54 protein-coding genes and 1 tRNA gene (1 of these 55 running past the window's edge) are annotated in these 55,186 nt (G+C 72.4%); 37 read left to right on the forward strand and 18 right to left on the reverse strand.

The window, feature by feature from the left end; all coding sequences use genetic code 11:
• Positions 1–69: 69 nt before the first annotated feature.
• Positions 70–999 (reverse strand): cation diffusion facilitator family transporter, encoded by a 930-nt coding sequence (locus ACIRPK_RS15170; RefSeq protein ID WP_403038131.1) that lies wholly within the window; start codon positions 997–999, stop codon positions 70–72.
• A 111-nt stretch (positions 1,000–1,110) separates the two neighbouring features.
• Between ACIRPK_RS15170 and ACIRPK_RS15175 the strand changes: the two genes are divergently transcribed.
• From ACIRPK_RS15175 to ACIRPK_RS15190, 4 genes are all read left to right on the forward strand, one after another.
• Positions 1,111–1,746 (forward strand): DedA family protein, encoded by a 636-nt coding sequence (locus ACIRPK_RS15175; protein WP_403038134.1) that lies wholly within the window; start codon positions 1,111–1,113, stop codon positions 1,744–1,746.
• A 176-nt stretch (positions 1,747–1,922) separates the two neighbouring features.
• Positions 1,923–3,635: a threonine/serine exporter family protein gene (locus ACIRPK_RS15180; protein ID WP_403038137.1), complete on the forward strand. Its 1,713-nt coding sequence runs from the start codon at positions 1,923–1,925 to the stop codon at positions 3,633–3,635.
• 45 nt (positions 3,636–3,680) lie between these two features.
• Entirely contained in the window at positions 3,681–4,748 is a 1,068-nt protein-coding gene (locus ACIRPK_RS15185) for a hypothetical protein (protein WP_403038140.1), read from the forward strand.
• Between the two features lie 210 nt (positions 4,749–4,958).
• On the forward strand, positions 4,959–6,215 hold the full coding sequence (locus tag ACIRPK_RS15190; protein WP_403038143.1) for a C40 family peptidase: 1,257 nt from the start codon (positions 4,959–4,961) through the stop codon (positions 6,213–6,215).
• 89 nt (positions 6,216–6,304) lie between these two features.
• On the opposite strand, the gene ACIRPK_RS15195 is transcribed toward ACIRPK_RS15190, so the two are convergent.
• Together ACIRPK_RS15195 and ACIRPK_RS15200 are read right to left on the reverse strand one after the other, a co-directional pair.
• The gene (locus ACIRPK_RS15195; RefSeq protein ID WP_403038146.1) at positions 6,305–7,219 is read right to left on the reverse strand and encodes a hypothetical protein; all 915 of its coding nucleotides are present in this window, start codon (positions 7,217–7,219) and stop codon (positions 6,305–6,307) included.
• 192 nt (positions 7,220–7,411) lie between these two features.
• On the reverse strand, positions 7,412–8,941 hold the full coding sequence (locus ACIRPK_RS15200; protein ID WP_403038149.1) for a helix-turn-helix domain-containing protein: 1,530 nt from the start codon (positions 8,939–8,941) through the stop codon (positions 7,412–7,414).
• Between the two features lie 96 nt (positions 8,942–9,037).
• Here ACIRPK_RS15200 and ACIRPK_RS15205 point away from each other — a divergent pair, with 96 nt between their 5' ends.
• Positions 9,038–10,306 carry a GNAT family N-acetyltransferase gene (locus tag ACIRPK_RS15205; protein ID WP_403038151.1) on the forward strand — a complete coding sequence of 423 codons (1,269 nt, stop codon included), beginning with the start codon at positions 9,038–9,040 and terminating at the stop codon, positions 10,304–10,306.
• A 12-nt stretch (positions 10,307–10,318) separates the two neighbouring features.
• Here the strand turns inward: ACIRPK_RS15205 and ACIRPK_RS15210 are convergent, their stop codons facing one another.
• Positions 10,319–11,092 carry a TetR family transcriptional regulator gene (locus ACIRPK_RS15210; RefSeq protein WP_403038154.1) on the reverse strand — a complete coding sequence of 258 codons (774 nt, stop codon included), beginning with the start codon at positions 11,090–11,092 and terminating at the stop codon, positions 10,319–10,321.
• Positions 11,093–11,138: 46 nt separating this feature from the next.
• Between ACIRPK_RS15210 and ACIRPK_RS15215 the strand changes: the two genes are divergently transcribed.
• A complete protein-coding gene (locus tag ACIRPK_RS15215) occupies positions 11,139–11,657 on the forward strand; it encodes a GNAT family N-acetyltransferase (protein ID WP_403038157.1) in 519 nt (172 codons plus the stop codon).
• Here the strand turns inward: ACIRPK_RS15215 and ACIRPK_RS15220 are convergent.
• A complete protein-coding gene (locus ACIRPK_RS15220; RefSeq protein ID WP_403038160.1) occupies positions 11,638–12,861 on the reverse strand; it encodes an MFS transporter in 1,224 nt (407 codons plus the stop codon). The genes ACIRPK_RS15215 and ACIRPK_RS15220 overlap by 20 nt on opposite strands.
• A 123-nt stretch (positions 12,862–12,984) precedes the next feature.
• On the opposite strand from ACIRPK_RS15220, the gene ACIRPK_RS15225 reads away from it, so the two are divergent.
• A complete protein-coding gene (locus ACIRPK_RS15225; RefSeq protein ID WP_403038162.1) occupies positions 12,985–13,953 on the forward strand; it encodes a LysR family transcriptional regulator in 969 nt (322 codons plus the stop codon).
• Between the two features lie 7 nt (positions 13,954–13,960).
• Here the strand turns inward: ACIRPK_RS15225 and ACIRPK_RS15230 are convergent, their stop codons facing one another.
• Both ACIRPK_RS15230 and ACIRPK_RS15235 read right to left on the reverse strand, forming a co-directional pair.
• Entirely contained in the window at positions 13,961–14,575 is a 615-nt protein-coding gene (locus tag ACIRPK_RS15230; protein WP_403038165.1) for a YceI family protein, read from the reverse strand.
• A gap of 102 nt (positions 14,576–14,677) precedes the next feature.
• On the reverse strand, positions 14,678–15,208 hold the full coding sequence (locus ACIRPK_RS15235) for a DinB family protein (RefSeq protein ID WP_403038168.1): 531 nt from the start codon (positions 15,206–15,208) through the stop codon (positions 14,678–14,680).
• 135 nt (positions 15,209–15,343) lie between these two features.
• Here ACIRPK_RS15235 and ACIRPK_RS15240 point away from each other — a divergent pair, with 135 nt between their 5' ends.
• The 3 genes from ACIRPK_RS15240 (at position 15,344) to ACIRPK_RS15250 (ending at position 19,566) form a co-directional block, all read left to right on the forward strand.
• A complete protein-coding gene (locus ACIRPK_RS15240; RefSeq protein ID WP_403038171.1) occupies positions 15,344–18,436 on the forward strand; it encodes an SNF2-related protein in 3,093 nt (1,030 codons plus the stop codon).
• Positions 18,436–18,627: a hypothetical protein gene (locus ACIRPK_RS15245; protein ID WP_403038173.1), complete on the forward strand. Its 192-nt coding sequence runs from the start codon at positions 18,436–18,438 to the stop codon at positions 18,625–18,627. The genes ACIRPK_RS15240 and ACIRPK_RS15245 overlap by 1 nt, the downstream gene beginning before the upstream one ends.
• Positions 18,628–18,798: 171 nt before the next feature.
• A complete protein-coding gene (locus ACIRPK_RS15250; RefSeq protein WP_403038176.1) occupies positions 18,799–19,566 on the forward strand; it encodes a putative protein N(5)-glutamine methyltransferase in 768 nt (255 codons plus the stop codon).
• Between the two features lie 13 nt (positions 19,567–19,579).
• Here the strand turns inward: ACIRPK_RS15250 and ACIRPK_RS15255 are convergent, their stop codons facing one another.
• On the reverse strand, positions 19,580–20,413 hold the full coding sequence (locus tag ACIRPK_RS15255) for an alpha/beta fold hydrolase (protein ID WP_403038179.1): 834 nt from the start codon (positions 20,411–20,413) through the stop codon (positions 19,580–19,582).
• A gap of 112 nt (positions 20,414–20,525) precedes the next feature.
• Here ACIRPK_RS15255 and ACIRPK_RS15260 point away from each other — a divergent pair, with 112 nt between their 5' ends.
• From ACIRPK_RS15260 to ACIRPK_RS15285, 6 genes are all read left to right on the forward strand, one after another.
• The gene (locus ACIRPK_RS15260; protein ID WP_403038182.1) at positions 20,526–20,969 is read left to right on the forward strand and encodes a MarR family winged helix-turn-helix transcriptional regulator; all 444 of its coding nucleotides are present in this window, start codon (positions 20,526–20,528) and stop codon (positions 20,967–20,969) included.
• Between the two features lie 113 nt (positions 20,970–21,082).
• A complete protein-coding gene (locus tag ACIRPK_RS15265) occupies positions 21,083–21,679 on the forward strand; it encodes a dihydrofolate reductase family protein (RefSeq protein WP_403038185.1) in 597 nt (198 codons plus the stop codon).
• Positions 21,680–21,795: 116 nt separating this feature from the next.
• Positions 21,796–22,305 (forward strand): DUF664 domain-containing protein, encoded by a 510-nt coding sequence (locus ACIRPK_RS15270; RefSeq protein ID WP_403038188.1) that lies wholly within the window; start codon positions 21,796–21,798, stop codon positions 22,303–22,305.
• Between the two features lie 78 nt (positions 22,306–22,383).
• A complete protein-coding gene (locus ACIRPK_RS15275) occupies positions 22,384–22,791 on the forward strand; it encodes a helix-turn-helix domain-containing protein (protein WP_403038191.1) in 408 nt (135 codons plus the stop codon).
• Between the two features lie 14 nt (positions 22,792–22,805).
• Complete coding sequence (locus ACIRPK_RS15280) at positions 22,806–23,360, forward strand: hypothetical protein (protein ID WP_403038193.1); 555 nt, start codon at positions 22,806–22,808, stop codon at positions 23,358–23,360.
• Between the two features lie 153 nt (positions 23,361–23,513).
• Positions 23,514–23,852 carry a DUF2516 family protein gene (locus ACIRPK_RS15285; protein ID WP_403038196.1) on the forward strand — a complete coding sequence of 113 codons (339 nt, stop codon included), beginning with the start codon at positions 23,514–23,516 and terminating at the stop codon, positions 23,850–23,852.
• A gap of 52 nt (positions 23,853–23,904) precedes the next feature.
• Here the strand turns inward: ACIRPK_RS15285 and ACIRPK_RS15290 are convergent, their stop codons facing one another.
• Complete coding sequence (locus tag ACIRPK_RS15290; RefSeq protein ID WP_403038199.1) at positions 23,905–25,338, reverse strand: PP2C family protein-serine/threonine phosphatase; 1,434 nt, start codon at positions 25,336–25,338, stop codon at positions 23,905–23,907.
• Between the two features lie 227 nt (positions 25,339–25,565).
• On the opposite strand from ACIRPK_RS15290, the gene ACIRPK_RS15295 reads away from it, so the two are divergent.
• Positions 25,566–26,099 (forward strand): O-acetyl-ADP-ribose deacetylase, encoded by a 534-nt coding sequence (locus tag ACIRPK_RS15295; RefSeq protein WP_403038202.1) that lies wholly within the window; start codon positions 25,566–25,568, stop codon positions 26,097–26,099.
• Between the two features lie 137 nt (positions 26,100–26,236).
• On the opposite strand, the gene ACIRPK_RS15300 is transcribed toward ACIRPK_RS15295, so the two are convergent.
• Complete coding sequence (locus ACIRPK_RS15300) at positions 26,237–27,067, reverse strand: class I SAM-dependent methyltransferase (protein WP_403038205.1); 831 nt, start codon at positions 27,065–27,067, stop codon at positions 26,237–26,239.
• A gap of 142 nt (positions 27,068–27,209) precedes the next feature.
• On the opposite strand from ACIRPK_RS15300, the gene mshA reads away from it, so the two are divergent.
• Both mshA and ACIRPK_RS15310 read left to right on the forward strand, forming a co-directional pair.
• On the forward strand, positions 27,210–28,568 hold the full coding sequence (mshA, locus tag ACIRPK_RS15305) for a D-inositol-3-phosphate glycosyltransferase (protein ID WP_403038208.1): 1,359 nt from the start codon (positions 27,210–27,212) through the stop codon (positions 28,566–28,568).
• A gap of 65 nt (positions 28,569–28,633) precedes the next feature.
• A complete protein-coding gene (locus ACIRPK_RS15310) occupies positions 28,634–29,161 on the forward strand; it encodes a YbjN domain-containing protein (protein WP_403038210.1) in 528 nt (175 codons plus the stop codon).
• Here ACIRPK_RS15310 and ACIRPK_RS15315 read toward each other — a convergent pair.
• Positions 29,158–30,405, reverse strand: a complete 1,248-nt coding sequence (locus ACIRPK_RS15315) for an MDR family MFS transporter (protein WP_403038212.1) — start codon at positions 30,403–30,405, stop codon at positions 29,158–29,160. The two genes, ACIRPK_RS15310 and ACIRPK_RS15315, sit on opposite strands and share 4 nt — an antisense overlap.
• 157 nt (positions 30,406–30,562) lie before the next feature.
• Between ACIRPK_RS15315 and ACIRPK_RS15320 the strand changes: the two genes are divergently transcribed.
• Both ACIRPK_RS15320 and ACIRPK_RS15325 read left to right on the forward strand, forming a co-directional pair.
• Positions 30,563–31,321 (forward strand): phosphoglyceromutase, encoded by a 759-nt coding sequence (locus ACIRPK_RS15320; RefSeq protein WP_403038215.1) that lies wholly within the window; start codon positions 30,563–30,565, stop codon positions 31,319–31,321.
• A 254-nt stretch (positions 31,322–31,575) separates the two neighbouring features.
• On the forward strand, positions 31,576–32,163 hold the full coding sequence (locus ACIRPK_RS15325) for a lytic polysaccharide monooxygenase (RefSeq protein ID WP_403038217.1): 588 nt from the start codon (positions 31,576–31,578) through the stop codon (positions 32,161–32,163).
• 97 nt (positions 32,164–32,260) lie between these two features.
• On the opposite strand, the gene ACIRPK_RS15330 is transcribed toward ACIRPK_RS15325, so the two are convergent.
• Positions 32,261–32,440: a hypothetical protein gene (locus tag ACIRPK_RS15330; protein ID WP_403038220.1), complete on the reverse strand. Its 180-nt coding sequence runs from the start codon at positions 32,438–32,440 to the stop codon at positions 32,261–32,263.
• A 150-nt stretch (positions 32,441–32,590) separates the two neighbouring features.
• Positions 32,591–33,265: a phosphate signaling complex protein PhoU gene (gene phoU / locus ACIRPK_RS15335; protein ID WP_403038223.1), complete on the reverse strand. Its 675-nt coding sequence runs from the start codon at positions 33,263–33,265 to the stop codon at positions 32,591–32,593.
• 280 nt (positions 33,266–33,545) lie between these two features.
• Between phoU and ACIRPK_RS15340 the strand changes: the two genes are divergently transcribed.
• Positions 33,546–34,814, forward strand: coding sequence for a sensor histidine kinase (locus ACIRPK_RS15340; RefSeq protein WP_403038225.1), 1,269 nt, complete (start codon positions 33,546–33,548; stop codon positions 34,812–34,814).
• Positions 34,811–35,506, forward strand: coding sequence for a response regulator (locus ACIRPK_RS15345; RefSeq protein WP_403038228.1), 696 nt, complete (start codon positions 34,811–34,813; stop codon positions 35,504–35,506). Before ACIRPK_RS15340 ends, ACIRPK_RS15345 begins: the two co-directional genes overlap by 4 nt.
• A gap of 57 nt (positions 35,507–35,563) precedes the next feature.
• On the opposite strand, the gene ACIRPK_RS15350 is transcribed toward ACIRPK_RS15345, so the two are convergent.
• Positions 35,564–36,211 (reverse strand): DUF461 domain-containing protein, encoded by a 648-nt coding sequence (locus tag ACIRPK_RS15350; protein WP_403038231.1) that lies wholly within the window; start codon positions 36,209–36,211, stop codon positions 35,564–35,566.
• Positions 36,212–36,583: 372 nt separating this feature from the next.
• Here ACIRPK_RS15350 and ACIRPK_RS15355 point away from each other — a divergent pair, with 372 nt between their 5' ends.
• The 7 genes from ACIRPK_RS15355 (at position 36,584) to ACIRPK_RS15385 (ending at position 43,303) form a co-directional block, all read left to right on the forward strand.
• Positions 36,584–37,066 (forward strand): CarD family transcriptional regulator, encoded by a 483-nt coding sequence (locus ACIRPK_RS15355; RefSeq protein ID WP_030244332.1) that lies wholly within the window; start codon positions 36,584–36,586, stop codon positions 37,064–37,066.
• A 219-nt stretch (positions 37,067–37,285) separates the two neighbouring features.
• Complete coding sequence (ispD, locus tag ACIRPK_RS15360) at positions 37,286–38,059, forward strand: 2-C-methyl-D-erythritol 4-phosphate cytidylyltransferase (RefSeq protein WP_403038234.1); 774 nt, start codon at positions 37,286–37,288, stop codon at positions 38,057–38,059.
• On the forward strand, positions 38,049–38,546 hold the full coding sequence (gene ispF, locus ACIRPK_RS15365; protein ID WP_403038237.1) for a 2-C-methyl-D-erythritol 2,4-cyclodiphosphate synthase: 498 nt from the start codon (positions 38,049–38,051) through the stop codon (positions 38,544–38,546). The genes ispD and ispF overlap by 11 nt, the downstream gene beginning before the upstream one ends.
• 97 nt (positions 38,547–38,643) lie before the next feature.
• A complete protein-coding gene (locus tag ACIRPK_RS15370; protein ID WP_403038240.1) occupies positions 38,644–39,036 on the forward strand; it encodes a PPOX class F420-dependent oxidoreductase in 393 nt (130 codons plus the stop codon).
• A gap of 72 nt (positions 39,037–39,108) precedes the next feature.
• Positions 39,109–40,503 carry a cysteine--tRNA ligase gene (gene cysS / locus ACIRPK_RS15375; RefSeq protein WP_403038243.1) on the forward strand — a complete coding sequence of 465 codons (1,395 nt, stop codon included), beginning with the start codon at positions 39,109–39,111 and terminating at the stop codon, positions 40,501–40,503.
• A 119-nt stretch (positions 40,504–40,622) separates the two neighbouring features.
• Positions 40,623–41,618 carry a 23S rRNA (guanosine(2251)-2'-O)-methyltransferase RlmB gene (rlmB, locus tag ACIRPK_RS15380; protein ID WP_403038246.1) on the forward strand — a complete coding sequence of 332 codons (996 nt, stop codon included), beginning with the start codon at positions 40,623–40,625 and terminating at the stop codon, positions 41,616–41,618.
• A gap of 182 nt (positions 41,619–41,800) precedes the next feature.
• Positions 41,801–43,303 carry a DoxX family protein gene (locus ACIRPK_RS15385; protein WP_403038249.1) on the forward strand — a complete coding sequence of 501 codons (1,503 nt, stop codon included), beginning with the start codon at positions 41,801–41,803 and terminating at the stop codon, positions 43,301–43,303.
• A 121-nt stretch (positions 43,304–43,424) separates the two neighbouring features.
• Here the strand turns inward: ACIRPK_RS15385 and ACIRPK_RS15390 are convergent, their stop codons facing one another.
• From ACIRPK_RS15390 to ACIRPK_RS15400, 3 genes are all read right to left on the reverse strand, one after another.
• Positions 43,425–44,171: an NDP-sugar synthase gene (locus ACIRPK_RS15390; RefSeq protein ID WP_403038252.1), complete on the reverse strand. Its 747-nt coding sequence runs from the start codon at positions 44,169–44,171 to the stop codon at positions 43,425–43,427.
• A 120-nt stretch (positions 44,172–44,291) separates the two neighbouring features.
• The gene (locus ACIRPK_RS15395) at positions 44,292–44,729 is read right to left on the reverse strand and encodes a hypothetical protein (RefSeq protein WP_403038255.1); all 438 of its coding nucleotides are present in this window, start codon (positions 44,727–44,729) and stop codon (positions 44,292–44,294) included.
• Positions 44,730–44,922: 193 nt separating this feature from the next.
• Positions 44,923–46,014 (reverse strand): ABC transporter ATP-binding protein, encoded by a 1,092-nt coding sequence (locus ACIRPK_RS15400; RefSeq protein ID WP_403038258.1) that lies wholly within the window; start codon positions 46,012–46,014, stop codon positions 44,923–44,925.
• A gap of 281 nt (positions 46,015–46,295) precedes the next feature.
• Here ACIRPK_RS15400 and ACIRPK_RS15405 point away from each other — a divergent pair.
• Positions 46,296–46,369, forward strand: a tRNA-Thr gene (locus ACIRPK_RS15405).
• Between the two features lie 77 nt (positions 46,370–46,446).
• On the opposite strand, the gene ACIRPK_RS15410 is transcribed toward ACIRPK_RS15405, so the two are convergent.
• Positions 46,447–48,060, reverse strand: a complete 1,614-nt coding sequence (locus ACIRPK_RS15410; RefSeq protein WP_403038261.1) for a histidine decarboxylase — start codon at positions 48,058–48,060, stop codon at positions 46,447–46,449.
• 112 nt (positions 48,061–48,172) lie between these two features.
• On the opposite strand from ACIRPK_RS15410, the gene ACIRPK_RS15415 reads away from it, so the two are divergent.
• From ACIRPK_RS15415 to ACIRPK_RS15440, 6 genes are all read left to right on the forward strand, one after another.
• Positions 48,173–48,664: an Lrp/AsnC family transcriptional regulator gene (locus tag ACIRPK_RS15415; RefSeq protein WP_403038263.1), complete on the forward strand. Its 492-nt coding sequence runs from the start codon at positions 48,173–48,175 to the stop codon at positions 48,662–48,664.
• Between the two features lie 126 nt (positions 48,665–48,790).
• Positions 48,791–50,722, forward strand: a complete 1,932-nt coding sequence (locus tag ACIRPK_RS15420) for a DUF1906 domain-containing protein (RefSeq protein ID WP_403038266.1) — start codon at positions 48,791–48,793, stop codon at positions 50,720–50,722.
• 268 nt (positions 50,723–50,990) lie between these two features.
• Positions 50,991–52,352, forward strand: coding sequence for an extracellular solute-binding protein (locus tag ACIRPK_RS15425; RefSeq protein WP_403038269.1), 1,362 nt, complete (start codon positions 50,991–50,993; stop codon positions 52,350–52,352).
• Between the two features lie 73 nt (positions 52,353–52,425).
• Positions 52,426–53,355: a carbohydrate ABC transporter permease gene (locus ACIRPK_RS15430; RefSeq protein WP_403038271.1), complete on the forward strand. Its 930-nt coding sequence runs from the start codon at positions 52,426–52,428 to the stop codon at positions 53,353–53,355.
• A 2-nt stretch (positions 53,356–53,357) separates the two neighbouring features.
• Positions 53,358–54,254 carry a carbohydrate ABC transporter permease gene (locus ACIRPK_RS15435; RefSeq protein WP_403038273.1) on the forward strand — a complete coding sequence of 299 codons (897 nt, stop codon included), beginning with the start codon at positions 53,358–53,360 and terminating at the stop codon, positions 54,252–54,254.
• Positions 54,255–54,308: 54 nt separating this feature from the next.
• Positions 54,309–55,186, forward strand: the 5' portion of a protein-coding gene (locus ACIRPK_RS15440; protein WP_403038276.1) for a glycoside hydrolase family 13 protein. The gene runs 748 nt beyond the window's last position; the window shows 878 of its 1,626 coding nt (coding positions 1–878); it begins with the start codon at positions 54,309–54,311; the stop codon falls past the right edge of the window.

The raw sequence follows: 55,186 nt of genomic DNA on the forward strand, positions 1-55,186 counted from the left end.
GCGTCGCCCGCGCGGCGGAGCCGCACAACAGCAGAGCCCCGAGCCCCTGACTCCTCCGAACTGCCTTGGCTAGGCGGGCGGGCTCGGGGTGGGGTCGAGGTAGATGCGGGTGACGGCCGGGAAGGCGGTGCGGACGGCCTGTTCGGCGCTGTCGCAGGCGCGTTCGACCTGGGCGGCGGTGGCGATGTCGGAGAAGTCGACCTTGGCGGCGACCAGGACCTCCTTGGGGCCGTGCAGGATGGTGATCAGGTCCAGGACGGCGTCCACGTGCGGCTGTTGACGGAGGGTCTGCTCGATCCGGTCCTCGAACGACTGCGGGAGGGAGCGGCCGATCAGCAGGGAGGAGTTGTCCCGGCCGAGCACGTACGCGACCCAGGCCAGCAGGGCGCCGATCAGCAGGGAGGCGACGCCGTCCCAGACGGCGGAGCCGGAGAGCTGGGCGCCGAGCAGGCCGCCGAAGGCGAGCAGCAGGCCGATCAGGGCGGCCGAGTCCTCCAGGAAGACCGCCTTCACGGCGGTGTCGGGGGTGTGCCGCAGGTACTGCCGGGTGCCGGTGCCGAGCCGGGCGGATTCGGATCGGACCTGGCGGACCGCCCGCCGCAGGGAGATGCCCTCCAGGACGAAGGCGACCGCGAGCACCAGGTAGGAGAGGGTCGGGCTGCCCAGCTCCTCGCCGTCCACCAGGGTGTGGATGCCGTCGTTGACCGAGAAGACCGCGCCGCCGACGAAGGTGGCGACCGAGGCGAGCAGGGCCCAGAGGTAGCGCTCCCGGCCGTGGCCGAAGGGGTGCGCGTCGTCGGCGGGCCGGGCGCCGCGTTTGATCGAGGCGTACAGCAGCAGTTCGGTGACCGTGTCGGCGAAGGAGTGCGCCGCCTCGGAGAGCATCGCGCTGGAGCCGCTGACCACCCCGGCGACCGCCTTGGCGACCGCGATCCCCAGGTTGCAGAGGCCGGCCACGATCACGGTGCCGAGGCTCTCCTCGGCTTCGCTGCTGGTCATAGTCGGACAGTATGTCCGGATTGACGGTAATCCCGACCCTCACGCACCGCTTACTTGGCCAATGCTTTACTGTTTCTTTGCCTAAGCTGCCGCCCTGAGGAGCCCCTGCCCGTGACCAGCCTCGCCCTCGGCCCGTCCTGGCTCGACCCGACCACGCTGATCTCCACCTTCGGACTGGTCGGCATCCTGGCCATCGTGTTCGCCGAGTCGGGCCTGTTGATCGGCTTCTTCCTGCCGGGCGACTCACTGCTGTTCACCGCCGGGCTGCTGGTGGCGGACGGCAGCTTCCTGCCCCAGCCGCTCTGGCTGGTCTGCGCGCTGATCGTGCTGGCCGCGGTGGCCGGCGACCAGGTCGGGTACCTGTTCGGGCGGAAGGTCGGCCCGGGCCTGTTCCGCCGGCCGGACTCGCGGCTGTTCCAGCAGGAGAACGTGGAGAAGGCCGCCGCCTTCTTCGACCGGCACGGGCCGAAGGCGATCGTGCTGGCCAGGTTCGTGCCGATCGTCCGGACCTTCACCCCGATCGTGGCGGGCGTGAGCCGGATGAACTACCGGACCTTCGTGGTCTACAACGTGGTCGGCGGCGTGCTCTGGGGCGCCGGGGTCACCGTGCTCGGGTACTTCCTCGGTCAGATCCCGTTCGTCCGGGACAACATCGAGGCGATCCTGATCGCGATCGTGCTGGTGTCGGTGATCCCGGTCGTGGTCGAACTCCTCCGGGCCCGTCGGGCCGCGCAGCGGGCGGCCTGACCCCAGGGTTTGCCGGGCCGACCCCAGGCTGTTGTGCATCCGGCCCTCCGATCAGGCAAGGTGGGACCGACCATCACCATGCGGACCGGGGCGGCGGAGGAGCGGCAGTGCCGAAGCGGGGCCGGGGCCGACCCGGGGGCGGCAAGAAGGTCAGGGGCGGCAGGCCGCCCAGGCCGGTGCCGAGAAAGCAGCTGCTCCCGAGCGAGGCTCCGCCGACCGAGGGCCTGCTCGGCTCGGCCGCGCCCCCGGTCGAGCAGCAGACCGTCATCCCGCTGGCTCCGGCGCCGCAGCAGACCGAGGGCCTGCTCGGCCCGGTGGAGTCGGCCGAGCCGGCCTGGAACCCCGAGGACACCCTGACCCCCGAGGTCTGGAAGGCGGTCGGCTTCAGCCCGCCGACCGGGATCGCGGTCCCGATGCTCCGTCAGGGCGCGCCCGGCGAGGCCCCCTGGCCGGACCGGATGCGCACCCTGCTGCGCACGCCGATGGCCGAGCGGCCTGCCTACGAGCGGACCCAGCGGGAGCAGAAGCCCGAGTCCGCGGTGAAGCGGAACGTGCCGCGGGTGCTCGACCTGACGCTGCGGATCGGCGAACTGCTGCTGGCCAGCGGCGAGGCCGCCGAGGACGTCGAGGCGGCGATGCTCGGCATCGCACACGCCTTCGGACTCGACCACTGCGAGCCGCAGGTCACCTTCACGCTGATCGGCATCTCCTACCAGCCGTCGCTGGTCGAACCCCCGGTCACCGCCGACCGGGTGGTCCGCCGCCGGACCTCCGACTACACCCGGCTGGCCGCCGTCTACCTGCTGGTCGCCGACATCACCGCCGAACGGCTGACGGTGAACGACGCCTACCGGCGGCTCGCCGCGATCCGCCGCAACCGGCACCCGTACCCGGGCTGGCTGCTCGCGCTGGCCACCGGGCTGCTGGCCGGGGCGGCCACCTTCCTGGTCGGCGGCAAACTGGACGCCAAGGCCTGGCTGGTCTTCGCCAACGCCTTCGTGGCGGCGATACTCGGTGACCGGCTGGCCTCGCTGATCGCCCGGCGCGGGCTGCCGGAGTTCTACCAGTTCGTGCTGGCGGCGATGCCCGCCGCGGTCTCCGGCATCGTGCTGTCGCTCAACCACCTCGGCCTGCGCGGTTCGGTGGTGATCACCGGTGGGCTGTTCGCGCTGCTGCCGGGCCGGGCCCTTGTGGCCGCCGTGCAGGACGGTCTGACGGGCTTCTACATCACCGCCGCCGCCCGCCTGCTGGAGGTGCTCTACCTGGTCGCGGGCATCGTGATCGGCGTGATGCTGGTGCTCTACGCGGGCTCCAAGCTCGATCCGAACCTGAATCCGAGCGAGAGCCTGATCGGGATCAGCCACCCACCGGTGCAGCTGGTGGCGGCGATGGTGCTCACCGCGGCCTTCGCGATGCTGCTGCAGACCGACCGCAGGATCCTGCCGCTGGTCACCCTGAACAGCGGCATCGGCTGGTCCACGTACGGGGTGCTGGCCTACAACGCGCAGGTCTCGCCGATCGTCGCCACCGGGCTGGCGGCCGGCCTGGTCGGTCTGTTCGGCCAGCTGATCGCCCGTTACCAGGCGACCTCCGCGCTGCCGTACGTGACCGCCGCGCTCGGGCCGCTGATGCCCGGTTCGGCGATCTACCTCGGGATGCTGGCCTTCACCCAGAACAATCCGGTCGGCGGCGTGGTGCAGGTCGGCCGGGCCGCCGCGCTGGCGCTGGCCCTCGCGGTCGGGGTCAACCTCGGAGGGGAGATCGCGCGTCTCTTCCTGAAGATGCCCAGCGACCTGCCGGGCACCCGGGGCCTCGGTACGGCCGGTGAACGGCTCGCCCCCTACCTGTTGGTGCCGCGCCGGGCGGCCAAGCGGACCCGCGGTTTCTGACTCCGGTCACTGACCCGGGGTCAGGACGGAACGAAGGTACGAAGCATGATCGAGGCCCTGCTGGACGGCTACCGGACCCACATCGTGGCCGCGCACAAACAGCCGCTGTTCCTGCTGCTGGCGGGCTTCATCCTGTCCTTCGTGCTGATCCGGGTCAGCGTCCGGATGATCCGGGCCAACGTGCGCTGGTGGCCGGGCAACATCACCCCCGGCGGTCTGCACATCCACCACATGGTGTTCGGCCTGGGCTTCCTGCTGCTCGGCGGGATCGGGGTGTTCGCCACCAACGGTGCGGCCCCGTGGAGCGACTGGTTCGGGTTCAGCTTCGGCATCGGCTGCGGTCTGGTGCTGGACGAGTTCGCGCTGATCCTGCACCTGGACGACGTGTACTGGAGCGCGCAGGGCCGGAAGTCGGTGGACGCGGTGATCTTCGGCATCCTGTTCACCGGGCTGCTGCTGACCGGGTACGTGCCGCTCGGGGTGGTGCCCGGGCAGGACACCAGGTGGGGCCTGGTCGCGGTGATCAGCGTGAACGCCGCGGTCTCGATCGTCGCGCTGTTCAAGGGCAAGGTGTGGACCGGGCTGCTCGGCATCATGGTGCCCGGCCTGTCCTGGATCGGCGCGGTCCGGCTGGCCCGGCCGACCAGTCCCTGGGCGCGGTGGCGGTACGCCAACCGGCCCCGGCGCAGGGCGCGGGCGGTCCGGCGTGAACGGCTGCTGCACGCCCGCGCGGACCGCGCGCGGACCTGGCTCTTCGACCTGATCGCGGGCGCCCCCGACAAGGTGCCCGCCCACCACACCGCCACCCACCGGGTCGCCGAGCGGATGGCGGCCCGGGCCACCGCGCACCTGGACGCCCACGAGGCCAGGGCGCTGGCCCGCCGCTCCGCCCGGCTGGCCGATCGCCGGGCCAAGTCGACCGTCCCGGGCCCCGCCGCGCCCGAGCGGACCGCCCCGTCGGTGGCCCGCCGCCGGACGGTCCGGGCCGGCCGGGCCCGGACGTACGCCGTCCGGCCCGCCGCACCGGCCGGGCCCGAGCCGCACGCCCCGTACCGGCGCCTGCGGACCGCGGCTCCCCGGGTGCCGCACCCGGCGGCCAGGCGCCCGCACTGACGGTCGGTCCGGCCGGGGCGCTCGGGCCGGCGGGTGGAGTGCGCCGGGCGCCGCTGCCCGAACGGGGCAGACAATCCGACATCTCACCCGCCCGGCCGCGTGGGCCTGGCGCTGAGCCACCGTCAGGTCTGAAACTATGACCACGAGTGACCGATTTATCACTTGATGGGATATTTGATCCACCGTCAGCCGTCGCGAGAGGGGCACCCCGTGGCTCGCAGAATCCTCCCGACCCTCCTGCTCACCCTCTCCGGCCTGTTCGGCCTGCTGCCCGTCGCGGGCGCGGCACCCGCAGCGCCCGGCATCGCCGCCCCGGCCGACGACCCGTACCCCAGCACCGACGACATCGCCGCCGCCCAGGCCGAGGAGACCGCCAGGGCCGCCGACACCGCCGCGATCGAGGCCCGGCTGACCGCCGCCCAGACCGACCTGGAGCGGGCCGGCCGGGAGGCCGAGCAGGCCGTCGAGTCCTACAACGGCGCGCAGGCCCGGCTTGCCCGGGCCCGGGCCGAGGCGAGCCGGACCGGAGCGCTGGCGGCGGTCGCGGCGCAGGCCCGGGTGGTCGCCGCCGACCGGGCCGCCGAACTGGCCGCCGAGACCTACCGGCAGGGTGCCAGCGCCCAACTCTCCGCGCTGGACGCCCTGCTGGGGGCCGACGGGCCCCGGGCGATCGGTGCCCAGGCCGCCGCCATCGGCATGGTCGGCGCCCGGACCAAGGACATCCTGGACACCGCCACGACCACCGCCGCCGAGGCCGCCCGCACCGCCGAGGCGGCCGGGGCGGCCGAGGCCGAGGCGGTCTCGGCGGCCGCCGCCGTCCGGCTGGCCAAGGAGCAGGCCGAGGCCAGGCTGGCCGCCCAGCAGACCCAGGTCGCCGAGATCACCACCCGCCGGGAGCAGTTGCTCACCGCTCTGGCCGCCGCCCGCAACACCACCCTGGACCTGGAGCGGCAGCGCCGGGAGGCCCTGGAGGCGCTCGCCGCCGCCCGCGCGGAGGAGGCCGCCCGGTCCGCCGCCGCGGCCGCGGCGGCCACCGAGGCCGCTGCCGCCGCGGCCGCGGCCCGTCCGTCCGCCGACTCGGTGGCCGAGTCCCCCTGGTCGGCCGGCGGTGCGGAGGCCGCCATCGCCTTCGCCCGCTCCAAGATCGGCCTGCCCTACATCTGGGGCGGCGAGGGCCCGGCCGGCTACGACTGCTCCGGGCTGACCATGATGGCCTGGCGCCGCGCGGGCAAGAACCTGACCCACTTCGCCGCCGACCAGTACGCCGAGTCCACCCCGGTCGGCTACGCCCAGCTCCGCCCGGGCGACCTGGTCTTCTGGACCGACACCGGCCGCGCCCGGGACATCCACCACGTCGCCCTCTACATCGGCGACGACCAGATGATCGAGGCCCCCCGCCCGGGCATGGCGATCAAGCAGGCCAGCCTCTGGATCATGGGCCGCCCGGACTTCTACGGCCGCCCCTGACCCCGCTCCTGCCCCCGGCCCGGCGCCGCACGGCGAGCAGGCCGGACCGGTTGGACCGGTCCGGCCTGCTCAGCTGCCCCCCGAGGGCGTTACTTGCCGGTCCTGCTCAGGTCGACCGCGGTGGTCTGGCTCGCGGTGACGTTCACCCCGTAGTCGGGGTCGGTGGTGGTGGCCTGCGCGGTGACCTCGACCTTGCCACGCTGGAACGGGGTGGTCCCGGTCGGGTCGGCGGTCGCGCTCCAGGCCACCGGTGCGCCCGGGGTGCAGCCCACCGAGGTGGCGTAGGAGCCCCGGATCAGCACCCGGTTCTTCACCTGGGTGACCAGTCCGGCGACGGCGACCTGGACGGGCTTGTTGCAGGTCACCGTGCCGTGCACGGTGGCCTTGCCGTTCAGCGAGCTGGCGGTGCCCTGGACCGCGATGCCCAGGCCGAGGTTGAGCTCGGCCGGCGCGACCGGGTTGGTGATGTGCACCTCGCCGCGCAGGGCCTCGGCGCCGCCCTCGCAGTGCTGCTCGTAGCTGGCGTCGAGGGTCTGCAGGTAGCCGTGCGGGCCGAAGACGAGGTTGCTGACGGTGAAGGAGCCGGTCAGCGTGTTGCAGCCGCGGCCGTCACCGCTGATCTCCAGGCCGGGCCCGGCACCCTTGAACGGGGCCCGGGTGGCCCCGGTGTAGGTGCCGGTGTGCAGCTGCTCCCCGGTGGGTGCCGCCAGGTCCAGGCTCCACCAGTTGCCCTGGTAGCCGTTGACCGAGACGCTGACGGCGCTCCGGTCCTCGTTGGAGTAGACCGTGAGCCGGTCCTTCGCCGAGGTGGAGTAGTCGTGCTGCTGACCCTGGCTGATGTAGTCGCCGGGGTCGCCGTTGAAGCTGAGCGACCCCGAGCCGACACTCTGGGCGTGTGCGGCGCCGGCGGTCAGCGCGGTGGTGCCGACTGCCAGGGTGAGAGCCAGACCGAAGCCGGCGACCACCCGGCCGAGCGGTCGGGCGGTGGACAGGAATGTCTTCATGATCTTCCCCCAAGAACACCGAAGTAGGCGGGCGCGGCTGTTCCGCGATCGCCGATGCGGAGTCTTCCACGAGGGGGGTACTCGCTCAATTAATTATTGCTGAACGGGAATTGATGAATAGTCAGTCATGTGCACGATCTTCCGTTTACGCCCCGGGTGGGGGGAACGTCGCAAATCGGCGGCCTGCTCCCGTCAGATGTCCCGGAAGGTCTCGATGGCCGCGCCGATCGAGTTGAGGCGCTCCGCCAGGTCCTCGTAGCCGCGGTTGATCACGTAGACGTTGCGCAGCACCGAGGTGCCCTCGGCGGCGAGCATGGCGAGCAGCATGACCACGGCCGGGCGCAGGGCCGGCGGGCAGACGGTCTCGGCGGCGCGCCAGCGGGTCGGGCCCTGGACCATGACGCGGTGCGGGTCGAGCAGCGTGACGGCCGCGCCGAGGCGGGTGAGGTCGGTCAGGTAGATGGCGCGGTTGTCGTAGACCCAGTCGTTGATCTGTGTGGTGCCGTGGGCGGCGGCGGCGATCACGGCGAAGAACGGGACGTTGTCGATGTTGATGCCGGGGAACGGCATCGGGTGGATCCGGTCGACCGGCGCGGTCAGCTTGGACGGACGGACCGTCAGGTCGACCAGCCGGGTGCGGCCGTTGCGGGCCGGGTACTCGGGGGTGCGGTCGTGGTCCAGGCCCATCCCCTCCAGCACCGCGAGCTCGATCTCCAGGAACTCGATCGGCACCCGACGGATGGTCAGCTCGGAGGAGGTCACCACGGCGGCCGCGAGCAGGCTCATCGCCTCGACCGGGTCCTCGGCCGGGGCGTAGTCCACGTCACAGGTGATATCGGCCAGGCCGTGCACGGTGAGCGTGGTGGTGCCGATGCCCTCGATCCTGACCCCGAGCTGCTCCAGGAAGAAGCACAGGTCCTGGACCATGTAGTTCGGGCTGGCGTTGCGGATCACCGTCACGCCGTCGTGCCGGGCGGCGGCCATCAGCGCGTTCTCGGTCACGGTGTCCCCGCGCTCGGTCAGCACGATCGGCCGCCCCGGCGAGACCCCGGCCTCGACCCGGGCGTGGTAGCTCCCGTCGGTGGCCGCCACCTCCAGGCCGAACTGCCGCAGCGAGGCCAGGTGCGGCTGCACCGTCCGGGTGCCCAGGTCGCAGCCGCCCGCGTACGGGATCCTGAACTGCTCGGCCCGGTGCATCAGCGGCCCGAGCAGCATCAGCACGCTGCGGGTCCGCTTGGCGGCGGCCTCGTCCATCGAGTCCAGGTCGAGCCGGGCGGGCGGGGTCAGTTCGAGGTCGCGGCCGTCGTTGGTCCAGCGGGCCTTCACGCCGATCGAGGCGAGCACCTCGAGGATCCGGTAGACCTCCTCGATCCGGGCCACCTGGCGCAGCGTGGTGCGGCCGGTGGTCAGCAGCGAGGCGCAGAGCAGTGCGACCCCGGCGTTCTTGCTGGTGCGGACGTCGATCGCGCCGCTCAACTGCCGCCCGCCGTCGACCCGCAGGTGCATCGGGCCGGCGTAGCCCAGCGAGACGATCTCGCTGTCCAGCGCCTCGCCGATCCGGGCGACCATCTCCAGCGTGAGGTTCTGCTGGCCCTTCTCCATCCGGTTGACCGCGCTCTGGCTGGTGCCCAGGGCCGCCGCGAGCTGGCCCTGGGTCTTGCCCTTGTGCTCGCGGGCGGTGCGGATGAGACCGCCGATGCGCTGGAGGTAGTCGTCGCTCATGGGGCAGACGATATCTCATATATGAGATGACGGAAGGTGAAGGGGGCGCCGAGAAAACCGGATGCCGCTTCTGACGCCGCGTCGTACGGTGACCGGATGGGCAACGCGCGATCCGACACCACGGACATCCGGTACATCACGGAGGACGAGCTCCCGGCCTGGGGTCTGGCGGTGGCACGTGGGTTCCTGCGCCCGCACGTCGCCGACGGGTTCGAGTTCCGCCGGCTCCAGTTCGAGCCGAACCGCTTCCAGGGCGCCTTCGACCCGTTCGACCCGACCCGCTGCGTGGGCACCTTCCGCAGCTTCGACACCGAGCTGACCGTGCCGGGCGGTGGCACCGTCCGGGCCGACGCGATCACCGGGGTGACGGTCACCTCCACCCACCGCCGCCGGGGCCTGCTCAGCCGGATGATGACCACCGACCTGGCGGACGCGCACCGGCGGGGCTGCCCGGTGGCGATCCTGATCGCCGCCGAGTACAACATCTACGGCCGGTTCGGCTTCGGGCCCGCCACCGTCAACGCCGGTCTGCGGATCGCCGTCAAGGAGGCCGGCGGCCTGCGCGCCGAGCTGCCGGAGAGCCCGGGCGGCCGGGTGGACTTCGTCACCATGGCCGAGCTCCGCGAACTCGGCCCGGACCTGCACGAGCGCTGGCGGCGGACCCAGCCCGGCGCGATCGCCCGCAAGCCGTACTGGTGGCGGCTGGCCACCGGGGAGGCGACGCTGCCGGGCTTCGAGTGGAAGGAGCCGTTCGCCGCTGTGCACCGGGACGCGAGCGGCACCGTGACCGGTCTGATCGTCTACCGCCTGGACGACAAGTGGGACGGCCCGACCCCGGACTGCACGCTCACCGTGGCCGACTTCGTCGCGCTGGACACTCCGACCGCGGTGGCGCTCTGGCGGCTGGCCTTCTCGGTGGACTGGGTCCGCACCGTCGAGATCACGAACCTCGCCCCGGACGACCCGCTGCCGCTCTGGCTGAACGACCCGCGGGCGGCCAAGCCGGGCCCGGAGTGCTCCGACTTCACCTGGCTCCGGGTGCTGGACGTGCCCGCCGCCTTCGCTGCCCGTCGGTACGGCGCACCGGGCCGGACGGTCCTGGAGGTCACCGACCGGTACGGCTGGACCGAGGGCCGCTGGGCGCTGGAGGTGGCCCCGGACGGCACCGGCCGCTGCGTCCGGACCGAGGACCCGGCCGACCTGGCGCTCGGCGCGAGCCAGTTGGGCAGCCTCTACCTCGGTGCCGAGACGCTGCCCCGGCTGGTCGCGGGCGGCCTGGTCACCGAGCTGCTCCCCGGCGCGGCGGCCCGGGCCGACCTGCTGCTGCGCACCCCGCTCCGGGCCTGGAACCCGGACGGCTTCTGACCCTCCGTCGGGTCAGGACTTCGTCCGGCCGATGGTCGGCAGGATGAAGTCCTGGATCAGCCCCTTGGCGTCCCGGACGATCGGGCGGAACACCCGGTAGCGGGAGAGGGTCAGGATCCGGGCCGCCATCGGGGTGGAGCGGCGGACGAACTCGCGGGTCCGCTCGGTGTCCGGGGTGCGGTCGAAGACCCAGTACAGGACGACCACCATCAGGTGCAGCCAGAGCAGGTCGGGCAGCAGCTCGACCAACTCGGCGTCCAGCTTGCTGCTCAGGTCGGAGCCGGCCAGCACCTCGCGGAACAGCTCGACCGCCGTGGCCCGGGCCGGGTGCGAGTCGTTGGAGAACGGGCTGAGCGAGCTGTTCGGGTCGGCGGCGGTCCGGAAGAACTGCGAGGCGAAGGTGTGGTACTCCGCCGCGCAGTCGAGCCAGGAGACCAGGGCGATCTCCAGCCGGTCCGCGAAGTCGGTGTGCCCGGCCATCCGCTCCCGGGCTTCCCGGGCGTGATCGTGCGTCATCAGGTCGTAGAAACCCTGGATCAGGAATTCCTTCGACTCGAAGTAGTAGTAGGCGTTGCCGACCGAGACCCCGGCCTCGGCGGCGATCGCCCGCATGGTGGTCTTGTCGTACCCGCGCTCCTTGAACAACCGCATCGCGGTGTCCAGGATCAGGGCCCGGGTCTGCTCGCTCTTGTCGGTCTTCGGCCTGGCCCGACCGCCCGGCAGTTCGGCGTTGCCGGGCTCGCTCGGGGCCGGTACCGGGCCGGTGACGTCCTTGGGCTGCTCCACGCCTGTGGAGCCTACCTTGGCGGGCCGATGTGACAGGCTCGGTGGCATGCCGCACGAGATCCGACCAGGTACCGCCGCCGACGCCCCGGCGGTCGCCGCCCTGCACAGCGCGAGCTGGCTGTCCGCGTACACCGGGCTGGTGCCGGCCGAGGCGCTCGGTGACGGTCTGGCCGAGGAGCGCCGCGAGCTCTGGGAGCTGCGGCTGGGCGTGGACTACGGGGAGCCCGCGAATACCCCGCTGCTGCTGCTCGCCGAGCGCGCGGGAGAGCTGGACGGCTTCGCCTACCTGGTCCCGCAGCCGGACGGCCGGGTGCTGCTGGACAACCTGCACGTCCGCCCCGGCCTGACCGGCGGCGGGATCGGGGCCCGGCTGCTGGCCGTCGGCCGGGCACACGTCCCGGACCGCACCCTCTACCTGGAGGTGCTGCAGGCCAACACCCGGGCGATCGCGTTCTACCAGCGGGCGGGCGGGGTGCGCACCGGCGACCGGATCGGCTGGTTCCCCGGCGGGCACCGGCTGCCCGAGTACGAGTACAGCTTCCCGGTCACGCCGCCGACGTGCTGAGCTCCGGTCCCGACGGGGCGCCCAGCCGGTGGCGGCCGGCCAGCGCGGTCAGCAGGGCCAGTCCGGCGGCTCCGGCCGGCAGCAGGAAGCCGGTGCCCGGCGCGGCCCGCTCGGCGAGCATCCCGCCGACCGCCGCCCCGGTGGAGATCCCGATCAGGATGCCCGCCACGGCGACGCCCATGGCCTCGTTCAACTGCCGCGCGGGCAGCAGCTCCTGAACCATGGTCATACCGGCCACCATGGTCGGTGCGGTGCCCGACCCGGCCACGAACAACGCTGGGCCGAGCACCGCGAGCCCGGCCCCGGAGACCCCGGCGGCCAGCGGGAGCAGCAGCAGGACGGTCATCGCCGCCACCCCGAGCAGCAGCCGCCCCGCGCCGCCGATCCGGCTCCGGACCAGTCCGAAGGCCAGACCGGAGACACCGGACCCGGCCGCCACCAGCGCCAACAGCCCACCGGCCAGCGGCTTCTGGCCGAGCGAGTCGGCGTACGCGATGGTGCTGACCTCCGTCGAGCCGAACACCACCCCGGTCGCGGCGAACACCAGCACCAGCACCCGCAGCCCGCCGTGCCGCAGTGCGCCCCGGGCGGGGACGGCCGCCGGTGGCTGCACCGGCGGTTCGGTCCGCCGCTGGGCGGCGAACAGCAGCAGGCCGCCGCAGCCCAGCACTCCGCCGACCAGCAGCCCGGCCTCCGGGAAGAGCGAGGTGCAGAGCAGCATGGCGAGCACCGGACCGCCCATGTAGCAGAGCTCGTCCAGCGCCTGTTCCAGGGAGTTGGCCGCGTGCCGGGCCGCCGGGTCGTCCCGGTACAGGTGGGCCCAGCGGGCCCGGGCCATGCCGCCCAGGTTGGGGATCACCGAGGAGGCGGCGCAGCAGACGAAGAGCGTCCAGGCGGGTGCGCCGAAGTGCGTGCAGAGCAGCAGCCCGGCCATCGGCCAGACCGCCAGCAGCACGCCCGCGAACGAGACCCTGGCCTGCCCGTGCCGGTCCACCAGGCGCCCGCTCAGCGGCAGGGCGAAGGCGACCGCGAGCACGCCGGTGGCCGAGACCGCCCCGGCCAGCGCGTACGAGTCGCGGCGGGTGGCGATCAGCACCACCGTGCTGACCCCGGTCATCGCGAAGGACAGCCGGGCGAACAGCCCGGTCAGCGTGAAGGCGAGCGTGCCGGGAGCGGCGAACAGGCGGCGGTACGAGGCGAACACGGAACTCCTGGGGTGGGCGCGGGGTGTGCGCCCAGCCTTCCGGCCGCGGTCCGGGCCGGTCCAACACCTGTTCGGCCCGATTGACACAGCTGCGGTGTCAATGCGGTGGTCTAGGGTGCGGGGATGCCTCGTGACCTGCACCCGCGTCTGCTGCGCGGCTTCGCCGCGACCGCCGAGACCCTGCACTTCGGGCGGGCCGCCGAGCGGCTGCACGTGGCGCAGCAGGCGCTCAGCCGGGACGTCCGGGCGCTGGAGCTGGCACTCGGGCTGCGGCTGTTCGACCGGAGCACCCGCAGCGTGCGGCTTACGCCGGAGGGGGAGCGGCTGCTGCCGAAGGTCCGGCGGCTGCTGGCCCTGCACGACGAGCTGCTGGCCGAACAGTCCGGTCACCGGCCGCTGTTGGTGGACCTGAACAACGACGTGACCGGGGACGACCTGACCGCCGTCCGGCTGCTCGCGGCGGCCCGGGCGGCGCGGCCCGAGCTGGAGCTGCTGGCCCGGTTCCACGGCGGGCTGACCGCGGCGGCGGTGGAGCTGACGGGCCATCGGCTGGACGTCTCGTTCGGGAGGTTCGCCGGGCTGTCGGCCGGTCTGCGGTCGGAACTCGCCCAGCTGCCGGTCCGGTTCGAGGCGATGGCGGTCTTCCTGCCGCTCGGCCATCGGCTGGCGGCGCTGTCCGAGGTGCCGCTGAGCGCGCTGGCCGGGCACCCGGTGGACATCTGTGCGGGGAATCCGGCGACCACCGAGTGGACCGCGCTCGGGCGGCAGCTGCTGGCCGCGCACGGTCTGCTCGCGGCGGCCCCGCACAGTCCGCCGGTCGGGGTGGAGGAGGTCGGGCACTATCTGGCCCGGCACGGTGAGGCGATGCTGACCACGACCGGCGGCCCCGGGATACCCGGGGCCGTCACCCGTCCGCTGGTCGATCCGGTGCCGCTCAGTCTGGTGAGCCTGGTGCACCGCCCGGAGCTTCGTCATCCGGGATTCACCGCGTTGCGCGAGGCGGTGGCCGAACTCGGCTCGCGCGAGGGGTGGTTGCGGCGTCCGCCGGTGAGCTGGCTGCCCGCCGAGGATGCCGCGCTGCTGGAGCGCTGAGGGCGGCTCAGACGCTCTTGACGGCCGAGATGTCGAAGCTGAGCTTGACCTTCTCGCCGATCAGCACGCCGCCGGTCTCCAGCGCGGCGTTGTAGGACAGGCCCCAGGCGGTCCGGTCGACCGTGGTGCTGCCCTCGAAGCCGACCCGCTGGGCGCCGTAGACGTCCGTCGCGCTGCCGGTGTACTCCAGGTCGAGGACCACCTCGCCGGTGGTGCCCTTGATGGTGAGGTCACCGGTCATCCGGTACGAGTCGCCGTCGAGCCGCTCGGCCGAGGTGGAGCGGAAAGTGATCTCCGGGAAGGTCTCCGCCTCGAAGAAGTCGCCGGTGCGCAGGTGCTCGTCGCGCTGGGTGTTGCCGGTGTCGATGCTGGCGACCTTGATGGTCAGCGCGGCGGTGGAGTTCTCCGGCCGGCTGCCGTCCAGGTGGAGCAGGCCGTCGTGCTCGGCGAACTGGCCGCGCACGTTGGTCACCATCGCGTGCCGGACCGCGAAGCCGATCCGGCTGTGCGAGGCGTCGATCGTGTAGTCACCGGTCAGGTGCGCCAGGTCGGGCCCGGCCGGGGCCTCGGCGACGGCGGTGCTGGTGGTGGCGGCCTTGCTGGTGCGGTTGAAGATGCCCATGGCTTCTCCTCGGGTCGGAAGCCATTTGTTTAGGCTTCAACTTGTTGGCGTGCCACCACCATAGCCCCGTTTCGTTCAATGTTCAACCAAGGCGCCGGAACTTCAGGCCCGGTCCCGCTCGACCGCCGCAACCAGTGCCAGGGCGGTGCTGCCGTCCAGGCTCTCCCGGATGATGTCGGCGTGTCCGGCGTGCCGGGCCACCTCGGTGCACAGGTGGGTGAGGATCCAGCGGGCCGTCCGCCGGCTGTTCGGCGGGAACCAGGGCGCCTCCGGCAGCGCCGCGTCCACCTCCAGGTCGGGCAGCGCACGGATCACCCGTTCGGTCTCGGCGGCCACCGCCTCGTACTGCTTCAGCCAGCCGGCCACGGACTCGCCGTCCAGCAGCCGGTGCTGGTCCTCCCAGGGCTGCTGCGGCAGTTCACGGCCCGTCAGGATGCTCTCGATCCAGTGCTGCTCGCAGGTGGTCACGTGCTTGAGCAGGCCGCCCAGCGACAGGCTGCTCGCGCTCGGGGTGGCCCGCGCCTGCTCCTCGGTGAGGCCGTGCACCGAGCGGCGCACCGCGCCCCGGTGCGCCTCAAGGAAGGCCAGTAGACCCTCGCGCTCACTGCTCTCCGCCGCCACCAGGACCACCATGTCGATCACCTTTTCGTCAGGCGGGTCACCCCCGCTCCGGTACGACCGAAGGTAGGCGGGAACTAGGTCAGATCCTGTCCGCTACGCGCCCCGGTTAGGGTGAAACCCTGCTGCCGTTCCCGGGAGGCCCCGTCCATGTACGCCCTGCACGCGCTCTGGCGGGCCGACGGGCGGCTGGCGCTCTGGGCCGAGGATGCCCGCGCCTACACGGCGGCCCGGCTGCACCGTCCGGCCGGCGCCGCGGTGGCCGCCACCGCGCACCCGTTCGCGGCCCCGGCGGCCGAGGTGGCCCGGCTGCTGGCCGCCCTCGGCCCGGGCCCGGGCTGGCTCGCCGAGCAGGCCCCCGAGCGGTGGAGCACGCTCCGGCTGCCCGGTCTGGGCGGGGCGCCCACCCCCTCCCCGCAACTGCCGATCGGCGCCACCGGCCGGGGCCTCGCCCCGGCCTCCTGGCGGGTGCCGGTGCTGCTCTTCCCGCCGGCCGAGGCGGCCCAGCTGCTCGGCGGGTTGTTCGACCCGTACTGGTCCGGCGCCAGCATCGAACTCCCGGGTGTGGCGGGGTCGGTGGAGCTCGCGTACGGCGCCTCGCTGCGCTGGCTGACCGCCGTGCACGACCTGGCCTGGCGGCTGGCGGGCCGGGGCCGGGCGCTCCCGGTGGTCCGGGACCGGGACGGCGCCCCGTACGCCCACTGGCAGCCCGCCCCCGAGCGGGCCGACCGGCGGGAGCTGGACGCGCTGGTCCGGGGGTGTCCGCCCGCCGTACTGGCGGAGGGCCGGACCGGGGCCGCCGAGCTGGCCGCCGAACTGCTGGACCGCTTCGTCGACCACGAGATCAGGACCGCCCTGGACGGTACGGCGGTGCCCGCCGCCGACGGGGCACCGGCCGCCTGGTGGGCCGCGCTGCACCGGGCGGACGGGCGGTTCCAGGCTCCGGAGGCGGAACTCGCCGAGCTGCGCGAGCAGTTGGCGGTCTGGCTGGCGAGCTCGCCACCGGCGGACAGTCCGGTCCGGCTCTGTTTCCGGCTCTCCGAGCCGCTCGGCCCCGCCGACGACGACCCCGAGGGACGGCCCGATGACGACGACTGGCGGCTCGACTTCCTGATCCAGGCGGTCGAACAGCCCTCGCTGCTCGTCCCGGCCGCCGAACTCTGGGACGGCGGACCGGCGTTCGCCGCACTGTCCCGGCAGCTCGCCGACCCGGTGGAGAGCTTCCTGGCCGAACTCGACCGGGCCGCCCTGCGCCGGCCCGAGCTGCGCCCCGGCCCGGGTGGTGGCCGAAGGCCGACCGGCCTGCGGCTGGACCGGGCCGGCGCGCTCGACTTCCTGCGCACCGCCGCACCCGCGCTCACCCGGGCCGGGTTCGGTGTCCTGCTGCCGACCTGGTGGCAGCGCAGGCCCGCGCTCGGCCTGGCGCTGACCGCCGCCCGGGTCGCACCGCCTGGCACCGTGGAGCGGGCCGCCCAGGTCGACCGGGACGCCGTGGTGGACTTCCGCTGGCAGGCCGCGATCGGCGAAGTCAAGTTCACCCAGCAGGAGTTGACCGATCTCGGGGCGGCCCAGCAGGGCCTGGTCCGGCTGCGCGGCCGCTGGGTCGAGGTGGACGCCGGGCAGATCGCCGCCGCCTTGGCCTTCCTCGCCCGGCACGGCTCGGGCTCGCTGCCGACCGCCGAGCTGCTCCGGCTCGCCCTCGACCCGGCGGCCACCGCCGGCGGCTTCCCGGTCACCGAGGTCACCGCCACCGGCCCGCTCGGCGAGCTGCTGGCGGGCCGGACCGAGCAGACCGCCGCCCCCGCCCTGCCGCCGGACTTCGGCGCCACCCTCCGCCCGTACCAGGAACGGGGGTTGGCCTGGCTGCACGCCCTCGCCCGGCTCGGCCTCGGCGGGGTGCTGGCGGACGACATGGGTCTCGGCAAGACCGTCCAGACGCTGGCCCTGCTGGCCGCCGAGCAGCACGCGGGCACCGCGACCGGCCCGACCCTGCTGGTCTGTCCGATGTCGCTGGTCGGCAACTGGCAGCGCGAGGCGGCCCGGTTCGCACCGATGCTCCGGGTGCACGTCCACCACGGCAGCGACCGCGGCGAGCTGCCGGCAGCCGACCTGGTGATCACCACCTACGGGGTGCTCCAGCGGGACGTCCGGACGCTGGCCGGCGTCCGGTGGCGGCGGGTGGTCGCGGACGAGGCGCAGTACGTCAAGAACTCCGCCACCGCCCAGTCCAGGGCGCTGCGTTCGCTCCCGGTGACGGTGCACCGGATCGCCCTCACCGGCACACCGGTGGAGAACCGGCTGGCCGAGCTGCACGCCGTCCTGGACTTCGCCAACCCGGGCCTGTTCGGCAGTACGGACTCGTTCCGGGAGCGGTTCGCCGTCCCGGTCGAGCAGCACGGCAGCGCCGACGCCGGGTCGCGACTGCGGCGGCTGAGCGGCCCGTTCGTGCTCCGCCGGCTGAAGAGCGACCCGCTGATCGCCACCGAGCTGCCCGCCAAGCAGGAGATCACCGTCTGGTGCAACCTCACCGCCGAACAGGCCGGGCTCTACCAGGCGGTGGTCGCCGACGTGCTGCACCGGGAGCAGGGCGTCCGGGGCGTCGAGCGCAAGGGCACCGTGCTGGCGGCGATCGGCAAGCTCAAGCAGGTCTGCAACCACCCGGCCCAACTCCTGCACGACCGTTCGCCGTTGGGGGACCGCTCGGGCAAGGTGGCCCGGCTTGAGGAGCTGCTCACCGAGGCGCTGGCCGAGGGCGACCGGGTGCTGGTCTTCACCCAGTACGCCGAGTTCGGCCGGCTGCTCCAGCCGCACCTGGCCGAGCGGCTCGGCGAGGAGGTGCTCTACCTGCACGGCGGTGTCCCCAAGCACCGGCGGGAGGAGCTGGTCGCGCGGTTCCAGGCCCCCGGCGGCCCCCGGGTCTTCCTGCTCTCGCTCCGGGCCGGCGGCACCGGGCTCAACCTCACCGCCGCCAACCAGGTCATCCACCTGGACCGCTGGTGGAACCCGGCGGTCGAGGACCAGGCCACCGACCGGGCGTTCCGGATCGGCCAGCGCCGGGACGTCCAGGTCCGCCGCCTGGTCTGTGTCGGCACCGTGGAGGAACGGATCGGCGAGCTGATCGAGGCCAAACGGGCCCTCGCCGAAACTGCCGTCTCCACCGAGGAACAGTGGCTCACCGGCCTGGACCCGGGCACCCTGCGGGAGTTGGTCACCCTGTCCGCCGACGCGATCGGAGCCGTCTGATGGAACCCGACCCGGCAGCCCGCTTCTGGGACGGCGAGTTCACCCTGCAGGCCGCCGCCCCGGCCGCCGCCGGGGAGCCGCCGACCGCGGGCCTCGGCCCGGCCGGGATCCGGATCGGCGGGCGGGACCTGAGCGTCCTGCTGGCCGAGACGTACCGCCGGCTGGCGGACCCGGACGGCAGCGTCGGCTGACGCCGGTTCAGCCCTGTGCTTTGGTAAAGTGCCGGTCTCGGCAGCACACGACCCGACCCCGGAGGTGACACCCATGACCGCTCGTCCCGTACGGGTGCTCTCCTCCGTCGCCCCGCCGCACTGACCGGCAGGCCACCCGAGCGCCCTTCGTCCGCTCGAAAGGCCGCTGTCATGTCGTACGCCACCATCGTCACCACCCTCCGGGCCGCCGGCTGCGTCTTCGCCGAGGACGAGGCGGAGCTCCTCCTCGCCGGCGCCACCACGCCCGAGCAGCTCGCCGCCATGGTCGGCCGCCGGGCCGAGGGCCACCCGCTCGAACACGTCCTGGGCTGGGCCGGGTTCTGCGGCCTGCGGATCACCGTCACACCCGGGGTCTTCGTGCCACGCCGCCGTACCGAGTTCCTGGCCGAACTGGCCGTCGGCCTGCTCCGGCCGGACGGTGTCGCCCTCGACCTCTGCTGCGGCGCGGGCGCCGTGGCCGCCGTGCTCGCCGTCACCGTCCCCTCGGCCGAGCTGCACGCCGCCGACCTCGACCCGACCGCCGCCGACTGCGCCCGGGGCAACCTCCCGGCCACCGCGACGGTCCACCAGGGTGACCTCTACGCCCCGCTGCCCGCCGCCCTGGGCGGCCGGATCACCGTCCTGGTCGCCAACGCCCCGTACGTCCCCACCGCCGCGATCCCCTTCCTCCCGGCCGAAGCCCGCGACCACGAACCGCACTTCACCCTGGACGGCGGCCCCGACGGCCTGGCCGTCCAGCGCCGCGTCATCGCCGCCGCCCCCCGGTGGCTGGCCCCGGGCGGCCACCTGCTGATCGAGACCAGCGCCCGCCAGGCCGCCGCCACGGCGGCCGCGATGACCGAGCGGGGCCTGACGCCGACCCTGCACACCTCCGACCGGCACGACGCCACCGTGGTGGCCGGCACCCGGCCCGCCTGACCGCTCCGACCGCTCAGGCGGCTCGGACGGCTTCGGCCAGCACCTCGCGCAGACGGTGGGCGTAGGCGCGGGGGTGGGCGAGGTTGCCGTTGTGGCCGCCGGGGAAGATCCGGACCGGCTCGCCGACCAACTCGGCCAGGGCGTCGGCGCAGCGGCGGTCGAAGACCTCCGGCGGCGTGCTGCGCCCGGCGGCCGGGAGGATCCGGGTGGTGGTGCCGCGCAGCGCCTCGGGGTCCAGGGTGTCCCGCACGACCGCACCGAAGTCGTGCCGGATGAAGTGGTCGAAGTTGGCGATCCGGCGGGCGTCCATCGGGTGCGGGGTCAGCCCGTCCTCGGTCGGCCCGTGCAGGTCGATGCCCAGCAGCCGGGCCATCGCGGGCAGCGTCGGGCCGAGGCCGTGCTGCCGGTAGTGCAGCTGAAGACCGGTCAGCTCGGCTTCGTGCCCGGCCCGTTCGGCCGGCGGCAGCAGTCGCGGGGTGACCGGCTCGTGCGCGATCAGGGCGCTCAGCTGCCCGGGGTACCGGGACGCGACGTGCAGACCGATCGAGGCACCGAGGCTGCACCCGAGCATCAGCGCGGGCCCGTCGGTGACGGCGGCCAGCAGCCGGTGCACGTCGTCGGCGTGCTCGGCCAGGCTCGCCCCGCGCTCCGGGTCGTCCGGCCGGCTGCGGGACAGCCCCCGCCGGTCGTAGGTGACCACAGTGTACGCGTCGGTGAGGCCCGCCACCAGGTCGGTGCTGCGGTCGGCGTCGCCCTCGCCGCTCTGCGAGACGAGCAGGACCGGGCCGCTCCCGCGCACCTCGAAGTGCAGGGTCGCGCCGGGGACGGTGAGGCTGGCGGTGGGCATGGTGGGTCCCTCTCCGGGCGCTGACGGTCCGTCCGTTGCGCCCGCCCTCACCGTAATGCATCCAAATGGATGCATCAAGAGAGATGGATCAATCTGGATGTACCTTGTCCCCATGAACGGAGTCGACCTCTTCCTACTGGGCCGGACCTTGATGAAGATCGGCGAGAGCGCCATCCCGGAGCCCCCGGGCGGCACCGCCGGCCGGCCCGGCAGCACCCGTACGGTCCTGATCGTCGCCACCGACGTCGCCGCCCACCCCGGCACCACCGCGAGCGAGGTCGTGGCCCGGACCGGCATCCCGCAGAGCCAGGTCTCCACCGCCGTCGCCCGCCTCAGGGAGGCCGGCTCGGTCGGTACCGCACCCGACCCCGCCGACGGCCGCCGCACGCTGATCCACCCCGCCGCCGAACCGTCCGCCCGGGTCGCCGAGATCCGCGCGACCACCGTCACCGACGCGCTGGCCGATGCCCTCGGCGACGGTGACCCGGACCGGCTGCGGGAGGTCGCCGAAGCGCTCGCCGTACTGGCCCGCCACCTGACGCCCGACCGGTCCTGACGCTCCGTCATCCGGGCGCGAACCGCTCCACCGGCCGCCGGGGGACGGTGAGTTCCGGCGGTTCTGTCGGCCGCCCTTGATATACACGGAGCAACCACAAGGAGTGAGTCCCCATGCGTATCGTGATCACCGAGTTCGTCAGCCTCGACGGCGTCGTGCAGGCCCCGGGCGGGGCGGAGGAGGACACCGACGGCGGCTTCGCGCACGGCGGTTGGTCGCACCCGTTCTTCGACCCGGAGGTGGTCGGCGGCACCTTCGCCGACGCGACCGCCAAGGCCGACGCGCTGCTGTTCGGCCGCCGCACCTGGCAGACCATGGCGGGCGCCTGGCCCGAGCGGGCGGGCGACCCGTTCGCCGACCGGATGAACGCGCTCCCGAAGTACGTGGTCTCGGCGACCCTCGGCGACTCCGACCTGACCTGGGAGAACACCACCCGCATCCCGGGTGGCCAGGCCGCCTCCCGCCTCCGCGAGCTGCACGCCGCCCCCGGCGGCGACCTGGCCGTGATGGGCAGCCCGACCCTGGTCCGGCTGCTGCTGGCCGAGGGCCTGTTCGACGAGCTCCGCCTGATCGTCATGCCGGTCCTGCTCGGCGGCGGGAAGTCGGTCTTCCCCGCCGACGGCGGCCTGCGCACCCTCGAACTGGTCTCCACCGTCACCAGCAAGGCCGGCGTGAACGTCTGCACCTACCGCCCGGCCGCCGCGCAGTAGCGGTCGTCCTTGCGACCGGGTCGGGGCAGGTGCCGCGCCGACGTTCCGTCGATCCCGTGACACGGCCGGACGTGACCTCCGGCACCCGGTGGCCGGTCTCTGGGAGGATTGCCCGCATGAACTGCGCAGCCCTGCTGGTCGATGCGTTCGGCCGGGTCCGTGAGTCCGTCCACGAGGCGGTGGCCGGACTCGGTCCCGACGAGCTCGCGGAGCGCCTGGACCCGAAGGCCAACTCGGTCGCCTGGCTGGTCTGGCACCTGACCCGGGTGCAGGACGACCACGTGGCGGAGGTCGCGGGCACCGAACAGCTCTGGACCGCGGGCGGCTGGTACGACCGCTTCGGCCTGCCCTTCCCTGCGGACGCCACCGGCTACGGACACACCGCCCGCCAGGTCGCGGCCCTCCGGGTGGACTCCGGTGACCTGCTCACCGGCTACTACGACGCCGTGCACGCGCACACCCTGGCGTACGTACGCGGGCTCAGCGGCCCGGCCCTGGACCGGATCGTGGACGAGAACTGGACACCGCCGGTGATTCTCGGCGTCCGGCTGGTCAGCGTCGTCTCCGACAGCCTCCAGCACGCCGGCCAGGCGGCCTTCGTCCGTGGCGTCCTCCGACGGCGGTAGCGGAGGCCGGTCGCGGGGGAGCTTGCTCCCGCTAGCACCCTGCTTGCAATTGCAAGCAGGGTGCGGCAGAGTGCTGCCATGGCTTCACTGAAGGTCGGCTCGCTCGGGGAGTACATCCGGGAGCAGCGGCGGAACGCGCAGTACTCGCTGCGCCAGCTGGCGGAGGTGGCGGGGGTTTCCAATCCGTACCTGAGCCAGATCGAGCGCGGGCTGCGGAAGCCGAGCGCGGAGATCCTGCAGCAGATCGCCAAGGCGCTGCGGATCTCGGCGGAGACGCTGTACGTGCAGGCCGGGATGTTGGAGGAGCGGCAGGGTGAGGGGCTCGAACTCCGGGCCGCGATCCTGGCCGATCCGTTGATCAGCGAGCGGCAGAAGCAGGCGCTGCTCGCGGTCTACGACGCCTTCCTGAAAGAGAATCAGGAGAGCGTCGGCGAGCCCGGGGAAGCAGCAGAGGGACAGGCCGACCGCCGGACTGTCGAGGGATAGCAGGAGGACCGGTCATGCCGATCACCGACGAGATCAAGAAGACGCTGAGCGACCCGACCCCGCTGTACGCGATCGCGGGCGCCGGGGACCTGGCGTACGAGAAGCTGCGCGAGGTGCCCGCCAAGGTCGAGGCGCTCGCGGCGGACCGCAAGGGTACCCAGGAGAAGGCCACCGCCCGGTTCCAGGAGGCGCAGACCCGGCTGGTCGAGGCGCAGGCGAAGGTGACCGAGACGGTCTCCACGCTGCCGGGCGACCTGAAGGGGCTGCAGGAGAAGGCCCAGGGCTTCGCGCTCCAGCAGGTCGGCCTCGCGCTGGAGCTGGCCGTGAAGGCCAAGGAGGCGTACGAGGAGCTGGCGGTCCGGGGCAAGGCCGTGGTGGAGGGCCAGCAGGCTCCCCCGGCGGAGCAGCCGGCCGCCGAGGTCGAGGCCGTGGCGGTCGACCTGGAGCCCGAGGAGGTCTCCGCGTCGGAGTGGGCGCAGGAGGAGGAGCCGGTGGCGGAGCCCGCCGCGGAGCCGGCGCCGAAGCGGGCGCCGCGGGCCCGGAAGAGCACCGGCGACTCCGCGAAGTAGTCCGGGAGCAGTCCGGGAAAGCAGTTGCCCGAGCGGTAGTCGGGCGGCGGACGGGGCACGAACCAGGGGTACCGGTTCGTTGTCCCCGGTGCGGTCGGCCGGCCGTGCCAGGATGGGCGACGATGTCGCCGCAGCCGCAGTGAGGAGTCCGCAGTGTCCGAGATTCTGAGGTTGGGCTACCTGGATCCGTTCTGGTGGCTGGCCATGGCGGCCGTGGGCTTCAAGCTGTTCGCCTTCGTGGACGCGGTGACCCGCCGGGAGGACGCCTTCCGGGCCGCCGACAAGAAGACCAAGACGTTCTGGCTGGCGATCCTCGGGCTGGCGCTCGGGCTCGACCTGCTGTTCGGCGCGGAGGTGTTCAGCATCCTGACCCTGGCCGGGCTGGCGGCGGCGATCGTCTACATGGTGGACGTCCGGCCCGCGATCAAGCAGCTGACGGACGGCCGGGGCAACGGCGGGAAGCAGAACACGGGGCCGTACGGGCCCTGGTGACGAGTCGTCACCGTCGAGGGGAGCAGCCGGGCGGCTGCTCCCCATCGACGTTTCAGCCCATGATCACCGGAGCGGGGTTGCGCTCCAGCAGCAGCACCGCGACGTCGTCGGTCAGCGCGCCGCCGTTCAGCTCCTCGACCTCGGCGATCGCGCTGTCGACCAGCCGGCCCCTGGTCAGGCCACCGGCCTGGTGGTCGCCGATCAGCTCGACCAGGCCGTCCTGGCCCAGGCGGCGCGAGCCCGCGCCGACCCGGCCCTCGACCAGGCCGTCGGTGTAGAGCAGCAGGCTCCAGCCCTCGTCCAGGATCAGCTCCTCGGCGGGCCAACTGGCGCCGGGGTCGTCGCAGTGCAGCAGCCCGAGGGCCGGGCCGGCCTGGTCGGCGGAGAGCAGGGTCGGCGTGCCGCCGGGACCGAGCAGCAGCGGCGAGGGGTGCCCGGCCAGGTAGAACCTGGCCCGCTCCCGACCTGGCCGGTCGGCCGGGGCGTCGGCCTCGGCGCGGACCGGGGAGTCGGGGTCGGGGTGGGCGGGGGAGAGCACCAGCATGCAGAGCGTCGCGAAGATCTCGTCGCTGCGCCGCTCGTGCTCCAGCACGTGCTGGAGCGTGGTGAGCAGGGCCTGCCCGGTCAGCCCGGCGAAGACCAGCGAGCGCCAGGCGATCCGGAGCGCGACGCCGAGCGCGGCCTCGTCGGGGCCGTGGCCGCAGACGTCGCCGATCACCACGTGCACCGTGCCGTCGTCCGTCCGGACCGCGTCGTAGAAGTCGCCGCCGAGCAGGGCCCGGCTGCGGCCGGGGCGGTAGCGGCGGGTGAAGGAGAGCCCGGCGCCGTCGAGCAGCGGGGTGGGCAGCAGGTGGCGCTGGAGGCGGGCGTTCTCCTGCCCGCGCAGCTCGGCCTCGACCAGGCGGCGCTGGGACTCGTCGGCCCGCTTGCGCTCCACCGCGTAGCGCAGCGCGCGGGCCAGCAGCGGGCCGTCGGTCTCGTGCCGGATCAGGAAGTCCTGGGCCCCGGCCGCCACGGCGGCGGCACCCAGCTCGGCGCCGGCCGCGTCGGTGAGCACCACGACCGCCGTCTGCGGGGCGTGCTTGAGCAGCTCTTGCAGCCCCTCCAGCCCCTGCAGCGGGCCGCGCTGGTCGGCCGGGTCGGCGAGGTCCAGCAGGACGCAGCCGAACTCGGCGTCGCGCGGGCGGCCGCGGCGGCCGGCCGGGCGGGCCAGCCGGGTGGCGGCGGAGGCCACCCCCTGGGCCCAGTGCAGCTCGATCGCCGAGCCGCTGTCGGTGACCAACTGCTCCAGGAAGGCCGCGTCGGTGAAGTCGTTCTCGATCACCAGCAGGCGGAACGGGGCGTCCGGGGTGCCGGCGACGGCGCGGGGGTGCGGTATCGGGCTGTGCCCGGCCTCGATCGCCTCCGCATGCGGACTGCGTGCTTCGGTGAGGGCGCCCGGCCGGTACGCGGCACGCGGTGCCCGCCCGTCTCCCGTTGCGGGCATCGGTCGGTCCTCCCTTTCCCCGACTGGGCAACGGCTGAGGTCCGCGCGCAGTGCCCGCTTGGCACCGTGTGTCGGGGAGCTTCCCGCGACCATAACGTGATCTCCGGAGTTTTCTCCGGCCCGGCGGCGACTCTGTGGCTATTGCCACGCGACCGGGGCCGGGCGGACGCTGACGGCGGGCACTGCGGCTGCGGTGCCCGCAGGGAACGGGACGAAAGGTCGGTACGGTGACGCGGATCACTCTGGTCGAGGGTGACATCACGGAGCAGCAGGTGGACGTGGTGGTGAACGCCGCCAACTCCTCGCTGCTGGGCGGCGGTGGGGTGGACGGTGCGATCCACCGCAGGGGCGGACCGGAGGTCCTGGCCGACTGCCGACGGCTGCGCGCCGGGCACTACGGCAAGGGCCTGCCGACCGGCCGGGCGGTGGCCACCACGGCGGGCCGGCTGCCGGCCCGCTGGGTGGTGCACACGGTGGGGCCCGTCCACCTGCCGGAGGAGTACGAGGAGCGGGCCGGGCTGCTGGCGTCCTGCTATCGGGAATCCCTTCGGGTCGCGACGGAGCTGGGCGCGCGGACGGTGGCCTTCCCGGCGGTCTCGACCGGGGTGTACGGCTGGCCGATGGAGGACGCGGCGCGGATCGCCCTCACGGCGGTGGCGGAGGTCGTGGACGGTGGGTCGGAGCTCACGGAGGTGCGGTTCGTGCTGTTCGGGCCGGAGGCGTACCGGGCGTTCGAGCATGCGGCCGCGCAGCGGGGCTGACGGAGGATCGGGGCACCGCGGGCCGCTCCTGCGGTGCCTCCATGGTGGCGTGACGAGGCGTCAGCGCACCAGAGGTATTCGATAACTCGTTCGAGTGAATCGAGCCGGACGGACACCCGGACGGTCGAGCCCCGGCGCTACGGTGCCAGCGCGCTCCACGGCACCGTGACCTCGCCCTGCCGCCACCGCCCGCGCGCGTCCAGCAGCGGCCAGCTCCCGCCCAGCGCCCGGCAGGCGGCCACCCAGCGCTGCCTGGCGCCGAACGCCCCGTACGGCGCCGCCGCCGACCAGGCCCGGTCGAAGTCGGTGAGGAAGGCGTGCACCGGCCGACCCGGCACGTTGTGGTGGATCAGCGCCTTCGGCAGCCGCTCGGCCAGGTCGGACGGCCGGTCCAGGCCGGCAAGCCGGGCCGCGAAGGTGACCGTCCGGGGGCCCTCGGGGCCGAGCGCGACCCAGACGTGCCGCCGCCCGATCTCGTCGCAGGTGCCCTCGACCAGCAGCCCGCCGGGCGCCAGCCGTCCGCACAGCCGCTCCCAGACCGCCGCCACCGCCCCCTCCTCGTACTGCCGCAGCACGTTGGCGGCCCGGATCAGCAGCGCTCGCTCGGTGCCGTCCAGCGGGACCTCGAAGCCGCCCCGGCGGAAGGTCAGCAGCGGCGGCTCGGCGTACGGCAGCGCCGCCGCGACCCGCTCGGGCTCGATCTCGATGCCGACCGTCCGGACGTCGGGGCGGACGGTGCGCAGCCGGCCGGACAGCTCGACGGCCGTCCAGGGCGCGGCGCCGTAGCCGAGGTCCACCGCCACCGGCGGCCGGTCGGCGGAGCGCAGCGCGGGGCCCAGCGTGTGGGCGATCCAGCGGTCCATCCGGCGCAGCCGGTTGGTGTTGGTGGTGCCCCGGGTCACCGTGCCGACCGGTCGGTCCCGCCGCCCACGGGCGGCGGAGCTGGAGGGATCGAACGAGGCGGCCATGCCCAGCAGCCTACGGCCGGGCCGTCGGGCGGTCCCACCAGGTGGACGGGAATGCCGTCCACCCCCCCGGCGGTTGTCACACTGGATGAATGCCCGCGGCCGCTGGCCGGCAGACGGGGAGCAACGAAGGAGGCCTCCGCAGGTGACTCAGCACCCTGCTCGAACGGCTCGCCGTGCCCAGCTCCTGCCCCCCGCCCGGGGCCGGTTGCAGGCCCTGGTGGGCGGCCGTTCCCGGCGGCCTCGCCGGATCGCCATGCTGAGCGTGCACACCTCCCCGCTGCACCAGCCGGGCACCGGCGACGCGGGCGGGATGAACGTCTACATCGTCGAGCTGGCCAAGCGGCTGGCCCAGCTGGACATCGAGGTCGAGGTCTTCACCCGCGCGATCAGCTCGGACGACGCGCCGACGGTCGAGCTGGCGCCCGGGGTGCTGGTCCGGCACGTCACGGCCGGCCCGTTCGAGGGCCTGGTCAAGGAGGACCTGCCCGCCCAGCTGTGCGCCTTCACCCACGCGGTGCTGCGCACCGAGGCGGGCCACCGTCCCGGCCACTACGACCTGGTGCACTCGCACTACTGGCTGTCCGGGCAGGTCGGCTGGCTGGCCGCGCAGCGCTGGGGCGTGCCGCTGGTGCACACCATGCACACCATGGCCCGGGTGAAGAACGCCGCGCTGGCGGAGGGCGACACGCCCGAGCCGGCCGCCCGGGTGATCGGCGAGAGCCAGGTGGTCGAGGCCGCCGACCGGCTGATCGCCAACACCGCCGAGGAGGCCGGCGAGCTGGCCTTCCACTACGCGGCCCGGCCGGACCAGCTGGCCGTGGTGCACCCCGGCGTCAACCTCGACGTGTTCCGCCCCGGCGACCGGCAGGCCGCCCGGGCCCGGCTCGGCCTGCCGCAGGACGCCGCCGTGCTGCTCTTCGCCGGCCGGATACAGCCGCTCAAGGCACCGGACGTGCTGCTCCGGGCGGTCGCCGTGCTGCTGGACCGCGAGCCCGAGCTGCGCCGCCGGCTGGTCGTGCCGGTGGTCGGCGGCCCGTCCGGCAGCGGCCTGGCCAAGCCGGAGAGCCTGCAGAAGCTGGCCGCCGAGCTCGGCATCTGCGACGTGGTGCACTTCCACCCGCCGGTCGGCCAGGCCGAGCTGGCCGAGTGGTACCGAGCGGCCACCGCCCTGGTGATGCCCTCGTACAGCGAGTCGTTCGGGCTGGTCGCACTGGAGGCGCAGGCCTGCGGCACCCCGGTGGTGGCGGCCGCCGTCGGCGGCCTCCCGGTCGCGGTCCGGGACGGGCGGACGGGCTCCCTGGTGACCGGCCACGACCCGCACGACTGGGCCAGGGCGCTGCGCCCGTACGTGACCGAGGCCGAGCTGGTGCGCCGTCAGGGGGCGGCCGCCGCCGCCCACGCGGCGGAGTTCGGCTGGGAGACCGCCGCGGCGAGCACCGCCGAGGTGTACACCACGGCGATGCACCGCTCCGGGCTGCGCGGCGGTCTGCGGCTGGCCTGAGCCGGGCCGACACTGACGGGGAGTCAGCACGCCGGGCCCCGGTACCGCCGAGTAACGTCTCCCCCATGGCAATCCGTACCAAGGACGACGCCCTCGGGCTGCTCCGGACCGCGCTGGACGAGGCGGGCGTGGCCTGGGAGCCCGCCGCGACCGATCCGTACACCCTGGTCGCGACGCTGCCCGGGACGCGCAAGCTGGCCACCCCGTGCGCGCTCCGGGTCGGCGACCACACCCTGTCGGTGAACGCCTTCGTGGTCCGCCGCCCGGACGAGAACCACGAGGCGGTGTACCGCTGGCTGTTGGAGCGCAACACCAAGCTGTTCGGGGTCGCGTACGCGATCGACGCGCTCGGTGACGTCTACCTGGCGGGCCGGCTGCCGCTGGAGGGACTCAGCACCGAGGTGGTGGACCGGCTGCTCGGCACCGTGCTGCAGGGGGCCGACGAGCCCTTCAACACCCTGCTGGAGCTGGGGTTCGCGACCGCGATCCGGCGCGAGTGGGCGTGGCGCACCAAGCGCGGCGAGTCCACCGGCAACCTGGCGGCCTTCACCCACCTGGCCGGTCCGGTCGACGAGCGGCCGGAGACCGACTAGACGCCGGCCCGGGCCGGTTCCGCCACCACCGGCACCGGCTGGGCCGGTGTCCGCCGGCCGAGCAGCAGGAAGCCGCCCGCGGCCGCCGTGCCGAGGAGCGCGCAGGTGCCCCAGGCCGCCACGCCGCCGCCGTACTGGAGCAGCAGCGCGCCGCCGACCGGGCCGACGAACATCGCGAGCGACCAGGACAGCGAGTACACGCCCTGGTAGCGCCCCCGGGCCCGGGCCGGGGCCAGCTCGGCGACCAGTGCCGTCATGGTCGGCGCGTTCATGATCTCGCCGATCGTCCAGACCGCGACCGTGAGGGCGAAGAACCAGACCGACGAGCCCGCGAACATGGTCAGCCCGAAGCCCCAGCCGATCAGCAGGGCGCTGGCCAGCAGCAGCCCGGTCCGGTTCCGGCCCTGCATGAGGCGGGTCAGCGGGAGCTGGAGCAGCACGATCAGCAGGCCGTTCAGGCTGATCACCAGGCCGTACTGGGTGGCGGTGATCCCGGCCAGCCCCATGTCCACGGCCAGCGTGGTGCTGCCCTGCTGGGCGACCAGGGCGAGCAGCAGGTTGATCCCGACCACGGCCATGAACCGGCGGTCGGTGAACACCGTGCCGAGGTGCACCGGAGGTTCGGCCCGCTCGGCGGGGCTGACGGCCGGCCTGGTCTCCGGGATCTTCACGAAGACCAGCACCGCGCAGAGCAGCGTGCTCAGCGCGTCCAGCAGGAAGAGCGTCAGGTAGCCGCCCGAGGCGATCACCCCGGCCGCGGCCGTCGAGACGCCGAAGCCGATGTTGACCGCCCAGTAGTTCAAGGAGTACGCCCGCACCCGGTCCTCGGCGGGCACCAGGTCGGCGATGATCGCCGAGATGGCCGGCCGGGAGGCGTTGCTGGCCAGCCCGACCAGGAAGACCATCGAGGCGATCGCCACCGGCCCGTCGGTGAAGCCGAGCACCGCCACGCTGACGCCGGTGCCGAGCTGCGCCGCCAGCAGGGTCGGCCGCCGCCCGATCCGGTCGGTCAGCACGCCGCCGCCGACCGCCGCGATCGCCGAGCCGAGGCCGAACAGCGAGGCGACCAGACCCGCGTACGCCGCGGAGTAACCCCGGTCGACGGTGAGGTAGAGCGCCAGGAACGGCACCACGAAGCCGCCGAGCTTGTTGACCAGGGTGGCCGTCCAGAGCCACCAGAACCGGCGGGGGAGTCCACGGCCCGTCTCCGATAGTGAGACGACCAGGCTGTGCAGGGCGGGCATCTGGGGCTCCCCGGGGGCGTGAGGTCGCGCTGAGCGGTGCGGGACAGGGCAGGTCGACCCGCTCAGCGGCCATGTAAGTGGCAAATCTTCGATCCGAACATTACCGACGGACCTTCGTCCCGACCACCCGTTATCCGCCTCTATTAAGCTGAGCCCCATGGCTGACACGACCTACCGACTGATCCTGCTCCGTCACGGCGAGAGCCAGTGGAACCAGAAGAACCTCTTCACCGGCTGGGTCGACGTCGACCTCAACGAGAAGGGCGAGAAGGAGGCCGCACGCGGTGGCGAACTGCTCGCCGCCGAGGGCTTCCTCCCCGACGTGCTGCACACCTCCCTGCTGCGCCGCGCGATCCGCACCTCGCAGATCGCCCTGGACAAGGCCGACCGGCACTGGATCCCGGTCAGCCGCAGCTGGCGGCTGAACGAGCGTCACTACGGCGCCCTCCAGGGCAAGGACAAGGCCCAGACCCTGGCCGAGTTCGGCGAGGAGCAGTTCCAGCTCTGGCGCCGCTCGTACGACACCCCGCCGCCCGCGCTGGAGGACGGCACCGAGTACTCGCAGTCCGACGACGCCCGCTACGGCGACATCCCGAGCGAGCTGCGTCCGCGCACCGAGTGCCTCAAGGACGTCGTCGACCGGATGCTGCCGTACTGGTACGACGCGATCGTGCCCGACCTGGCGGCCGGCAAGACCGTCCTGGTCACCGCGCACGGCAACAGCCTGCGCGCGCTGGTCAAGCACCTCGACGGCATCTCCGACGAGGACATCGCCGGCCTGAACATCCCGACCGGCATCCCGCTGGTCTACGAGTTGGACGCCGACTTCAAGCCGCTCGCCAAGGGCGGCCGCTACCTGGACGCGGACGCCGCCGCGGCCGCCATCGAGGCGGTCAAGAACCAGGGCAAGAAGTAAGCCCGAGGCAGTCCCCGAGGGCCCCGTCGGCGCAGCCGCGCCGGCGGGGCCCTTTCGTTCGCCGGATCGTCAACTGGCCGCCGTGGGGCGGTGGTTCAGACCATTGACGGGTCGGCCGTGCGCTCCTACCGTATGCACCAGCGCTGGCGCGAGCACGCCAAGATCCCCCACCGGCGGCCGTTCGCCAGTCATGCACTCCATCCACCCCCACCGCTCGCTCCGGCCTGCCCGGAGCCGAGTCCGGAAGGAGCACCATGCGTAAGCGCCACCTGTTCGCGGCCCTCGTCGGGGCCCTGGCCGTACCGGTCGCCACCGCGATCCCGGCCTTCTCGCACGGCTACATCAGCGGCCCGCCGAGCCGCGCCGCGTACTGCGCGGCGGGCACCGTCACCGGCTGCGGCGACATCCAGTGGGAGCCGCAGAGCGTCGAGGGGCCGAAGGGCTTCCCGAACAGCGGCCCGGCCGACGGCAAGCTCTGCGCGGGCGGCAACAGCCGGTTCGCCCAGCTGGACGCGCCGCGGAACGGGGCCTGGCCGACCACCAAGGTGACGGCGGGTCAGCGGCAGAACTTCACCTGGAAGTTCACCGCCCGGCACGCCACCGCGTCGTACCGGTACTTCCTCACCAAGCCGGGCTACAACGCCGCCTCGGTGCTGAGCCGGAGCAACCTCAACCTCACCCCGCTGCTGACCGTCCCGGGCAACAACCAGCAGCCGCCCAGCACGCTCACCCACAGCGTCCCGCTGCCGGCCGGGCTGACCGGGCACCACGTGCTGCTCGCGGTGTGGGACGTGGCGGACACCACGAACGCCTTCTACTCCTGCGTCGACCTGCAGTTCTAGGCACCGGCTCCGGGCCCCGGCCGGCGTACGTCGGCCGGGCACCCCGCTCAGGACAGGGGTGCCCGGCCGACGGGCGGGACGGTGGGACCGGCCCGGGTCAGTGACCGCCGCAGCAGCCACCCGCGGCGCCGCCGCACTGGCAGGGGGCGCCCGACTGGCAGCCGCAGCCGCAGCCGCCGCCACAGCCGCAGCCGGCGGCGAGGATCGGGAGCAGGGCGGGGTTGGTCGGCTCGACGACGCTCGCCGGTGGACTGGTGGGAGCGGTGGTTGCCTTCATCGTGCTGGGCCCTCCTCGGCACTGGCACACTGCGGCGCACACGGGGCTGTGGCCACCCCCTGAGTGAAGCCCGGTCGGTGACGGGGCGTCAACGGGCGCGCAGGGGCGGTTCGAAACCGCCCCGTGCGCCCCCGCGCCGTGGCCGTCCCGCTACTCGGCGGCCTCGGCGTTGGCGACGAAGTCGCCCGCGTGCTCGCCGGTCACCAGGAAGACCACGCGCTTGGCCACCGAGACCGCGTGGTCGGCGAAGCGCTCGTAGTAGCGGCCGACCAGGGTGACGTCCACCGCGGTCTCGATGCCGTGCTGCCAGCGGTCGTCGAGCAGGTGCGAGAACAGCTCGCGGTGCAGCGCGTCGATCGCGTCGTCGTCCTGCTCCAGCTCCAGCGCCTTCTCGACGTCCTTGGTGGCGATCACCTGGCCGGCCTTGGCCACCAGGCGCTGCGCGAGCTGACCCATCTCCAGCACGATCGGGTGCAGGTCGGCCGGGACGGCGGTCTCCGGGAAGCGCAGCCGGGCCACCTTGGCCACGTGCCGGGCCAGGTCGCCGCAGCGCTCCAGGTCGGAGCTCATCCGCAGCGAGGTGACCACGATCCGCAGATCGGTGGCGACCGGCTGCTGCCGGGCCAGCAGGTCGATCGCCCGGTTCTCCAGGTCGTGGTGCAGGGCGTTGACCTTGTCGTCGGCGGCGATCACGCTCTCCGCCAGCGCCAGGTCCGCGTCGAGCAGCGCGGTGGTGGCCCGGCCCATGGCCGAACCGACCAGCCGGGCCATCTCGACCAGGCCGTCGCTGATCGAGTCGAGTTCCTCGTGGTACGCGTCGCGCATTCTTGCTCTCCTCAGTAGCTCTGTCGGTGGCGGTGCCGACCGGCCTTCTCACGTCACAAGCGAGCCCGTCTGATGATCGGGGTGGCCGCTGCTGGTGGCGGCATCGTAGTGCCGCCACCGCCCGAACGGGCTGTGCAACCCACCCTGGGCCGTTTGGGCGACCACGCACGGCCGGTGCAGTGAACCAGTGGCAGCGTGAAGGTGAATTCTCGGCAACGCGCGGCCGATGCCTTGATCTCACCCCGGGGGTGGGCCGCCGAGGTGCGCTTACGCTGACCACATGGACGTGAACGTGGCCCTCGCCGCAGCCTGCGCCATAGCCGGGCTCGGTGTCGGTCTCACAGCCGCGATCGCCTTCCGCTGGAGTGAGCGGGAGCAGGCCAGGGCAGGCAGCGGCGGCAAGGGCGGAAAGACAGGTGTCGGCAGCACGCCGACGCAGGAACCACCGCTCCCGCCGGGGGTGGACACCGTGCTCTCGGTGCTGCGCTCCTGCGCGATCGTGCTCGGTGAGGGCGACGAGGTGGTCAAGGCCAGCTCCGCCGCCTACGCGATGGGTCTGGTCAGGGGAGGGGCGATGGCCGTGGAGCAGATGCTCTCGCTGGCCCGCGCCACCCGCCGGGACGGTGAGATCCGCCAGGTCGAGCTGGAGGTGCCCAGGCCCGGTGCGGCCCGCGCCACCGACCCGCTGGCGGTCTCCGTCCGGGTCGCCCCGCTCGGCTCCCGGCTGGTCCTGGTGCTGGTCGAGGACCTGACCGAGCGCCGCCGGATCGAGGCGGTCCGGCGGGACTTCGTGGCCAACGTCTCGCACGAGCTGAAGACCCCGGTCGGCGCGCTCTCGCTGCTCTCCGAGGCGGTCGCGGACGCGTCCGACGACCCGGAGGCGGTGCAGCGCTTCGCCGGCCGGATGCAGATCGAGGCCACCAGGCTGGCCAGCCTGGTGCAGGAGATCATCGACCTGTCCCGGGTCCAGGACGACCAGCTGATGGTCGACCCGGAGCCGGTGCCGGTGGACACCCTGATCGCCGAGGCGATCGACCGCTGCCGCCAGCCCGCCGCCGCCAAGCAGATCCACATCGCGGCGGGCGGCATCGGCGGCCTCTACCTGCACGGCAACCGCGGCCAGCTGGCCGCGGCGCTGGGTAACCTGGTGGAGAACGCGGTCAACTACAGCCCGCCCCGTACCCGGGTGGCGATCGCCACCCGGCGGATCTCAAGCGCCGCCGCCCTCGGTGAGGCGGACGGCGAGCTGATCGAGATCTCGGTGACCGACCAGGGCATCGGCATCTCCGAGAAGGACCGCGAGCGGATCTTCGAACGCTTCTACCGGGTGGACCCGGCCCGTTCCCGGGCCACCGGCGGTACCGGCCTGGGCCTCTCCATCGTCAAGCACGTGGCCGCCTCCCACGGCGGCACCGTGTCGGTGTGGAGCGTCGAGGGCCAGGGATCCACCTTCACCGTCCGACTCCCCGCCGGTCAGGCTCCGGCGGCGAGCCCGCACAGCCCAACCATCCTCCCCAACCCCCTTCCTGCCCCGGAGGCGCGATCGTGACCCGAGTACTGGTGGTCGAGGACGAGGAGTCGTTCAGCGACGCCCTGTCGTACATGCTCCGCAAGGAGGGCTTCGAGGTGGCCATCGCCGCCACCGGCCCCGACGCGCTGGAGCAGTTCGAACGCAACGGCGCCGACCTGGTGCTGCTCGACCTGATGCTCCCCGGCCTGCCCGGTACGGAGGTCTGCCGTCAGCTCCGGGTCCGTTCCAACGTCCCGGTGATCATGGTCACCGCGAAGGACAGCGAGATCGACAAGGTGGTCGGCCTGGAGATAGGTGCCGACGACTACGTCACCAAGCCCTACTCCACCCGCGAGCTGGTCGCCCGGATCCGCGCGGTGCTCCGCCGCCGCGGCGAGGACGGCGGACCGGGTGACAACGGTGGCGGCCCCGGCGCGCTGGAGGCCGGTCCGGTCCGGATGGACGTCGACCGGCACGTGGTCACGGTGGACGGCGCCAAGGTCGACCTGCCGCTGAAGGAGTTCGACCTGCTGGAGATGCTGCTCCGCAACGCGGGCCGGGTGCTCACCCGGATGCAGCTGATCGACCGGGTCTGGGGCGCCGACTACGTGGGTGACACCAAGACGCTGGACGTCCACGTGAAGCGCCTGCGGGCCAAGATCGAGCCGGACCCGGGTGCCCCGCGCTACCTAGTGACGGTCCGTGGCCTGGGCTACAAGTTCGAGCCGTAAACCGCACGCCGAAGGCCCCCGCTCAGTGCGAGCGGGGGCCTTCGGCATGAGCTGCGGTCAGTGCGAGGCCGCGGTGGTCGACCCCGAGGGCGAGGTCGAGGCGCCGGCCGACGGCGTCGCCGAGCCCGAGGCGCCGGCCGAAGCCGAAGCGGAGGCCGAGGCGGCCGCGGACGGCGAGGCCGACGGGTTGGCGGTCGGGCCGAAGTCCTCGTACATCCCCTTGGCCGAGTGCACCTGGGCCTCGGTCGCGACCTTGCCGGCCTTGGCGAACGAGAAGGCGGCGGGGGCGAAGCCGCCCACCTCCAGCTTGGCCGAGGCGACCTTGGCGACCGGCTGGCCCTCGCCGCCGATCAGCACGGCGCTGCCGGCCGGGATGACGATCTCGGAGAGCGCGGCGCCCTTGGCGTCCGCGAAGGTCGCCGTGGCCCCCTCGCCGACGGTGATCGACTGCAGGGTCTCGGCGCTGCTGCCGGTGTTGCTGATGTTCACCGTCAGCTGGGCCGGGCCGGCGTGCTCCGAGCTCGCGCCGTCCGCGGTCACCACCACGATGTTGTTGAGCTTGAGGGTGTCCCCGATCGACGTCGCGGCGTTGTCCGGCTTGATCTGCAGGGTGTCCGGGGAGTTCCCGGCGGCACAGGCGGACAGCGGGAGGATCGCGGCGAGGGCGATCGCGGCGATCGCGCCGCGTCGAAGGCTGCGGCTCACGGCGGCGGCATCTCCTTGGAATCTCGGGTCGGTGGTCAGGGTCAGATTACCGACCGGGATTGTCCGGTTCTCACGGGGTGGCCCCGTGTCGCGGGTGAGTCCCCGTGCGGACGGCCGCCGGGGCCCGCCGGGGGCCGCGGCCGCGTATACGGCAAAAACCCATGATCCAATCATGGTTTCGGGAGTGTTGCCAGAGGTTTCGTCAGGTGCGTATACCGCCTCCGACCTGCGGTAAGGCCGCATCGAACACTGGTCGCAGCATGCCGGAGGGGCCGTTGTCAAGCCCCGAGACCGGCTCTGACCTGCGAAAACGCCCTTCGGGTGGGCCGAGAACCGTGTTATTCTGGTAAGCCACGGAAGGGGCCCTGTCACATGACGTTCAAGGTTGGCGACACGGTGGTCTACCCCCATCACGGGGCTGCGTTGATCGAGGCCATCGAGATTCGCCAGATCAAAGGTGTGGACAAGACCTACCTGGTGCTGAAGGTGCAGCAGGGAGACTTGACGCTGCGCGTGCCCGCGGAGAACGCGGAGTTCGTCGGTGTGCGTGACGTAGTTGGCCAGGAAGGCCTCGACCGGGTGTTCGAGGTCCTGCGGGCGCCGTACACCGAGGAGCCGACCAACTGGTCGCGCCGGTACAAGGCGAACCTCGAGAAGCTCGCCTCCGGCGATGTGATCAAGGTGGCCGAGGTCGTCCGCGACCTGTGGCGTCGTGAGCGTGAGCGCGGTCTCTCGGCCGGAGAGAAGCGGATGCTCGCGAAGGCACGCCAGATCCTGGTCAGCGAGCTCGCGCTCGCGGAGAACACCAACGAGGACAAGGCGGAGACGCTGCTCGACGAGGTCCTGGCCTCCTAGCGCAAGTCCCCGCAGGTCGAAGCGCCCGATGCCGGTGCGTCACCATGGTCACCCACGTGACCCGGGTGGTCACCCGGCACCTCGGGCGCTTCGGCGTACCCGGGTGCGGGGGTGAACGGCCGGACGGAGCCGGGTGCTTTCGGAAGGGACCCGGGCACCGTCGAACGTTCGCCAGGGCCATACCCACCGCGCCGAAGGCGCGAAACCTGACCGCGAAACTTGAACGAACCGGCACAGCGCCGAAGGAGCGAAACCCTGAACGGCACAGCAGCAGTCGCAGCAGCCGTGGTCCCCGCCGCCGGGCGGGGCGAGCGGCTCGGCCCCGGAGCCCCGAAGGCCCTGCGCGAGCTCGGCGGGGTGCCCCTGCTGGTGCACGCGGTCCGGGCGCTGGCGCGCAGCCGGGCGGTCGGCCTGGTGGTGGTGGCGGCCCCGGCGGAGGGGGTGGCCGAAGTGATCGCCCTGCTGGACAGCCACGGGCTGGACGGCAAGGACATCCGGGTGGTGGCCGGGGGCGAGACCCGGCAGGAGTCGGTCCGGCTCGGCCTGGCCGCGATCCCGGCCGAGGTCGGCATCGTGCTGGTGCACGACGCGGCCCGGCCGCTGGTCCCGGTCGAGGTGGTGGACGCGGTCGCCGCGGCCGTCCGGGCCGGGGCCGAGGCGGTGGTGCCGGCGGTGCCGCTGGCCGACACCGTGAAGCTGGTCGAGCCGCAGAGCGGCGGCAGGCCCGAGCCGGTGCTCGCTACGCCCGACCGTTCGGCGCTGCGGGCGGTGCAGACGCCGCAGGGCTTCCGCCGGGACGTGCTGGCCGCCGCGCACCGGCGCGCGCTGACCGAGCCCGTGACGGTGACCGACGACGCCGGTCTGGTGGAGCAGTTCGGCGGCCGGGTGGTCGTGGTGCCGGGTCACGAGGAGGCGTTCAAGGTGACGCGCCCGCTGGACCTGGTGCTGGCCGAGGCCGTGCTCGCCCGGAGGAGGGCCTCCGATGGCTTCTGACGCTCCGCTGATCCCGCTGGTCGGGATCGGCACCGACGTGCACGCCTTCGAGGCCGGCCGCCCGCTCCGGGTGGCCGGTCTGGAGTGGCCCGAGTCCGAGATCGGTCTCGCCGGGCACTCGGACGCGGACGTGGCGGCGCACGCCGCCTGCGACGCGCTGTTCTCGGCGGCCGGGGTGGGTGACCTGGGTGCGCACTTCGGCACCGACCGCCCCGAGTGGTCCGGCGCCTCCGGCGTCACCCTGCTCGCCGAGGCGGCCCGGATCGTCCGGGCGGCCGGCTTCGAGATCGGCAACGTCGCGGTCCAGGTGATCGGCGTCCGGCCGAAGATCGGCAAGCGCCGGGCCGAGGCCCAGGCCGCCCTCTCCGCCGCGGTCGGCGCCCCGGTGTCGGTCTCCGGCACCACCACCGACGGCCTCGGTCTGACCGGCCGGGCCGAGGGCCTGGCCGCGATCGCCACCGCGCTGGTCTACCGCGTGCCCCGCTAGGCCGTTCGGTGGTCTGACGGGTGTTCAACTCCCGCGGGCGGTGCCCGGTTCACTAGCGTGGCCGGTGAACCGGGCATACCGACCGAAAGGGACCCGCATGGGCGTCGAGCTCTCCGAACAGGCCAAGGCACTGTTCGACACCAAGTCCTTCGTCACCGTCTCGACCGTGCAGCCGGACGGCAGCCCGCAGTCCTCGGTGGTGTGGATCAAGCGGGAGGGCGACGACGTGCTGTTCTCCACCGTCGAGGGCCGCCGCAAGCACCTCAACATGGTCCGGGACCCGCGGATCAGCCTGCTCGTCAACCCGCCGGGCAGCCCGTACCAGTACCTGGAACTGCGCGGCGAAGTGACCATGACCAGGGCGGGCGGCCGGGAGCTGATCGACGAGCTGAGCCGGAAGTACCTCGGGCACGACTACCGGAACGACGGCCCGGAGGACGTCCGGGTGGTGGTCCGACTGTCACCCCGCAAGGCGGTCGGCAACGCCTGAACCCGGCACAGTTGACGTCGCCGTGGGCGAAAGGTGGCGGGGCACCCCCCGCCGCCCACTACGCTTGACGCTGTGAGCCTTCGCCTGTACGACACCAGCACCCGCCAGGTACGCGACTTCGTCCCGCTTGTACCGGGCTGTGTCTCCATGTACCTGTGTGGCGCGACCGTCCAGGCTGCCCCGCACATCGGACACATCCGGTCCAACCTCAACTTCGACGTGATGCGCCGTTGGTTCGGCTATCGCGGCTATCAGGTCACCTTCGTCCGCAACGTCACGGACATCGACGACAAGGTGATCCAGAAGGAGCGCGAGCTCGGCACCCCGTGGTGGCAGATCGCGTACACCAACGAGCGTGCCTTCAACGAGGGTTACGCGGCCCTGGGCTGCCTGCCGCCCTCGGCGGAGCCGCGGGCCACCGGCCACGTGCCCGAGATGATCGAGATGATGCAGACGCTCATCACGAAGGGCCACGCCTACGAGTCCGAGGGCAACGTCTACTTCGCGGTGACCACGTACCCCGAGTACCTGGCGCTCTCCAACCAGGAGCTGGACAACCTCCGGCAGCCGGAGAGCACCGGCGAGACCGGCAAGCGGGACTCGCGCGACTTCGCGATGTGGAAGCGGTCCAAGGAGGGCGAGCCCAGCTGGGAGACCCCGTGGGGCCGCGGCCGTCCCGGCTGGCACCTGGAGTGCTCGGCGATGGCGCACAAGTACCTGGGGAACGCCTTCGACATCCACGGCGGCGGGCTGGACCTGATCTTCCCGCACCACGAGAACGAGATCGCCCAGTCGAAGGCGTTCGGCGACGACTTCGCCAACTTCTGGGTGCACAACGCCTGGGTCACCATGAGCGGCGAGAAGATGTCCAAGTCGCTCGGCAACTCGGTGCTGATCTCCGAGATGCTCCAGCGCTGGCGCCCGATCGTGCTCCGGTACTACCTGGCGGCCCCGCACTACCGCTCGATGATCGAGTACAGCGAGGAGTCGATCCGCGAGGCCGAGACCGGCTTCGGGCGGATCGAGAATTTCATCCAGCGGGTGGTCGAGCGCTGCGGTCCGGTGGACGCGGCGCCCGAGGTGCCGCTGGCCTTCGCCGAGGCGATGGACGACGACCTCGGGGTGCCGCAGGCGCTGGCCGTCGTGCACACCGCCGTCCGCCAGGGCAACAGCGCCCTGACCGCGGACGACAAGGAGAACGCGGTGGCGCGGCTGGCCGAGGTCCGTGCGATGCTCGGTGTACTGGGTCTCGACCCGCTCAACGAGCACTGGGCCGGCGCCGAACGCGGTGACGACCTGCACGGGGTCGTCGACTCGCTGGTCCAGCTGGTGCTGGAGCAGCGGCAGGCCGCCCGGGGCCGCAAGGACTTCGCGACCGCGGACGCGATCCGCGACCAGCTGGTGCTGGCGGGCCTGTCCATCGAGGACGGCCCGACCGGCTCACGCTGGACGCTCAACAACCAGTAACCCCGCTCACCGGGGTGAGGGTGGGCCGTACCTGACCGGTACGGCCCATCCGCATGACGCAGAGCATGCCGTCGGCGGTCGCCGCCGGGGCGTGCGAGACAGACAAGGGAAGTACAGCCATGGCCGGCAACAGCCAGCGCAGGAACCGACGCAACCCCGACTCGAAGAAGGGCGCGAGTGTCGGCACCGGCGGGCACAGCCGGAAGGCGCTCCAGGGCAAGGGCCCGACCCCGCCCGCCTCGGCCCGCAAGGGTCACATCAAGCAGCGGCAGGCCAACGCCGCCGTGAAGCGCGAGATGGACGCCAAGTCGCGGGCCGGCATGCGCCGGGCCGGGGCCGGCGGCCGGGGCGGGCGCGGCGGCTCGGGCGCTGCCGAGCTGGTCTTCGGTCGCAACTCGGTGGTCGAGGCGCTGCGCGGCGGGGTGCCCGCCACCGCGCTGTACGTGCTGCAGTTCATCGACACCGACGACCGGGTGCGCGAGGCGCTGCAGGCCGCCACCGAGCGCGGTGTGCCGCTGATGGAGGCGCCGCGCGTCCAGCTCGACAACATGACCGGTGGGATGAACCACCAGGGCATGGTGCTCCAGGTCCCGCCGTACGAGTACGCGCACCCGGACGACCTGCTGGCCGACGCCGCCGACAACGGCGAGGACCCGCTGGTGATCGCGCTGGACGGGGTCACCGACTCCCGCAACCTCGGCGCCGTGGTCCGCTCCGCCGCCGCCTTCGGGGCGCACGGCGTGGTGATCCCGGAGCGTCGGGCCGCCGGCATGACCGCCGGGGCGTGGAAGACCTCCTCGGGCGCTGCGGCGCGACTGCCCGTGGCGCGCGCCACCAACATGACCCGCGCGCTGGAGGGCTACCAGAAGGCCGGCCTGATCGTGGTCGGCCTGGCGGCCGACGGCGAGGCGGAGATCGGCGATCTGGCGGCGCTCACCGGCCCGGTCGTGATCGTGGCCGGCAGCGAGGGCAAGGGCCTCTCCCGGCTGGTCTCGGAGACCTGTGACATCCGGGTGCGGATCCCGATGCCCGGGGCCACCGAGTCGCTGAACGCCGGTGTGGCGGCGGGCATCGTGCTCTACGAGGCCGCCCGGCTGCGGGCCAAGGGCGCCTGACCCGACGGAGCTTGACGCTCATTTGTCGTAGTGAACCGATCGGGCCTGGTCAGGCCCGATCGGTTTACTCATGATCACTTCAATCCGGGCCGGGAATCCACCCGGGAGAGTGTCCTAACCGGCCGTCACCCGGTTAGACGGGTGTGGACACCAGAACACCTCGGCGCCCTGCCCCGGGCGGCATGGCGGGAATAGATGCCGGCCCCGGCCTCAACACGGTCAAGGTGCCGTCCGACCCGGCTCGGCTCAGTAGTACCCAGGCCAGCTTCCGGGTCCGGCTGGCCGCCCCGGTGGCCCCGCTGATCGACGCCCCGGCGGGCGCGGCCTTCGGCGATCCGTACGGGATGGCGGGCTTCACCCCACGCCCGATGGTCACCCCCCAGGTCGTGGTCGGCGGGCTCCAGGTCCCGGCGCTGGCCGGTGCGGGCGGCGCGGTGGTGGCTGGTGCCACCCCGGTCCGGCGCAAGGGGCGGGTCACCGCCGTCACCTGGACGGGCCAGGCGCCCCCCGGCGACCTGGCGGCCACCCAGCTGCTGGAGGCGGTCCGCCTCAACACCGTGCCGGCCCCGGCCCGGCCGGTCGGCGGCGAGGCCACCGAACAGCTCCAGGCGTACCGGCCGGCCAGGCCGCCCGTCCCGGAGCCGGTGGACAGCTGGGCCCCGACGGGCGAGCTGCCCGAGGTCTCGGCGGTCGGCACCGACTACGGCCAGGGCAAGTACCCCGGCCGCAAGGTCGACCTCGGCCTGGTGCTGCTGCCGCTGCGGATCGTGCTCGGCTCGCTCTCGGTCTACGCCGGGTTCAGCAAGCTCTGCGACCCGGTGTACTTCGACGGCGGCGACCGCGGCTCGATGATGCGCTGGCTCTCCTCGCTGCACCCGTGGGGCGTGGCCCAGCCGCTGCTGGACTTCGCGATGGCGCACCCGGTGGGCTCCGGCCTCGCGGTGGCCTTCATCCAGATCGTGGTCGGCGTGCTGTCGATCCTCGGCCTCTGGCAGCGGGTCGCGGCCGGGACGGCGATGGCCCTCTCGGCAGCGCTGCTGTTCACGGTCAGCTGGCGGGCGGTGCCGGTCTACGACACGCCGGACCTGATCTTCCTGGCGGCCTGGAGCCCGCTGCTGATCGCCGGGGCGCCGTTCGGCTCGCTGGACGGCCGGATCGCGCTGGAGGCGTGGCGCCGGTACGGCAGCTCGGCCCCGGCCGCGCTGCGCCGGCGGATCCTGCGCCGCAGCGGTGTGGTGACCGCCGTGGTGGTCGGGCTGACCCTGCTGCTCGGCTCGATGCTCGGCGCGGCGGTCCGTACCGGCGGCCGGCCCGACCCGGTGCCGGTCAAGCCCCCGACCGACTTCGGTTCGCCGATGTGGCCCGGCAACGGCCCGTCGCCCACCCCGGCCCCGGCCGGGCCGGCTCCGAAGACTCCCGCACCGAGCCCGACCCTCACGCCCGCCAAGAGCGGGAGCGCCAAGCCCCGTTCGACCAAGTCGGAGTCCGGCTCGGTCGCCCCGGCCCCGACCAAGGGCGCCCCGGCGGGCAGCGGTACCGGCAGCACCGGGACCAGCAGCACGGGTGGCACCCCGGCCAAGCCGGCCTCCAGCGGCACCCCCGGGCTGCTCGGCGGGGTGCTCGGCGCCCCGCTGCTGGTGGGGATGGGTGCGGGGTCCGCTCACGCCGCCGGGGTGGATGCCTGAGCCGGCCCCGGTGAACGGCCGAAGCGCGGTGGACGACTTCCGTCCACCGCGCTCCGGCCGTTCCGGGGCGCTTTTCTGAGCTGTCGTCAGTCGTCAGTCGTTGGTCGCCAGTCGCCAGTCGTCAGGAAGTGCTCGCCGCCAGCTCCTTGGCGGCCTCGGTGAGGTCCTTGGCGGTGTCGATCGCCCGCCAGTAGCACCCCTGGGGCAGCTGGTAGCCCGCCAGCCGCTTGCTGCGGGCGAGTTGGGGGAACGTGGTGCGCTCGTGGTCGCCGACGTCCGGCAGCAGCTCCTGGAAGCCCGGCCCGAAGACGTACAGCCCGGCGTTGATCAGGAAGGGCGAGGGCGGCGACTCGATGAAGTCCAGCACGTTGCCGAACTGGTCGGTCTCCACCGCGCCCCAGGGGATCCGCGGCCGGGCCAGTGCGAGCGTCGCGAGGGCGTCCCGCTCGTGGTGGAAGGCGGCCATGTCCCGCAGGCTGAAGCGGGTCCAGATGTCGCCGTTGGTGGCGTACCAGGGCTCGTCGGGCCGGGGGAGGGCCTTGGCCGCGTACTTCAGGCCGCCGCCCCGGCCGAGCGGGACGGTCTCCACCACGGTGCTGACGGCGAGCGGCAGGTCGGCCCGGTCGAGCCAGTCCTGGAGCACCTCGGCGAGGTGCCCGCAGGAGATCACCACGTCCGTCACCCCCTCGGCGGCCAGCCAGCCGAGCTGGTGGCCGAGGATGGGCATCCCGGTACCAGGGATCTCGACCAGCGGCTTGGGCCGGTCGTCGGTGTACGGGCGCAGTCGCGAACCCTGCCCGCCCGCCAGGATGACGGCCTGGGTCACGGCGGGGGAGTGCGGGTGCGGTGCGGTCGAGTCAGCGGTCATGACAGCACTCTAGGGCCGCCGGGGTGACCGCACGGGGTGCCCCGGGATCGCGCCCCGGCCGGACCGGCCGAGCCTGTCGGGCCGCCTGTCGGGCCGCCTGTCGGGCGTAGGGGTGGGTGGCTAGCCGACCACGCCGGCCGCGAACGCGCCGTCGCAGACCGGGCGGGCGAACGAGCGGGCCCGCTGCGCGTCGCCCTGGTACTTGCGCACGGCGGCCTTGCCGAGGTCGGCGGCCAGCGTGCTGCAGTACGGGGTGAGCGTGGGCTTCTCCCGCATGGTGCGCTCCAGCAGGTCGAGCGCGGTCCCCGGGTTGTGGGTGCGCAGCTCGTCCATCAGGTCGACCCGGAGGGCGTCCTGCGGGGCCATGCCCTGCGTGTTGGTGGCGGCCGCGGTGCGGCCGATGGTGCCGTCGCCACTGGCGGCGGCCACCACCTGCTGGTCGAGGCCGGTGGGTGGCGCCCAGGGGACGCGGGTGACGGCGAGCGTGCCGGTGGTCACCAGGATCACGGGCAGGGTCAGGGCAACGGTCTGGCCGATGCGGCGCACGAGCTGCTTCACGGTCAGGAGCGTAGCGGTGCGTGGGGCCCGGGTCGCCCTCCGTTACCCCAATGAGTGACGCGTGTCCTGTTTCGTCCTGCCATCCGGTTGACGCACGGCGCACGGACGACCGAACCCCCGACCGGAGAAGCTCCGGCCGGGGGTTCGTGATGTCGACAAGTCGTCAGGCGCCGCCGCGCCCCGCGACGGGTCGTCAGGCGCTCAGGCGGGCACCGGTGGTGGTGTTGAAGACGTGGGTCTCGCCGCCGGTCGGGACCACGTGGATGGTCTCGCCCTTCTGCGGGATCTGACGGCCGTGCACGCGCACGACGATGTCCTTGTCGTCGCCACCGATCTTGGTGGTGCCGTAGACGAAGCCGTCCGCGCCGAGCTCCTCGACCACGTTCACGGTGACCGCGACGCCCTCGATGCCGCCGGCCGGGACGATCTCGAAGTGCTCCGGGCGGATGCCGACGGTCACGCTCTTGTCGGTGCCGGCGCCGGCCAGCTCGTCCCGGGAGACGTTGATGACCGAACCGCCGAACTTCACGCCGCCGTCCACCAGCGGGACGTCGACCAGGTTCATCGCGGGCGAGCCGATGAAGCCGGCCACGAAGAGGTTGCCCGGGCGGTCGTACATGTTGCGCGGGGTGTCGACCTGCTGGAGCAGACCGTCCTTGAGCACCGCGACCCGGTCGCCCATGGTCATGGCCTCGACCTGGTCGTGCGTCACGTAGACGGTGGTGATGCCCAGGCGGCGCTGGAGCGACGCGATCTGGGTGCGGGTCGAGACGCGGAGCTTGGCGTCCAGGTTGGAGAGCGGCTCGTCCATCAGGAAGACCTGCGGCTCGCGGACGATCGCGCGGCCCATCGCGACACGCTGGCGCTGACCGCCGGAGAGCGCCTTCGGCTTGCGGTCCAGGTAGTCGGTCAGGTCGAGGATCTTGGCGGCCTCTTCGACCTTGGCGCGGATCTCGGCCTTGTTCACGCCGGCGATCTTGAGCGCGAAGCCCATGTTGTCCGCGACGGTCATGTGCGGGTACAGCGCGTAGTTCTGGAACACCATCGCGATGTCCCGGTCCTTCGGCGGCAGGTGGGTGACGTCGCGGTCGCCGATGCGGATCGCACCGCCGTTGACGTCCTCCAGGCCCGCGAGCATCCGGAGGCTGGTGGACTTGCCACAGCCGGAGGGGCCGACCAGGACGAGGAACTCGCCGTCCTCGACGTGCAGCTCCAGGGCGTCCACGGCGGGCTTGGTGCCGCCGGGGTACAGCCGGGTCGCCTTGTCGAACGTGACAGAAGCCATGGTTCTTGCACTCCTTCACCGGCAGGAACGTGCCGGACGATCCGAGTAAAGGTTGGGTTGTCGTCCGCCGTCCCTGGTCAGTGGTCTGAACCACCGCCGCGACGACTGCTCGCGACGGTACCCGGCCGATCGTCGGATTGTCAGCCCTCCGGGCGACCGATTTCGGCATCAGTCCGGTCACGACCGCCCGGCCGACCCCCGATAACCCACCCCACCAGGGCACCACCGCCCGGTACACTGCCCACTGGTGCCGCCGTGGCCTCGCCGCGGACGGTCACCTCGCCTCCTTAGCTCAGTTGGCCAGAGCACCGCTCTTGTAAAGCGGGGGTCGTCGGTTCGAACCCGACAGGGGGCTCCGGGTTCGGAGGGTGTGGTGGAGAGCCGGTTCGTCGGGGGTGACCCCGAGGGGCCGGCTCTTCGGTGTTCGGGGGCTCAGGAGAGTGGGGGTGTGCGGAGGGCCGGGTCGTCGGCGAGGTCGGCGAGGAGGGCGTCGAGCTTGGGGCGGTCGACGGAGGACATCAGGAAGACGTGGACGTAGCTGCGGCGGGTGGATTCGTCGCCGGGGGTGGTGAGGACGTCCTGGGAGGAGAGGGACCACTTGGTGACCAGGGCGGGGCTGGGGCGGCGGAAGCGGACGGTGATGGCGCCCGGGGTGCGGGCGGGCCACAGGGTGAGGTGGTGGGAGAGCTCCAGCAGGCGGAGTCGCTGTTCGAGGTAGGCGGCCAGCTCCTGGGCGCGGCGGATCCGGTCGACCTGGTCCCGGTGGGAGTGGCGGGAGAGGTGGTCCCAGAGGATCAGTGGGGAGAAGCCGTTGCGTGAGCCGGCGAAGGTGGTGTCGGGGGCGCCGGTGTAGTCGGGCTGGGAGGGCGGGGACACCTGGTACTTGACCTTGGTCATGTAGATGCCGCAGGGCCAGGGCGCGCCGGGCCACTTGTGGCCGCTCATGGCGATCGAGGAGATCAGGTCGAGGTCGCCGAACTCCCGGGTGGGGAGGGTGAGTCCGAAGTCGAACTCGGGGAGGGCGGTGTCCGGGGTCCAGCCGAACGACGGGTCCGCGGTGGCCATCCGGAGGAACGGGGCGTAGCCGGCGCCGAGGGCTCCGTCGACGTGGATCCAGAAGCGGCGGCGCAGGTCGGTGCGCGGGGCGCCGGTCTGCGGGTCGCGGCCGTGGGTGACCTCGGCCCGGATCAGGCCGTGGCGCTCGAAGATCGGGAGCAGGCGTTCGCAGACCTGCCGGACGTCGTCGTGGGCGCCCTTGAAGGTGCTGCCCAGGTTGAGGCTGACGAAGATCGGGTGGCCCTTGGCGGCGAAGAACTCGACCAGGGCGGCGAGCGCGTCGACGTCGATCTCGCCGGTGCCGTCCCAGGAACTGCCGGACGGCCCGCTGCGGGAGGGCACCTCGGTCGGCCAGTCCCCCGCCAGGGGGCACTCGCCGGGGTACTGCTCGGTGCCGACGGCGTGGCAGGTCTCGACGCCCAGCACCCGGACGGCCTTGGCGAAGGAGTAGTGCGTGTCCTCGGAGTAGAAGGCCACCGGGGGAAGGGAGTTCGAGCGGGCGGCGGCGCCGGTGGCGGACCGGAGCAGGGGCTTGCCGGTGAGGTAGTCCCGGGCGTTCCAGAGCGCGTACATGTTGCCCTCGGTGGAGCCCATCGAGAGCACGTAGCCCCAGTACGACTCCGGGTCGGCCGGGTCGTGCGGCCCGTTCGCGTGCCACAGGGCGGCGTAGTAGTCGAGCACCGCGCGTTCGACGACCTTGGTGTTCGGCTTGTAGCCGCCGCTCTGGAACGGGTCGCCGAGGTTGTTGATGTTGTGCTGGAGGAACCGGCCGAGGTCGAAGGCACAGCCGCCCATCTCCTGGGTGGCCTGGTAGCCGAGCAGGTTGCGGCGCTTCCTGGTCAGGTAGCCGTCCAACCGGTCGAGGGCACGCAGGCGTTGCTCGTTGCCGAGGCCGGCGGCCGGGATCGCGAAGTCGGCGGCGTCCGGCTCCTCGGTGGGGGCCGGCGGGTGGGGGAGGGCTGGTCCGTCGAGGAGGTCGGTTCGGCTCATGGCAGCCCAGGATGGAACCTGTGACGGCAGCGGGGGAAGCAGTCCGCAGAACATTCGGAAGAAGCCTTGGAAACCTTGTGGATCGTCGGAACGGCAGGCGAGTCTGGGCGCCGTGCCGAACTTCTCCCGCGCTCGCCGCGCGCCCCTCGACGACGTGGACCGGGCCATCCTGCGGATCCTGGTCGACAACGCCCGTACCCCGAACAACGCGCTCGCCGAGGCGGTGGGGATAGCCGCGTCGACCTGTCTGGCCCGGGTGCGGACGCTGTGCGAGCGCGGGGTGATCCGGGCGTTCCGGGCGGAGATCGCGCCCGCCGCGATCGGGCTGCCGCTGCAGGCGATGATCTCGGTCCGGCTCCGGGCGCACACCCGGGAGCAGAACGAGAGCTTCCGCGACGTGGCGCCCGACCTGCCCGGGGTGGTGGCGGTGTTCCACATGGCCGGCTCCGACGACTACCTGCTGCACGTCGCGCTCGCGCACCCCGACGCCCTGCGCGACTTCGTGGTGAACCACCTCACCACCCACCCGGCGGTGGCCCAGACTCGGACAAACCTGATCTTCGAGCAGATCGCCGGCCGCCGGCACCTGACCCCCGGTCCGTGACGCCGGGGAACGGCGGGAACCGGGTCGGGTCCTGACGACGTGTGAGGTTACCGGCGTGTCGGTCGGTGTCACTACGCTGCATCCGACATGCCGTCCGGACCACTCGACGCAGGAGCAATCATCACCATGCCGCTCGGTTCCCGTGCATCCCACCAGCGAATACTTGCCGTCCTCGGAGCTGCGACGGCGCTGTCCGTCGCCGGCCTCGGGACCGCCCCGGTCGCGATGGGAGCGTCGTCCTCCGACGTCAAGGACGTGACGTACCTGGGGTACTCGTTCAAGGCGCCCGGCAGTTGGCCGGTGATCGACCTGGCGGCCGACCCCACGGCCTGTGTCCGGTTCGACCGGAACGCCGTCTACCTCGGGACGCCGGGGGACCGGCAGGCGTGCCCCGCCCACGTGGTAGGCCGCACCGAGGCGCTGGTGATCGAGCCGGGCGCCGCTGACGCCCCGTCGGCCACCACGGTCTCGGCGACGGACCGGACGGTCCGGGCAACCGGTCCGGGGATCAAGGTCACCGGCGTGTACAACGGCGACCAGGCACTGATCCGGACGGTCATCGCCTCGGCGGGGCTGTCCGGCGCGGTGGCCAAGTCCAAGTCCGCGGGCTCGGCTCCGGCCGGCTCGGCGCCGAAGAGCGCTCCGGCAGCCCCGTCCGCCGCGGCGGCCTCGACGCCGCCGCGACTGCCGGCCGACGCGACCAACCACACCGGCAAGGGCTTCGACGCCTGCACCGCCCCCAGCGCCACCGCGATGAGCGCCTGGCGGGCCAACTCGCCCTACCAGGCGATCGGCGTCTACCTCGGCGGTGCCAACCGGGCCTGCAGCCAGCCCAACCTGACGGCCGCCTGGATGCAGCAGCAGTACACGGCGGGATGGCGCTTCACGCCGGTCTACGTCGGCCTGCAGGCGAGCCAGATCAGTGCGCCGGACGCGGAGGGGGCGGCCGCCGCCGACGACGCGGTGGCGAAGGCGGCGGAGCTCGGTCTCGGTCCCGGCAGCGTGCTGTACTACGACATGGAGTCGTACAACGTCGCCTCCTACTCCGGCCCGGTGCAGCAGTTCCTCTCGGCCTGGAGCAAGGAGCTGCACGCGCAGGGCTACAACTCCGGGGTCTACAGCAGTGCGTCCACCGGTATCGCGGACCTGGTCAACAACGCTGCCAGCGGCAAGGGTTACACCATGCCCGACGTGCTGTTCACCGCGCGCTGGAACTCGGCCGCGGACACCATCGAGCCGGTGGTCCCGGCCGGCGGGTGGGCCAACCACCAGCGGGTGCACCAGTACGACGGCAACGTCACCGAGACCTGGGGCGGGGTGACCATCAACATCGACCGCGACTACCTCGACGTGCAGGTCAGCACCACGCCCCGGAACACCCAGAGCCGGGTGGGCATCTACCGCCCGTCCGCCCAGGCGTTCGCGATGGCCGACACCCGCGGCAACGTCACCGACTCGGTGACCTTCGGCTCGCAGGGTGACATCCCGCTGGTCGGCGACTGGACCGGGCAGGGCAAGGACACCATCGGGATCTACCGGCCCTCCATCGCGACGTTCTGCCTGACCAACGACAACCGCACGGTGAGCACGGCGATCCCGTTCGGCAATCCCGGTGACATCCCGCTGATCGGGGACTGGACCGGTCAGGGCAAGGACACCATCGGGATCTACCGGCCCTCGGCCGGCTCGTTCTATCTGACCAACGACAACCGCACGGTGGCCTTCGCGGTCCGGCTGGGTGACCCCGGGGACGTCCCGATGGTGGGCAACTGGAGCGGCCTGGGCAAGGACACCGTGGGTGTCTACCGGCCGAGCACGCGGGGCTTCTACCTCAGCGACTCCAACACCTCGGTCACCATCAACCACTCGATCGTCTTCGGAGACGCGGGCGACGTCCCGGTCAAGGGCGACTGGAACGGCAGCGGCACGGACAAGATCGGCGTCTACCGGCCGCGGGCGGCCAGCTTCTACGGCGCCCTCTACGACTCCGGCTCCGTGCTGTACAGCCTCCGCTTCGGAGAGCCCACCGACACGCCGCTGACCGGCCGCTGGAGCTGATCGGCAGCCCGGACAGACCACCGAGGCCGGCTGCGGGGAGCGATCCCCGCAGCCGGCCTCGTGGCGTTGTACGCCCTGGTGGGGGTGAGTGTTCGGTCGCCGGTGGTCCCGAAGTGAGGTGATCGAGCAATCCTGTCGCGTTTTTGCGAAATCTCGTCGACATCTTGTGGTCATCTGTTGAGCAGTGGTTAAGTGGCGGAGCCGCCGGGAGACCAACTCAGCACTGCGGCACCCAACCCACCCATGCCCGCAGAAGGGTTCCTCCGTCATGAGCAGAACTGGGCTCGTCCGTAGATCCGTCGTTGTCGCCGTGGCCGCAGGGATGAGCATGTCCCTTGCCGCCTGCAGCAGTTCGGGCGACTCGGACGGAGGTGGCGGGACGTCGAAGGTGACCATCAGCGTGGACTGTCAGCCGCCGGTGACCAAGGCGGCCGAGCGCAAGCAGTGGGACGAGGACATCGCGGCGTTCGGCAAGCTCCACCCGAAGATCACCATCAAGAGCAAGGACGCCTCGCCCTGCGAGGAGCCGGCGCCGTTCACCGCCCAGCTCAAGGGCAAGACGCAGACGGACGTCTTCTACACCTACTTCACCGACCTGAACCAGGTGCTGGACGCGGGCGGCGCCGAGGACATCAGCGCGTACGTGAACGACACCACCGTCCCGGCGCTGAAGGACATCGACCCGTCGGTGCTGGCCACCCTCAAGGACGGCGGCAAGCTCTACGGCCTGCCGACCTCGAACTACAAGATGGGCCTGCTCTACAACCGCAAGCTGTTCAAGCAGGCGGGGCTGGACCCGGAGAAGCCGCCGACCACCTGGGCGGAGATCCGGGAGGCGGCGAAGAAGATCGCCGCGCTCGGCAACGGGGTGAACGGGTACGGCGACTACAGCGCGACCAACCAGGGCGGCTGGCACTACACGGCCGAACTGTACGGACTGGGCGGCCAGATGGTGAGCGAGGACGGCAAGAAGGCCGCGTTCAACACCCCCGAGGGCAAGCAGGTCCTGCAGAACCTGTACGACATGCGCTGGACCGACAACACCATGGGCGCCGCGCAGAGCCTCAAGTGGCCCGACCTGATGACCCAGATGGCGTCCGACAAGCTCGGCATGTACATCGGCGCGCCGGACGACATCACGTACATGGTGCAGACCCTCAAGGGCGACTACGAGGCGTACGGCATGGGCCCGATGCCGGGCGGGAAGGCCGCGCTGCTCGGCGGCAACGACTACATGTTCAAGAAGGGCTCCACCCCGGAGCAGATCAAGGCGGGCATCGCCTGGATCAACTTCAAGTTCCTGACCATCGGCAAGGGCCAGTTCGACTACGCCAGGACCAAGACCGACGGTCTGCCGGTCGGTCTGCCGCAGCCGTTCTTCTTCACCGGGGCCAGCCTGACGGCCGACAACGCGGCGAAGGCCGCCAGCGCCACCGTGCCGGTGCAGAACTACGCGCCGTACCTGGCCGCCTCGGTGCCCGGCAAGACCGAGCCCGCCAACGCGCAGCAGATCTACAAGGTGATGGACAACGCGGTCTCGGCGGTGCTGACCGACAAGAACGCCGACATCGCCAAGGTCCTGACCGACGCGGAGACCCAGGTCAACCAGGTGCTGGCCAGCCTCCAGTAGCGGAACCCGGGGGCCGGTCGCCAGGCCGGCCCCCGCCGGGGGAGTACCGACGATCCAGCGGGAGAACGAAGCGATGGCAGCGATCAGTGTCGCCGGGAAGGCGGCCAGACCCACCACCCACAAGGACCGGGACCGACTGTGGCGGAAGGTCCGGCAGAACCTCACCGCGCACGGCTTCCTGATCGGCGCACTGCTCTGCTTCGGCTTCTTCACCTGGTACCCGATGGTCCGCGAAGTGGTGATGAGCTTCCAGAAGACCAAGCGGGGGACGACCAGTTGGGTCGGTCTGGACAACATCGACCAGCTGCTGCAGGACCCGGCCTTCTGGCAGGCGTGGCGGAACACGCTGCTGTTCACGCTGCTGGCGCTGGTGTTCGGCTTCGCGGTGCCGTTCTTCGTGGCGGTGCTGCTGAACGAGCTCCGGCACGCCAAGTCGTACCTGCGGATCCTGGTGTACCTGCCGGTGATGATGCCGCCGGTCGCCTCGGTGCTGCTCTTCAAGTACTTCTACGACCCGGACTTCGGGCTGTTCAACAGCATCCTGCACGCGTTGCACCTGCCGACCTCGGCCTGGCTCAACTCGCCGGACACCGCGATGCTCTCGGTGGTGATCGCGTCCACCTGGATGAACATGGGTGGCGCCACGCTGATCTACCTGGCGGCGCTCCAGGGCATCCCCGGTGAGCTGTACGAGGCGGCCGAGCTGGACGGGGCGGGCCTGTGGCGGCGGGTCTGGCACGTGACGATCCCGCAGACCCGGCTGATCCTCTCGCTGCTCCTGCTGCTCCAGGTCGTCGCCACCATGCAGGTGTTCGTCGAGCCCTTCCTGCTCACCGGTGGGAACGGACCGCAGGGGTCCACCACCACGGTGGTCTACCTGGTCTACCAGTACGCCTTCAACTTCAACAACTACGGCGCCGCCTCGGCGCTCGGCCTGATCATGCTGCTCGTGCTGGCCGGGTTCTCCGCCCTGTACGTCCGGCTGTCCCGGAAGGCCGACTAGACATGGGAGCCCCGGTGAACGAGCCGCTGACCCGGACGCTGATCTCGCAGACCCAACTCAACCGTCCGCTCGGCAGGTTGCTCTACCGGACCGTGCTGGTGCTGACCGTGGCCGGCTTCACGTTGGTCTTCCTCGGGCCGCTGTACTGGCTGGTGACCGGTGGGCTGAAGTCCACCGCCGAGGTGATCCAGAACCCGCCGACCCTCTTCCCGTCCGAGCTGCACCCGGACACCTACGCCACCGCCTGGCGCCAACTCGGCATGGGACGGCTGCTGTTCAACACGCTGTACTACGCCTTCGGGGCGCTCGCCTTCCAGCTGGTGTTCGACGTGGCGGCGGCGTACGCGCTGTCCAAGCTGCGGCCGGTGCTGGGGAACCTGATCCTCGGCATGATGCTGGCCACCCTGATGATCCCGGCCGCGGTGCTGATCGTGCCGCAGTACCTGACCGTGCTGGACCTGCCGTTGCTGCACGTCAACCTGGTCAACACGCCCTGGGCGATCTGGCTGCCGACGGTGGCGAACGCCTTCAACATCTTCCTGCTGAAGCGGTTCTTCGACTCCATCCCGGAGGACCTGATGGCGGCGGCGGCGATCGACGGGGCCACGCCGACCCGGGCACTCTGGTCGATCGTACTGCCGATGTCGCGGCCGATCCTCGGGGTGGTGTCGATCTTCGCGGTGGTGAACGTCTGGAAGGACTTCCTCTGGCCGATGCTGGTCCAGCCGGACCCGGCCAACCAGACGCTCAACATCGGTATCAAGTCACTGTCGATGGGAGTGCCGCAGAACGTGATCATCGCGGCGCTGGCGATCGCCTCGGTGCCGACCGTCGTCTTCTTCCTGATCTTCCAACGCAACATCATGTCCGGGCTCACCTCCGGCGGGCTGAAGGGCTGAGCCCCGCAGGCCCGACGGAGCCGAGCACGGGCACCGACCCGAAAGGACCCCACCGTGGGACAGCAATCCCGGCTCCCCTCCGAGCACCCGGACTGGTGGCGCGACGCGGCGATCTACCAGGTGTACCCGCGCAGCTTCGCCGACGGCGACGGTGACGGCACCGGGGACCTGGCCGGGGTCCGCGCCCGCCTGCCCTATCTGGCCGAACTGGGCGTCGACGCCGTCTGGTTCAACCCCTGGTATCCCTCGCCGATGGCCGACGGTGGTTACGACGTGGCCGACTACCGGGGCGTCGACCCGTTGTTCGGCACCCTGGACGAGGCCGAGAAGTTGATCGCCGAGGCACTCGCGCTGGGCATCCGTACCGTGGTGGACATCGTCCCCAACCACGTCTCCGACCAACACCCTTGGTTCCAGGCGGCATTGGCGGCCGGACCGGGCAGTCCGGAGCGCGAGCTGTTCCACTTCACGGCCGGCCGGGGCGCGGACGGCGAGCTGCCGCCGAACGACTGGGTGTCGGAGTTCGGCGGCTGCCCGTGGACCAGGCTGCCGGACGGCGAGTGGTACCTGCACCTGTTCGCCACCCAGCAGCCCGACCTCAACTGGGCGCACCCGCAGGTGCGTTCTGAACACGAGGAGATCCTCCGGTTCTGGTTCGACCGGGGTGCGGCGGGTGTCCGGATCGACTCGGCCGCCCTGCTGGCCAAGGACCCGGCGCTGCCGGACTTCGTGAAGGGCCGCGACCCGCACCCGTTCACCGACCGGGAGGAGCTGCACGGCATCTACCGCTCCTGGCGGGCGATCGCGGACGAGTACCCGGGTGAGCGGATCCTGGTCGGCGAGGTCTGGCTGCCGGACGCCGAACGGTTCGCCCGCTACCTGCGCCCGGACGAGCTGCACACCGCGTTCAACTTCGACTTCCTGGCCCGCCC

This window comes from Kitasatospora sp. NPDC101801, assembly GCF_044766665.1.
Classification (GTDB): Bacteria; Actinomycetota; Actinomycetes; order Streptomycetales; family Streptomycetaceae; genus Kitasatospora.

Bases quoted from the DNA above. Each gene is read 5' to 3' on its own strand.
- ACIRPK_RS15275 (WP_403038191.1), top strand. From the start codon at position 22,384: ATGGCTTCACTGAAGGTCGGCTCGCTCGGGGAGTACATCCGGGAGCAG.
- ACIRPK_RS15355 (WP_030244332.1), top strand. From the start codon at position 36,584: ATGACGTTCAAGGTTGGCGACACGGTGGTCTACCCCCATCACGGGGCT.
- ACIRPK_RS15280 (WP_403038193.1), top strand. From the start codon at position 22,806: ATGCCGATCACCGACGAGATCAAGAAGACGCTGAGCGACCCGACCCCG.
- rlmB (WP_403038246.1), top strand. From the start codon at position 40,623: ATGGCCGGCAACAGCCAGCGCAGGAACCGACGCAACCCCGACTCGAAG.
- ACIRPK_RS15245 (WP_403038173.1), top strand. From the start codon at position 18,436: ATGGAACCCGACCCGGCAGCCCGCTTCTGGGACGGCGAGTTCACCCTG.
- ACIRPK_RS15290 (WP_403038199.1), bottom strand. From the start codon at position 25,338: ATGCCCGCAACGGGAGACGGGCGGGCACCGCGTGCCGCGTACCGGCCG.
- ACIRPK_RS15200 (WP_403038149.1), bottom strand. From the start codon at position 8,941: ATGAGCGACGACTACCTCCAGCGCATCGGCGGTCTCATCCGCACCGCC.
- ACIRPK_RS15215 (WP_403038157.1), top strand. From the start codon at position 11,139: ATGCCGCACGAGATCCGACCAGGTACCGCCGCCGACGCCCCGGCGGTC.
- ACIRPK_RS15400 (WP_403038258.1), bottom strand. From the start codon at position 46,014: ATGGCTTCTGTCACGTTCGACAAGGCGACCCGGCTGTACCCCGGCGGC.
- ACIRPK_RS15385 (WP_403038249.1), top strand. From the start codon at position 41,801: ATGGCGGGAATAGATGCCGGCCCCGGCCTCAACACGGTCAAGGTGCCG.
- ACIRPK_RS15325 (WP_403038217.1), top strand. From the start codon at position 31,576: ATGCGTAAGCGCCACCTGTTCGCGGCCCTCGTCGGGGCCCTGGCCGTA.
- ACIRPK_RS15240 (WP_403038171.1), top strand. From the start codon at position 15,344: ATGTACGCCCTGCACGCGCTCTGGCGGGCCGACGGGCGGCTGGCGCTC.
- ACIRPK_RS15300 (WP_403038205.1), bottom strand. From the start codon at position 27,067: ATGGCCGCCTCGTTCGATCCCTCCAGCTCCGCCGCCCGTGGGCGGCGG.
- ACIRPK_RS15370 (WP_403038240.1), top strand. From the start codon at position 38,644: ATGGGCGTCGAGCTCTCCGAACAGGCCAAGGCACTGTTCGACACCAAG.
- phoU (WP_403038223.1), bottom strand. From the start codon at position 33,265: ATGCGCGACGCGTACCACGAGGAACTCGACTCGATCAGCGACGGCCTG.
- ACIRPK_RS15435 (WP_403038273.1), top strand. From the start codon at position 53,358: ATGGGAGCCCCGGTGAACGAGCCGCTGACCCGGACGCTGATCTCGCAG.
- ACIRPK_RS15235 (WP_403038168.1), bottom strand. From the start codon at position 15,208: ATGGTGGTCCTGGTGGCGGCGGAGAGCAGTGAGCGCGAGGGTCTACTG.
- ACIRPK_RS15225 (WP_403038162.1), top strand. From the start codon at position 12,985: ATGCCTCGTGACCTGCACCCGCGTCTGCTGCGCGGCTTCGCCGCGACC.
- ACIRPK_RS15340 (WP_403038225.1), top strand. From the start codon at position 33,546: ATGGACGTGAACGTGGCCCTCGCCGCAGCCTGCGCCATAGCCGGGCTC.
- ACIRPK_RS15205 (WP_403038151.1), top strand. From the start codon at position 9,038: ATGGGCAACGCGCGATCCGACACCACGGACATCCGGTACATCACGGAG.
- ACIRPK_RS15425 (WP_403038269.1), top strand. From the start codon at position 50,991: ATGAGCAGAACTGGGCTCGTCCGTAGATCCGTCGTTGTCGCCGTGGCC.
- ACIRPK_RS15265 (WP_403038185.1), top strand. From the start codon at position 21,083: ATGCGTATCGTGATCACCGAGTTCGTCAGCCTCGACGGCGTCGTGCAG.
- ACIRPK_RS15430 (WP_403038271.1), top strand. From the start codon at position 52,426: ATGGCAGCGATCAGTGTCGCCGGGAAGGCGGCCAGACCCACCACCCAC.
- ACIRPK_RS15230 (WP_403038165.1), bottom strand. From the start codon at position 14,575: ATGGGCATCTTCAACCGCACCAGCAAGGCCGCCACCACCAGCACCGCC.
- ispF (WP_403038237.1), top strand. From the start codon at position 38,049: ATGGCTTCTGACGCTCCGCTGATCCCGCTGGTCGGGATCGGCACCGAC.
- ACIRPK_RS15250 (WP_403038176.1), top strand. From the start codon at position 18,799: ATGTCGTACGCCACCATCGTCACCACCCTCCGGGCCGCCGGCTGCGTC.
- ACIRPK_RS15185 (WP_403038140.1), top strand. From the start codon at position 3,681: ATGATCGAGGCCCTGCTGGACGGCTACCGGACCCACATCGTGGCCGCG.
- ACIRPK_RS15260 (WP_403038182.1), top strand. From the start codon at position 20,526: ATGAACGGAGTCGACCTCTTCCTACTGGGCCGGACCTTGATGAAGATC.
- ACIRPK_RS15270 (WP_403038188.1), top strand. From the start codon at position 21,796: ATGAACTGCGCAGCCCTGCTGGTCGATGCGTTCGGCCGGGTCCGTGAG.
- ACIRPK_RS15410 (WP_403038261.1), bottom strand. From the start codon at position 48,060: ATGAGCCGAACCGACCTCCTCGACGGACCAGCCCTCCCCCACCCGCCG.
- ACIRPK_RS15255 (WP_403038179.1), bottom strand. From the start codon at position 20,413: ATGCCCACCGCCAGCCTCACCGTCCCCGGCGCGACCCTGCACTTCGAG.
- ACIRPK_RS15420 (WP_403038266.1), top strand. From the start codon at position 48,791: ATGCCGCTCGGTTCCCGTGCATCCCACCAGCGAATACTTGCCGTCCTC.
- ACIRPK_RS15320 (WP_403038215.1), top strand. From the start codon at position 30,563: ATGGCTGACACGACCTACCGACTGATCCTGCTCCGTCACGGCGAGAGC.
- ACIRPK_RS15310 (WP_403038210.1), top strand. From the start codon at position 28,634: ATGGCAATCCGTACCAAGGACGACGCCCTCGGGCTGCTCCGGACCGCG.
- ACIRPK_RS15170 (WP_403038131.1), bottom strand. From the start codon at position 999: ATGACCAGCAGCGAAGCCGAGGAGAGCCTCGGCACCGTGATCGTGGCC.
- ACIRPK_RS15330 (WP_403038220.1), bottom strand. From the start codon at position 32,440: ATGAAGGCAACCACCGCTCCCACCAGTCCACCGGCGAGCGTCGTCGAG.
- ACIRPK_RS15315 (WP_403038212.1), bottom strand. From the start codon at position 30,405: ATGCCCGCCCTGCACAGCCTGGTCGTCTCACTATCGGAGACGGGCCGT.
- ACIRPK_RS15390 (WP_403038252.1), bottom strand. From the start codon at position 44,171: ATGACCGCTGACTCGACCGCACCGCACCCGCACTCCCCCGCCGTGACC.
- ACIRPK_RS15195 (WP_403038146.1), bottom strand. From the start codon at position 7,219: ATGAAGACATTCCTGTCCACCGCCCGACCGCTCGGCCGGGTGGTCGCC.